We start from the raw sequence: 55,189 nt of genomic DNA, 5'->3' as shown, positions 1-55,189 counted from the left end.
AAAAGAAGCTCGATGCCGACCTGCCCGGCTATCGCATTCTCGGCGCCTGCAATCCGCAGATGGCGCATGAGGCGATCCTGCTGGAACCGCGGGTCGGGGCAATGCTGCCGTGCAATGTCATCATCCGCGAGACCGGTGACGGCGTCGAGGTCAGCGCGATTGATCCGGCCGCCTCGATGATGGCGATCGACAATGCCAAGCTGCAGGCCGTCGCCGGCCAGGTCGGCGGGATGCTCGCCGAGGCGGTGGCCGCGATCTGAGCGGATCAGCGGCGGGCGCCGGGGTGCCAGAAGGCCTTCAGCAGCCAGCCGACCACAGCGCCGAGACCGAAGCTGGCGCCGATCACCACGATCCGGCTGGTGTGAAAGCTCCAGAACAGCACGGTCACCTCGACGTCCGAGATGTTCTGCAGGGCGAACAGTGCCAGCAGCGCCACCAGGCCGCCAGCCAGCCAGAGTTTGTAATGCCGCATGCTGCGTCCTCGTCAGGTGCCGAGGCGTGACTGTGCGGCGCAACCGCCCCGGCGACAAGTCCGAACGGGGCGATGCGACCAATGGCCCCGGCCGGCGCAAGTCTTTTTCCAGTGGGGACCTTATTCCGCCGCCCGGCCCGCCCTATCTAGCCGCCTACAGGAATGGAGGCTCACATGCGATGGGCAGGTCTGGCACTCGCTGCCATCATATTGGCCAGTACGGTCTGGTTCGTTTTTGCAGCGCCGGTGCATGGGGGTGATCAGCTTGTGCTGGCGTCTTCGTCACTGCCGGGCGAGACTGCAACACGGCTTTGATCACGCCCGTACGGGCAGCGGGTTCACACGAACTCCAGCAGGGATGATGCGATGACACAGATACCGAAAACGCAGATACCGAAAACGCAGACACCGGAGATCAGCTTCACGCTCGAAAGCGACGATGACGGCGGGCGCTATCTCGCCCATGTCGCCGGCAAGCCCGAGCCGGGCGAGCTGACCTTCAAGCGCCGCGGTGAAAACCGCATCCTGGTCGATCATGTCCGCGTGCCCCACAGCCTGCGCGGCAATGGCATCGCCACGGCGCTGGCGCGTCACCTGGTCGCCGAGGCACGAGCCAAGGGCTTCACGGCCTATCCGCAATGCCCCTTCATGGTCTCCCAGGCCGAGAAAAACCCCGACTGGGCCGATGTGATCGAACCGGTCTGAACCGCGCGCTCTAGTCGAGAAATTCCCAGCTCTCTGCGCCGTCGAAATGACGGATGCGCAGGCTTGCGATGGCGGCAGGGGCGGCCATATTGACATTGACCGCCATGCGCCCGCCGGCATCCGGATCGGCGCCCTCCCAATGCGTAGTGCAGCCACAGGCCTTGCACGAGACAAAGGCCAGCATCCTGTCGCCGTGGAGATAGCGCACCACGCCCTCGGCCGGGTAATCCAGCACGATCTGCGACGCGTCGGCATGGGCCCACAACGCATTGGCGCGGCGGCAATAGGAACAATTGCACCGCGTCAGCCAGTCCGGCTCGATGTTCAGCGTCCAGCGCACCGCGCCGCAATGGCATTGCCCCTCGATCATGCGCTCCTGCCTCAGGTCTTGGCCGTCCACTTGATGGAATAGAGATCAAAGCGCCGGTCGCGCAGATTGCGCACCGTGCCCTCCTGGCGGGCCCAGTCGAGATCGGCGAGGTTGAGATCGGCGATGGCGACGGTCTCGACATTCTCCGAGCACTCCGCTGCGATACCGTCGCGGGCGAAGCGGAAATCACACGGGGTCAGGATGCAGGACTGGGCGTACTGGATGTCCATGTTTTCCACACCTGGCAGATTTCCGACATTGCCGGACATCACGACATAGCACTGGTTCTCGATCGCCCGCGCCTGGCTGCAATAGCGTACCCGCATATAGCCCTGGCGGTTATCGGTGCAGAAGGGCACGAACAGGAGTTTGGCGCCGGCATCGACCAGTTGCCGCGCCAGTTCCGGAAACTCGCTATCATAGCAGATCAAAATGCCGATCGGGCCGCAATCGGTCTGGATGGTCGAGATCGCATTGCCGCCCTGGATGCCCCACCACTGACGCTCCGACGGCGTCGGGTGGATCTTCTCCTGCTGGTGCACCGATCCATCGCGCAGGAAGACATAGGCGACATTCTGGATATCCCCCTTCTCGGTGCGCGTCGGGTGGGAGCCGCCGACGATGTTGATATTATAGCTGATCGCCAGCTTGCGCATCGCCTCGACGAATTGCGGCGTGTATTCGGTCAGCTTCTCGATCGATTGCGACGGTGTCAGCCGGGTCTCGGCAAAACCGAGCAATTGCAGGGTGAAGAGCTCGGGGAAGACGACAAAATCGCAGCGGTAATCCGCCGTGACATCGACGAAATATTCCACATTGCTCATGAATTCCTCGAAGGAGTGCACCTTGCGCTGCTGGAATTGCACCGAGGCAACGCGGACATCCTCCTTGGCACCGGGAGGCGCACTGGCGCTCTTGGTGTGGACGGCGGCATAGGGATTGCGCCAGACCATATGGCTGGCAAAACCGCCTGACGCCTCGTCATAGGGCAGATAATCGGGCAGCACGCCGATCGGCTCGAAACCGAGCCGCATCTGGAAGCGGATCACCGGGTCGGAGATTTTCTGCGCCACCACCGCCTCGAGATACTCGGCCGGATCGGGATAGAGTTTCTTGCGCCGTTTCCAGCCCGGGATGCGGCCGCCGAATACAATCCCCTTCAGCTCGAAGCGCTCGCACAATTCGCGGCGCGCATCATAGAGCCGCTGGCCGATGCGCAGGCGTCGGCGCTCCTGGTCGACACAGACCTCCATGCCATAGAGCCAGTCGCCCTTGGGATTATGCCGCGAGGCATAGCCCGAGCCGGTAATGCCGTTCCAGGTGTGCGGCGCCAGCGCCGCGGCCTCGTCGATGATGAAGCTGGCGGCATAGCCAACGATGTCGCCATCATATTCGACCACTACCTGCCCTTCGGGAAAGTTGGAGATCTGCCCCTGCAGCATGGCGGTGCTGTAGCTGTCGAGCTGGGGGTAGACCTTGTCGACCAGCGCAATGATCGCCGGAATGTCACTGATGCGGGCATTGCGGATATTCAGCGATGAGCGCGATTTCTGGCTGGCCATGTACGGGTAATCCTGTTGCTTCGGCGCACTCTATCAGGCGCGCTGGCGCGGCCATACAGGAATTGCGCGGCCGGTGGTAGCGCTTTGTTGCCGCGGACGGTGCGTGCTCTCTCCAACGCCTGGAAAGGGCGCAGGCCGGGCCGGCTCAGGCGTCGGTCCAGGCCGGATTACCGCGCAGATGCTCGAGCAGGAAATCCATGAAAACCCGCGTCTTCGGGGTCAGTACATTCGAGCGCGGATAGACCAGCCAGAGCACGGAGCGGTCATTGAGGCGCCAGCCGGGCAGGACCCGCACCAGACGGCCGGCCGCGATCTCGTGCGCGACGCTCCAGAGGGAGTTGATCGAGAGCCCTGCCCCGGCAATCGTCGCCTCGCGCTGGGCGGCGCCATCATCGACAATCATGCGGCAGCCCAGCGCCCGCGGGTCCAGTAGCGCGGTCTCGCCCTGGCGGCCGATCAGCTCGCGCGGCGCCTGGTCGGCCCAGGCGATGAAATCATGCCCCGTCAGCGCCCCGGGATGATCCGGCATCCCGTGCTCAGCCAGATAGGCCGGCGCGGCGCAGAGCACGCGGGCATCCTCGGCCAGCTTGCGGCCCTTCAGACTGCTGTCGCTGAGCGGTGCGCTGCGCAGGGCAAGATCGAAACTGCCCTCGATCAGGTCATGGCGGGCATCGGACAGCCGCAGATCCAGCGTCAGATCCGGATGGCGCGCCTGGAAGGCCGGCAGCAGCGGCATGACGTGCAATTGCGCAAAACTGCTCGGCGCGGCGAAGCGCAGCGTGCCGGTGACCCCGGCGCTGCCATGGCCGAGCGCGGCCCGGGCGGCGCGCTCCTGGGCCAGGATCTCGCGGGCATAGGGGAGAAACTCCGCGCCCTCGAGCGAGAGCGAGACCTTGCGCGTCGTCCGGTGCAGCAATTCGGCCCCGAGCGCCTGTTCCAGCCGTGCCAGCCGGGCGCTGGCGACGGCGGGGGCGAGGCCGAGCTCGCGCCCGGCGCCACTGATATTGAGCCGTTCGGCTGCCATCACGAACAGGCGCAGGCTGTCGGTGTCCAATTGATTATCTTTCAAAACGGAAAACTGAACTCGAAACTTGCCGGTTTCATCCGAATATTCAAGGGCTATCTTGCAAGCCGAACCCTGATCAGCCCCTGGAGAGGCCCGAAAATGCAAGCGATTGGATATGAAACAGCCGGCCCGGTGGACGCCCCACAGGCCCTCACCCTGATTGATGTGCCACGGCCGCTGATCGGCCCGCGCGACCTGCTGGTCGAAGTGCGCGGCATTTCGGTCAATCCGGTCGATGTCAAACTGCGCGCCGGCGTCACGCCCGAGGGTGGTCCGCGCATTCTCGGTTTCGATGCCGCCGGCATCGTGGTCGAGACCGGCGCAGAAGTCAGCGGCTACGCCGTTGGCGACGAAGTCTTCTACGCCGGTGACCTCACCCGTCCGGGCAGCAATGCCCAGTTCCAGGCGGTCGATGAGCGCATTGTCGGGCGCAAGCCTGCCAGCCTCGACTTCACGGAAGCCGCAGGCCTGCCGCTGACCTCGATCACGGCCTGGGAGATGTTGTTCGACAGTTTCCGCATCGCCGAAGGCAGCGGCACCGGCGACAGCCTGTTGGTGATTGGCGGAGCCGGCGGTGTCGGCTCGATCCTGATCCAGCTGGCCAAACGCCTGACCGGGCTGACCGTGATCGCCACCGCCTCGCGTCCACAAACCCGCGACTGGGTCACGAAAATGGGCGCCGACCATGTCATCGACCATCGCCAGTCCATGCCGCAACAGCTGGCCGAGCTGGGCCTTGAGCCGCGCTATGTCGCGGCGCTGACCGGCACGGAGGGGCATTTTGCGGCCATTCTCGAGCTGATCGCCCCGCGCGGCCACATCGCCCTGATTGACGATCCGGCGACGCTCGATATCCTCGCCGCCAAGGTGAAGGCCCTGACCGTCAGCTGGGAATTCATGTTCACCCGCTCGATGTTCGCCATGGCCGACATCTCGGCCCAGCGCGACCTGCTCGACCGCGTTTCGGCCATGATCGATGCCGGGCAATTGATATCGACGGTCACCGAACGCGCCGGCCCGCTCGATGTCGAGCATTTGCGCGCCGCCCATGCCCGCCAGGAAAGCGGACGCGTGATCGGCAAGCAGGTGCTTGACGGCTTCGCGCCCGCCCGCAGCTGAGGATTGCCCATGTCCACCAAGACCATACTGATCACCGGCGCCACGGACGGGATTGGCAAGGCCGCTGCCCTGCGTCTGGCGGCGCTCGGGCACACCCTGCTCATCCATGGCCGCAATGCCGGCAAGCTCGCGGCAACGGCGGACGAATTGCGCGCCGTGGCCGGTGCCGGCCCGGTCGAGACCTGGCAGGCGGATATCTCCGACCTCGCCGCAACCGCCCGTCTGGCCCGCGAGATCCGCGGTGCCCACAATCAGATCGACGTGCTGATCAATAATGCCGGTGTCTACAAGCTCGACCATCCCGTCCTGCCCGATGGCCAGGATGTGCGCTTTGTCGTCAACACGATGGCGCCCGCCCTGCTGACTCGTCTCCTGCTCGGGGCCATCCCGGCGGACGGGCGCATCATTCATCTCTCCTCCGCCGCCCAGGCGCCGGTCGATCTCAAGGCCCTCGCCGGCGAGCGCCCGCTCGAGCCGATGGCTGCCTATGCCCAGAGCAAGCTCGCCCTGACCATATGGAGCCAGGCGCTGGCCGCCGAGCTTGGCCCGGATGGCCCGGTCAGCCTCGCCGTCAATCCCGGCTCGCTGCTGGCCACCAATATGGTGCGCAAGGGCTTTGGCGTCGCCGGCAGTGATATCGGCATCGGCGCCGATATCCTGGTCCGTGCCGCGCTGTCCGATGAATTCGCCGGCGCGACCGGCCGCTATTTCGACAATGATTCCGGCAAGCTCGCCGCGCCGCATGGCGAGGCTGCGGATGCGCAAAAGGTGGCGCAGGTCGTGGAAGCGATCGAGGCGCGGATTGCGGGTTATCTGCAAGGGTGACGGGACGGTCATTGGCGACACGAAAATCTCCACGCGGCTCGCCGCTGGAGGTTTGAGTGTTCCCACCTGGGTGGGAGGGTGTGGGACGCCTTCGAGTGCCGAACTGGCGCCAGTATTGTTTTGTTTGGTGTGGCCGTCGAAGCCGTCCCACACGTGCAGTTTTGTCGGACTGTCTCCACCCCGGTTCCAATCCAGAAAGGTACTCAGGTCGGTCGTTTAGTGCCGTCAGACCTTCTGGACGCCCTGCCGGAGTTCGGGCCGTCACCCCTCTACCCGGACAGGCTGCACGCTTCCATGTCGCCGCGATTGACTGAGCTCACGCCTCCCGTGCGACCGGAACGAGGTGATTATGCGCCAGGCGGGAGGGGGCGGGGATAAGTTTGGCGATTTATCGTCATCCCGACGCAAGTCGGGACCTCGATAGACCGGGCTCCGACCTTGCCACGGCGAGGTCCCGGCCTTCGCCGGGATGACGTGGGATCATTGTCTGTCGTGGGGGATAAGACGCCAATCGGCACCCGCCGCGCCCGTCATCCTCACCAGCTCCGACCGCTTTGCGGCCACCTCTTCCATCAAGGAAGAGGAGGGCGTTTGATCTGAACGGCTTCGATAATCTCCCTCCTCTTCCTTGATGGAAGAGGTGCGCCGGACAAAGTCCGGGGCGGAGCTGGTGCCGGCCTCGCAACACGTGTGGGGCAAGTGGCATTTCCCGGTGTCGAAAAGGTCGCCCCGCGCCCAGACCCCACCCTGAAAACCATGCCGGGATCCAGCCAGACTGGCAAGGATTACAGGGATGACTCTGCCTGGCGTGAGGCCGAGGCGAGCTGGTCGCAAAGCTAGAGGTTTCAGCGGATTGCTGCGGAAAATATGGTGCCTGTCACCGTATATTTGTCACCGTATATTTCCGTCTTCCCGGCTCAAGCCAGCGCGATCTGCAATTCGCGACCGAGCACCCGCGCCGCACGGCTGAGCGTGGCCAGCTCGATACGGTCATTATCGGGGTCGAGCAGCCGGTCGAGCTGGCTGCGGCTGGTCTTCATGCGGCGCGCCATCTCGACCTTGGTAATAGATTGGCGCTGCATCTCCTCGGTCAGCTGCCACGCCACCACCCGTTTGATCGCCGCCGCCTGGACGTCCTCATAGACGCCCTCCTCGCGCAGGAACTCGTCGAATCCGGAGCCGAGTCCGGGGTTTGCGTCGGGGGTGCGGGTCTGGTCTGTCATCATGTCAGCTCTTTCATCCGTCCAGCGGCCTTGTCAATTTCACTCTGAGGCGTCTTGCGCGATTTCTTGATGAAACCGCTCAGCAGCACCATGCGATCACCAAGGATGCAGAAAATTACCCTCGCGATTCGATTGCCCGGCAGGGAGGAGCGGACTTCGCGCAATCCCTTTCCGAGCGGGCGGCAGGTTGGCATGCCCATCGGCCAGCCATATTCCACTGTCGCGATATCCGTACCGACGATCTTGCGATCCTCGGGGCTGAGGTCTTCCTTCAGCCAGTCTCGGACAGGCTCGCCGCCTGACGCCATACGGTAGAAGACCGCCCGGATCGTCTTGGGCGAAGGGCGCATGCGCGGTCCTTTCCATCAAGGCGATATGTACCCTTAGAGGTACATGTTGTCAAGTGAGGTGGAGCTTGTGGGCGGTCAAAGCGAGCGGAATAGGCACGGGCCGACGAGTTAAAGGACCTCAATGCACAGCACTTGTCTCGCCCCCTACCCCTTCACCTTAACCGCATTCATCCGCCGCTCCAGCCTTGTCGAGAACCAGCCGATGATCGCGCGCCAGAGCTCGTCCTTGAGTACGGCGCCTTCGACTTCGGTTTCGAGATTGGGGTTGTCATTGATCTCGATCACGAAAATGCCGCTCTCGTTTTGCTTCATGTCGATGCCGTAAAGGCCATTGCCGATCAGGTTGGCGGCTTTCTTGGCGATTTCGATCACGGCAGGTGGCGCATCCGCGATGGCCATCGTCTCGAAACCGCCCTCGGTGTATTTGCCGTCGGCCTCGTGTTTGATGATCTGCCAGTGGCCGCGCGCCATCTTGTATTTGCAGGCAAACAGGGGCTCGCCATCGAGCACGCCGATGCGCCAGTCATAATCGGTCGGCATGAATTCCTGGGCGATGATCAGGGCGGTGTCGGCGAATAATTCCTTGGCGCGTTTGGCCAGTTCGGCCTCATTGGTGACCTTGTGAACCTGGCGGCTGAAGGAGCCATCGGGCGCTTTCAGCACCACGGTGGCGCCCAGGCGCTCGAACAGGCCGGTCATCGGCGTGGAGGCGTCGAGGATTTCGGTTTTCGGGGCCGGCACACCGCCCTGCTCCATCAGTTCTTTCAGGAAGACCTTGTTGGTGCAGCGGATCATCGAGCGGCAATCATCGATCACCGGCATGCCCTCCTGCTCGGCGCGGCGGGCGAAGCGATAGGTGAAATTGTCGATCGCGGTGGTGGTGCGGATGAAGAGCGCGTCGTATTCGGCCAGGCTGGCGAGGTCATTGGGGCCGATCAGATCGACTTCGACGCCCATCTTGGCGGCGACACTGGCGAGGCGCTGGACCGAGGATTTGCTCGAGGGCGGAAATTCTTCCTTCGGATCGACCAGGATGGCCAGCGACCAGCGCGGCGCGGTGCGTTCCTTCGGCGCGACCCATTGGCGGCGGGTGTATTGGCCGAGGCAATCGAGGAAGAATTGCCGGTCCTCATTCTTGAGGGCGTGCGGCGAGATCGCCTTGATCTGCTGGATCTCCCGGCCCGAGGCCGACAGCGTCACATCGAGCACGGGGGCGCGGAACCAGTCGAACAACAGCTTGGAGAATTTCGCCAGCGCCTTGTTCTGGCACTGGCCGAAGGAGATCAGCAAATGCCGGTCTTCCGAGGCAACGCCGCCGAGATCCTTCATCAGCGCGACATTGAGATCGGGCAAAGCCTGGGCATAGAGCCCCTTGCGGCTGAGCTCGACGACCGATTGCGCCGTCGGCACGATGCGGTGGCCGCGCGCTTCGGCCAGCAGCGAGGCGTAATAGCCTTTCGACTGATAGCTGTAGCTGCGCGCCAGATTGATGATGTTCGGCCGGCGGCCGGTGAAGAGCTGCGCATTGACGATATAATCGCGGATGCGCATGACCTTGTGGGGCGTTTCGTGCTGGGCGAGATCGCCTGCATGTTCAACGAGAATGAGCCAGTCGCTCACGAGCTATCGCTCTCCTGATCCGTGCGGCGCGTCCGCTTCAAATAGCAACGCCGCTTCACCGTCCTCGTAATAGGCTTCCCGTGTCCCCCGCAAGCGAAATCCTGCGCCCTCATACAGGCCGATCGCCCTGGTGTTGGACCGGCGCACTTCCAGCTGCACCAGATGGCAGCCGCGCCGCGCCGTCAGATCGATCGCGGCGCTCAGCATCGCCTGCCCGACCCCGGCGCGGCGATGGTCCGGCGCGACGGCGAGCGAGTAGATGCGCGAGATGGCACTGCCGCGCCGGAAGGCCAGCGCCAGATAGCCGGCCGGCTCACCGGCGATATGCGCCAGCAGGAACAAGGTTTTGCGCGCGCCGAGCATTCGGCGCAGATTGCGGCGGCTGAACCGGTCGGCGGTGAAGCTGTCGATCTCGATATCATCGATCGTGTCGAGATCGCCGCGGCGCGCCAGGCGCAGCTCGATCACAGCCTGGCCGTCGCGGCTGTCATGGCGCCAGCGCAGATCATCATCGAAAGCTCGCGGCAGATCGGTCTGGGGACTCATGATTGATCCGTTCGGATACGGGCGGCGTAGAATTGTCACGCGATCACTGCCCGATCACGAAGGCGTGCGGCGGGGATGCGTTTGTCGCAAACTGCACTATCCTCAAACCCACAGAGCACCAAGAGCCGAGGAAGACGATGCTGATCAGAAAACCCCACCGCTGGCAATTGCCCGAACGCGCCGTGACGCCGAAAGCCGATTTCCTCAATCGGCGGCAGATCATGGCGGGGGCCGGCGCGCTCGGCCTGGCGGGGCTGGCAGGCTGCGGCGCGGCGGAGGAATCCTCTGCCCGGACCGCCGGCGGCGGTCGCCCGACCTCCGGACCGCTCGATTTCCGCCCGACCGGCTATCAGGTCGCCGATCCCTCAACGCCCTACGAGGCGGTGACCGGCTATAATAATTTCTACGAATTCGGCGTCGGCAAGGATGATCCGGCCCGCTATGCCAGCGCCATGACGACCGATCCCTGGTCGATCGAGGTCGAGGGCCATGCGGAGCGCACCGGCACATTCGCGCTCGAGGATGTGATCGATTTCTCCGCCCTTGAGGAGCGTATCTACCGCCTGCGCTGCGTCGAGGCCTGGTCGATGGTCATCCCCTGGGTCGGCGTGCCGCTGGCCGACGTACTGGCCCGCTTCGAGCCGACCTCGGATGCGCGCTATGTCCAGTTCATCACCTATCAGGATGCCGGCGAGATGCGCGGCACCCGCACCCGCGTGCTCGACTGGCCCTACAGGGAAGGTCTGCGCATGGATGAGGCGATGAATGAGCTCGCCTTCCTCGCGGTCGGGCTTTATGGCGAGGTGTTACCGAACCAGAACGGCGCCCCGATCCGCCTCGTCGTGCCGTGGAAATATGGCTATAAATCAATCAAATCCATCGTCAAGATCCGCTTCGTCACCGACGAGCCGCAGACCTCCTGGAAGCAATCGGCGCCGCGTGAATACGGCTTCTATTCCAACGTCAATCCGAACCGCGCCCACCCGCGCTGGAGCCAGGCCTCGGAACGGGTGATCGGCGCCGGTCCGTTTGCGCGCCGCGATACCGAGATGTTCAACGGCTATGGCGCTGAAGTCGCAGAGCTCTATGCCGGCATGGACCTGATCGAGAACCATTGAGCATGGCCAAAAGCGCATTCCTGCGGGCCTTTGGGAAGCACTGGCTCAAACCGCTGGTCTTCTGGGCTCTCGCCCTGCCCGGCCTCTGGCTGGCCTGGCAATGGGCGCTATTGTTGAGCGGCGCGCCGAATCAGCTCGGCTTCAATCCGATCGAGACAACCCACCGTTTTCTCGGCGACACCGCCCTGCGCATCCTGCTGATATCGCTGGCGGTGACGCCGTTTCGCGATCTGACGCGCTGGCTGCCGGTCATGAAGGTGCGCCGCCGTATCGGGCTGGCCGCCTTCTGGTATGCGCTCGCGCACCTGGTGGCCTATCTCGGGCTCGACCTCTATCTCGCCGCCGGCATGAGCCTGACGGGCATGTGGGCCGGGCTGTGGGAGGATGTCGTCAAGCGGATCTATATCACGCTGGGCATGACGGCCTTCATCCTGCTGATCCCGCTGGCGCTGACCTCGTTCAACTCCATGGTTCGCCGGCTCGGCGCGAAAGCCTGGCAAAACCTGCACTACAGCGTCTATCCGCTCGCGGTGATCGCTTGCCTGCATTACGGCTTCATGGTCAAGGGCAACCAGCTCGGCCCCTGGGTCCATGGCGGCATTCTGGCGCTGCTGCTCGCCTACCGGCTGGTGGCCGGGATCAGGAGGCGGACCAGGCCGCAACCGATCGCCAGCGCCTCCTGACGCTTGAGCGCCAGCAGCACGACGCAGGACAGCCACACCCCGCAGGCGGCCACGAACAGGCCGCCGCCATCCTGGTTGGGATCAATGCCGAGCGGGGTGAAGAGATGGAAGCTGATCGCCCCCGTCATCACCGCCAGGCCCAGCGCGGCACCGAGCACCTGCAAGCGGCGTAAGGCGGGTATAAATCCGATCAATAGTAAAGCAGAAGCAATGAGTTCCGCCGCTCCGATCACGTATTGGCTGAACAGGCCGGCATGGGCAAACAGGCCGCCTGCCCCCCAGCTCGCGGCCCAGCCATCGAGCAGGCCGAAAATGGTTTGTGTCTCCGGCGCGTCGGTGAATTTAAAGCGCAGCGAGTCGAGAAAGATCACCGCGATGAAAAGCGGCAGGATGATTGTGGCGACCTGTTTGATCCGGTGCAGCATGACGGGCCCTTTCCTGTTCGGGACCGGCAGGCTCGCACAGACAGGCGCGCAAAAGAAGACCGGCGCCCCGATTGAGGCGCCGGCCGTATTCACGATAGCGTCAGATCAGGCAGACCGGATCAGGCCTCGGTCTCGTCAACGACAGCGGCACCATCGGCGGCGCGGGCGATAGCCTCGCGGCCCTTCTCGGCGCCGGATTCGCTGCTATAGCCCTGGCCGGTCAGGATGATCTGGCCATTGCTCGCCTTCAGCGAGAGATAATGCTTGCCGTCCTTGCCTTCCTTGATGACGTAACGGTTCATGTCCGGCGCATTGCGCTTGACCGACTCGATGCCATTATCGGCACTGGCGCGTGCCTTGTAGGTCTCGGACTTGCCGACATTCTCGCCATTGCCGGCGATCAGGGAAAAGAAGAATTCGCCATTCTTGGCGCGCTTCATCACGAACTTACCAGCCATTGTCTGTCCTCTTTGCTCGATGCGGGCCTGCCCCGCAGCGCTTGAATTGATTTCAGGAAAATTCTGCCTCAGCAGAGGCGCTTGCATGTATTGTGTCGTCTTGGCATTCAGTTAGTCAATAGGACCAGATTTCAGGAAAGCCCGCAGTTCGGCCAGACGCCGAAAACGCAGGCAGGGAGAGGCAATTGGACGATATTTTCATTGGCGGCGCGGATGGCGCAGCCCAGTCTCTCCTGCTCAAGCGCGCGAATCGGCACGGCCTGATCGCCGGCGCCACCGGCACCGGCAAGACGGTGACGCTGCAAATCCTCGCCCAGGGCTTTGCCGATGCCGGCGTGCCGGTCTTCGTCGCCGATGTGAAGGGTGATCTGTCCGGCATGGCAGCGGCCGGCAGCGACACCACCAAGCTTCACCCGAAACTGGTCTCGCGCGCCGAGACGATCGGGCTTGAGAATTACACTTACGCGTCCGCGCCCTGCGTGTTCTGGGACGTGTTCGGCACGCGCGGTCATCCGCTACGCACCACGGTCTCGGAAATGGGGCCGCTACTGCTCTCGCGCATGCTCGACCTCAATGACACCCAGGAAGGCGTGCTCAATGTCGCCTTCCAGCTGGCCGAAGACGAGAACCTGCTCTTGCTCGACCTCAAGGATCTGCGCGCCCTGCTGGTGCATGTCTCCGAGCGCCGCGCCGAGCTGAGCCAGACCTATGGCAATGTCGCCCCGGCCTCGATCGGCGCCATCCAGCGCCGCCTGCTGGTGCTGAGCCGCGAAGGTCTGGAGAATTTCTTCGGCGAGCCGGCGCTGGAACTCAGCGACATGATGCGCACCGGCACGGATGGCCGCGGCCAGGTCAATATCATGGACGCGACCCGCATCATCCAGAACCCGACGCTCTATTCCACCTTCCTGTTGTGGCTGTTGTCGGAACTGTTCGAGGAATTGCCGGAGATCGGCGATCCCGACAAGCCGCGCCTGGTCTTCTTCTTCGACGAGGCGCATTTGCTGTTCGACCGGGCGCCGCGCGCCCTGCTCGACAAGGTCGAACAGACCGTCAAACTGATCCGCTCCAAGGGTGTCGGCGTCTATTTCGTGACCCAGAATCCGCGCGATGTGCCCGAGCCGGTGCTGGCCCAGCTGGGCAATCGCATCCAGCACGCCCTGCGCGCCTATACGCCCAATGAGCGCCGCGCCGTGAAGGCCGCCGCCGATTCCTTCCGCCCCAATCCCGATTTCGATACCGAGGACACCATCACCCTGCTCGGCGTCGGCGAGGCGCTGGTCTCGACGCTGGATGAAAAGGGCCGGCCGAGTGTGGTGCAACGCACCCTGATCCGCCCGCCGGCCTCACGCATGGGCCCGCTGACCGATGCCGAGCGCGCCGAGGTCATCAGCACCAGCGTCATTTTCGGCCGCTATGACACCGGGCTCGATCGCGAGTCGGCCTATGAGAGCCTGGAGCGCCGCACCGAGACGCGCCTGCGTGAGGAACGCGAGAGCGCCGAGCGCGAGGCGCGGGAAGACGAACGTGAAGCGGCTGAAAAAGCACGCAATTCGCGCTCGTCACGCAGCCGCCGTTCGCGCGCGCCGCGGCGTGGATCGACCGGGGCGATGGTCACCAGCGTGCTGCGCCAGTCCTCGACCGTGCTGGTGCGCGAACTGGTACGCGGTATTTTCGGCAGCCTGCGCCGCTAGCAAAACGCCCCCGGGAACGGATCCCGGGGGCGTTGATGCAGGCCTGATTGCGGCAGGGTCTACTTCTTGAAGCTGCCGGGCTTGCCCTTGAAGGCAGCGCCATCATCATCGCCGGGAATGCGCAGCAGCTGGCCCGGATAGATCTTGTCCGGATGCGAGAGCATCGGCTTGTTGGCTTCAAAGATCTTCGGATAGGCGCTGGCCTTGCCGTATTGATCCTGGGCGATCTTCGAGAGCGTGTCGCCGCTCTTGACCGTGTGGAAGCGGCCGGCGGCCTCTTTCTTGGCGGCGATCATCTTGTCCTCGACCGAGGCGACGCCCTTGATATTGCCCGCGGCCATCAGCAGCTTTTCCTTGGCCGCCTGGCTCAGGCCCTTGCCCTTGAGCACGACCTTGTCCTTGACGACTTCGAGCTCGACGCCATCGGCGCCCTCGATGTCATGGCCGGTGATTTCCTTGCGAACGAGTTCGGCCTTGTCACCGTCATCCTTGTCGCCATCGAAGCCAAGCGACTTGCCGGCATTGGCGATCACATTGATCAGATTGAACATGGGGTTTCCTTTTCAGTGGCAAACAGGGTTCAGCGGCCGCGCTGATTGATCATGTCGAGAATGTCGTCGGCGACACCATCGCCCTCGTCATCAAGGGCACCGGTCAGGGCGCCGAACATGCCGCCCAGACCGCCAGCGCCCGCGCTGGCCGAACCGCTTCCGAGGCTGCCGCCGGCGACAGCGCCGAGCAATTGACCAAACATGCCGCCACCGGGGCTGACCTGCGGGGCGGCCGCTTGCGGCGCTGCATTCTGGGCCGCGCCGCCAACCAGCATGGTCGCGACCAGTGGCAGGAGCTGACGCAGCACGCCGGCATCGACACCGGTACGGTCGGAGGCGTCAGCGGCAACGCGGCGCGAGACATCGCGCGAGCCGAACAGCTGGCCCAGCAGCGCATTGCCCTGCTCCACCGTCGCCGAATCCTCAAGCGCGCTGCTGTCTTCCAGCGCGCGCTGGGCCGTGGCCGGCTGGAGACCCTGCAGCAGGGTGTCGAGCCCACCGGCACTGCTTTCGCGGCGAACACCGGCAGAGAGCGCCGGCAGCAGCGCCTGGACGGCGGACTGGGCCTGGGTTTCGGAAAGGCCGAAGCGCGAGGCGATATTGCCGATCGCCTGGCCGCCCTGGGCCTGCGCAAGCATGCCGAGAAGATCTCGTGTGGACATGGATGGTCTCCTGAAATGATCCGGTGGGGGCAGCGGGTATCGCTGCCAGTTCCGGGATTGGGCCGGGGCATGGACCGCGCCGGCGCGGTTGTTGCTTAGAGAAACCTTACCATGACTTCATGTCAGAAACAGGGTTTGTTTCACCGAAGCCGCAGACCTAGCAGACCCCTGCCTATACCGGAGATGAACGAAAACGGCGGGTCGCAGCTCCGGCCCGGACCAGAGATTTTCACTCGACCCGATTCAGCTGGCGCTCTAATCAAAGGGCAAAGCCACACCGGAGAGACTCATGGACACGCGCGCCGCCATCGCCTTCAAGGCCGGCTCCCCCCTCGTTATCGAAACCGTCCAGCTTGAAGGGCCCCGCGCCGGCGAAGTGCTGGTCGAGATCATGGCGACGGGTGTTTGCCATACCGATGCCTTCACCCTGTCGGGCGATGATCCGGAAGGTGAATTCCCGGTTGTCCTCGGTCATGAGGGCGCGGGCATTGTGCGTGAGGTCGGTGCCGGCGTGACCTCGGTGAAACCGGGCGATCACGTCATCCCGCTCTACACGCCGGAATGCCGCGAGTGCGAATACTGCCTCAATCCGAAAACCAATCTGTGCCAGAAAATCCGCTCGACCCAGGGTGCCGGCCTGATGCCCGACGGCACCAGCCGCTTCTCCTTCCAGGGCAAGCCGCTGCTGCACTATATGGGCTGTTCGACCTTCTCCAATTTCACCGTCCTGCCCGAGATCGCCGTCGCCAAGGTCCGCGAGGACGCGCCCTTCGACAAGATTTGCTATATCGGCTGCGGCGTCACCACCGGCGTTGGCGCGGTCGCCTTCGACGCCAAGGTCGAGCCGGGCTCCAACGTTGTGGTGTTCGGCCTTGGCGGCATCGGCCTCAATGTCATCCAGGGCGCGCGCATGGTCGGCGCCAACAAGATTATCGGCATTGATATCAATGAGGACCGGCTGGCGATCGCCAAACAGTTCGGCATGACCGATTTCATCAACCCGAAAAAGGTCGACAACCTGGTCGAGGCGATCATGGACCTCACCAATGGCGGCGCGGATTATTCCTTCGAGTGCATCGGCAATGTGAACACGATGCGCCAGGCGCTGGAATGCTGCCACAAGGGCTGGGGCGAGAGCATCATCATCGGCGTCGCCGGTGCCGGCCAGGAAATCTCCACCCGTCCCTTCCAGCTCGTCACCGGCCGCGTCTGGCGCGGCTCGGCCTTTGGCGGCGCGCGCGGTCGCACCGATGTGCCGCGCATTGTCGACTGGTATATGGACGGCAAGGTCAATATCGACGATCTGATCACCCACACCATGCCGCTCGACAAGATCAATGACGCCTTTGATCTGATGCATGCCGGCAAGAGCATCCGGAGCGTGGTGGTTTACTGACCGCATGCGGGCCCGCCGGTGGCGGGCCGTGCTCCAGGCCGCCAGTGTGACGCGCGACCTTGCGCCGCGTTTTCCGCCTCGCCGGCAGCGGCGCGGTCGCGGTCACGGCCTATGCCCGTCGCTCCCTGCTCTTTCTGTAACGGGGTGCGGCGCCGCCGATTGCTTGCCCGTATCCCGGCATTTTGTTATGATAGCACCCTGCTATCATGGAGCGTGTCATGGGCCAGATCCTCATCCGCAACCTCGATGACGAGGTCATCGCCAAGCTGAAACTGAACGCCGAAGCCGCCAGTACCTCGCTCGAGCAATATCTGCGGGACATGCTGACGGCGAAGGTGATGTCAGACAAGGAAGCTTTTCTGGCGTTCGCGAAGGGCATGCGTGAGAGCTCGCGGCCATCAGACCTCGATCCAACTGACCTGATCCGTGAGGACAGGGACCGTTGAGCGTTTTCATTCTCGACGCCAGCGTCGCGACGAAGCTCTTCGTCCAGGTTCCGGGGTCCGAGCAGGCAGAGGCAGCGGCGGCGGCCCATCAATTCATCGCACCGCGCCTGATCCTCACGGAAACGGCGAACGCGCTGTGGAAATACGTCAGACGTGGTGAGACCTCTCTAGCACAGGCCCAGGACGCGGTCCGGTATCTGGACCGACAGCTCGCCATCGTTGATGATTTCAGGCTGATCATCCTCGCCCAACGCCTGGCGGCAGAACTGGACCATCCGGTGTATGACTGCGTCTATCTGGCGACGGCGCAGTCCTATCAATATCCCCTGCTCACCGCCGACAAGCGCCTCATCGCCCTCGCCTGCGACCTTTCGCTTGATGTTGTCGATCTGGCCTCGATACCGATTGAGGGTTAAGACACGGGCCAGACTCACCTCCTGCCCCGGATAGCGCGCCCATGACCCTGCACATCACCGACAAGTTCGACAGCGGCAATATCGTCGTCAAGACGTCCCGCGACCCGGAGAATATCGAGCTGGAGATCCGCAAGGACAAGGATTCCGACTTTTATCAATGGTTCCATTTCCGCGTCTCAGGCGCGCGCGACGAGGATCTGGTGATGCACATCACCAATGCCGGCGGCGCCGCCTATCTGGAGGGCTGGCCGGGCTATCAGGCCTGCGCCTCCTATGACCGCGAGACCTGGTTCCGGGTTGAAACGAGCTATGCCAAGGGCGTGCTGACGCTGCAGCATACGTCGGAACTCGACACCGTCTGGTATGCCTATTTCGCGCCCTTCTCGATGGAGCGCCACCAGGATCTGATCGCCGCCGTTCAGAGCTGCGAAGGCGTCACGCTCGAAGTGCTCGGCGAGACGCTCGACGGGCAGACGATTGATTGCCTCACCGTCGGTGAGCCTTCCAAGAAGAAGCGCACCATCTGGGTCACCGCGCGCCAGCATCCCGGCGAGACGATGGCGGAATGGTGGATGGAAGGCTTTCTCGACCGCCTGCTCGATCCCGATGATCCGGTGGCGCGCAAGCTGCGCTCGAAAGCCGTCTTCCATATCGTGCCGAACATGAATCCCGATGGCTCCAAGCGCGGCCATCTGCGCACCAATGCCAAGGGCGTCAATCTCAACCGCGAATGGGACAAGGCCAGCCTGGAAAACTCGCCCGAGGTGTTCCATGTGCTCAATCGCATGCGCGAGACCGGGATTGATCTCGCCCTCGACGTCCATGGCGATGAGGCCCTGCCCTACAACTTCATCGCCGGCGGTGAAGGGGCGCCGAATTTCGACCAGCGCGGCCAGACTAATCTCGACGCCTACAAGGCCGCCCTGTGCACGGCGAGCCCGGATTTCCAGACGCAGCACGGCTATGATGTCGATGCGCCCGGCACCGCCAATCTCTCCGTCTGCACCAATTATCTCGCCAATGAATTCAAATGCCTGGCGATGACGCTGGAAATGCCGTTCAAGGACAATGCCGACCTGCCCGACTATATCCATGGCTGGTCGCCGGAACGCTGCCGCAAGCTCGGTGCCGCCAATCTCGAGGCGATGCTGGCGCTGGTGGACCAGTTGCGGTGAAGCTCTACGTCGACGCCGATGCCTGCCCGGTGAAGGATGAAGTCCTTCGCGTCGGCGAGCGCCATGAGATCGAGATGCTGTTCGTGTGTGATGGCGGCATTCGCCGGCCCAATTCCAACTGGGCCCGGCTGGTGATTGTCGACCAGGGCACCGATGCGGCCGATAACTGGATTGCCGACGAGATCGGGCCCGGCGATGTCTGTGTCACCACCGATATTCCGCTCGCCGATCGCTGCCTCAAGGCCGGGGCGCTGGCGGTCGATCATCGCGGCAAACCCTTCACGCCCGACAATATCGGTTCGGTGCTGGCGACGCGCAACCTGATGACCGATCTGCGCGAGACCGGGATGCAGACCGGTGGCGCCCGGCCCTTCGGCCCCAAGGATCGCTCGGCCTTTCTCAACGGGCTGGAAATCGTCATCCAGGCCGCCAAGCGCGGCAAGACACCCCGCTAACCCTTGGAGACGCAGATGGAATTGCTCAGCTCGGTCAAATGTTTCGGCGGCGATCAGCGGCGCTATCGCCACCGCTCCAATGTGCTCGATTGCGAGATGACGGTGTCGGTCTACCTGCCACCGCAGGCCGCACAGGGCCCCGTGCCGGCGGTCTGGTTCCTGGCCGGGCTGACCTGCACGGACGAGAATTTCGTCATCAAGGCCGGCGCCCAGCGCTATGCCGCCGAACTCGGCCTCGCGATCATCTGTCCGGACACTTCGCCGCGCGGCGAAGGCGTCGCCGATGATGAGGCCTATGATCTCGGCCAGGGCGCCGGTTTCTACCTCAATGCCACGCGCGAGCCGTGGGCGAAGCATTTTCAGATGTGGGATTATGTGACGGCGGAATTGCCGGCCCTGGTCGCCGAGGCCTGCCCGCTGGATATGCAGCGCCAGTCAATCATGGGCCACTCGATGGGCGGGCATGGCGCGCTGACGATCGGCCTGACCCATCCCGACCGCTTTGCCGCCATCTCCGCCTTCGCCCCGATCGTGGCGCCGATGCAGGTGCCCTGGGGCATCAAGGCCTTCACCACCTATCTCGGCGACGACCAGTCAGCTTGGGCCGCCCATGATGCCTGCCAGCTGCTGGCCAATAGCGACGCTGCCCTGCCCCCGATCCTGATCGACCAGGGCCTGGCCGACAATTTCCTCGCCGAGCAATTGCGCCCGGAATTGCTCGAAGCGGAGATCGATGGCCGCGACATCACCGTGCGGCGCCAGGCCGGTTATGATCATTCCTATTTCTTCATCGCCAGCTTTGTCGGCGAGCATCTCGCCTGGCATCGCCAGCAGCTGGACCGGTAGTGCAGACGTAAGGCTCAGGCGCTTGACGCAGCGATGCAGAAAGCGAGGATGGCAGCAATCCGGCGCGGGACGCCGATGACAAGGGGAGTATCGACAATGACCAAACTTCTGACCGGTGTAGCGGTTGGCGCCCTCCTGGCGGCCGGCGGGCTCTACACCTATCACAACATGCATGAGAGCCGCGCCCATGGCGGCGAGACCATGCACGATATCCACCAGGACACCGCCCCGGCGACACAGGCCGACCCGGCTGCGCCAGGCACGGTCGAGGACGCGGCGCAATTCCTCGCGGAAACCGAGGCCGAGATTGGCGATTTCGGGGAGTTTGCCGCCCATACGGCCTGGGTCTATGCCAACTTCATCACCGAGGACACCGAGTATCTGGTCAGCCGGATGAGCGCGGAAGCGACCGAGCTTCAGGTCCGCCAGGCCGGCGAGACCGCCCGCTTCAGCGACACCGATCTGCCGCTCGACATGCGCCGCAAGATGACCATGCTGACCGCCGGCATCACCCTCCCCACCCCATCGGGCAGTGATTACGCCCAGCGCCTCGCTGAACTCACGACGCGGATGAGCTCGTCCTATTCCACCGGCACGATCGAGATTGACGACACACCCGTCACGCTCGACACGCTGGAAGTGATGATGGGCACGGAGCGTGATCCCGAATTCCTCGCCATGATGTGGAATGACTGGCGCGCCGCGATCAATCCGGCCCAGATGAGCCAGGATTATGCCGAGATGGTCGAGATCGCCAATGCCGGCGCCCGCGAACTGGGTTTCTCTGATCTCGCCGAGATGTGGCTGTCCAATTACGACATGCCGGCCGACGAGATGGAAGCCGAAGTCGAGCGCCTCTGGGGCCAGGTCGAGCCGCTCTATGAACAGCTCCACTGCTATGTCCGCGACGGGCTCAACGAGACCTATGGCGAAGACGTCCAGGCGACGACCGGCCCGATCCGCGCCGATCTGCTGGGCAATATGTGGGCCCAGGGCTGGGCACCGATCAATGATATTGTCGGCATCCAGTCCGGCGATGGTCCCGGCTATGATCTGACGCAATTGCTCGAGGATCACGACTACACGCCAGTGCAGATGGTTGAGACCGGTGAGCGCTTCTACACCTCGCTCGGCCTTGATCCGCTGCCGGAGACCTTCTGGGAACGCTCGCTGATCACGCGTCCGCGCGACCGCGATGTCGTCTGCCATGCCTCGGCGTGGAATCTCGACAATGAGGAAGATATCCGCATCAAGATGTGTACCCACGTCAATGCCGAGGACTTCCGCACCGTCCACCACGAGCTGGGCCATAATTTCTACCAGCGCGCCTATCGCGGCCAGGACATGCTGTTCCGCACCGGCGCCCATGACGGCTTCCACGAAGCGATCGGCGATTTCGTCGCGCTGTCGGTGACGCCGGATTATCTGGTGCAGATCGGCCTGCTCGAGGAAGACGAAGTGCCCGACGAGTCCGCCGATCTCGGCCTGATGATGAATCTCGCCCTCGACAAGATCGCCTTCCTGCCCTTCGCGGTGATGATGGATCAGTGGCGCTGGCGCGTCTTCCGCGGCGAGATCACGCCGGAAGACTACAACACCGCCTGGTGGGAGCTGCGCGAGCAGTATCAGGGCATCATGCCGCCGGTGGAACGCCCCGCCGATGCCTTCGATCCGGGCGCGAAATACCACATCGCCAACAATGTGCCTTACTTACGCTATTTCCTGAGCTATATCCTGCAATTCCAGTTCCAGCAGGCCGCTTGCGACATGGCCGGATGGGAAGGCCCGCTCAATCGTTGCACCGTCTATGGCAATGAGGAAGTCGGCCGCCGCTTCAACGAGATGATGGAAATGGGCGCCTCACAGCCCTGGCCCGACGCGCTGGAAGCCTTCACCGGCACCCGCGAAATGGACGGCTCGGCCATCATCGCCTATTTCCAGCCGCTGATGACGCGCCTGGAAGAAGAGAACGCCGGCAGCAGCTGCGGCTGGGAATAGTTTTCCCGGACGCTTGAATACGGAAAGGGCGGCTCTCGGGCCGCCCTTTTTGTTTGTGGTTTCCGTGCCAGCGCACATCGTGATATACTTTGTAACGAGTGTATATCCGACGCGTGGAAGGAGAGCGGCCATGCAAGTGTCCAAATGGGGCAACAGCCTCGCTGTCCGATTGCCCGCAGCAGTGGTCGAGGCGCTCGACCTGAAGGCGGGTGACGAGATTGAGATCAATATTTCAGGGCGGCGCAGCTTCGATATCGCGCGCAAGCCCACGATCGACGAGCGGCTGGAGATTGTCCGCGGCTTCCGGGAGAAGTTTCCAGCCGATTTCAAGTTTGATCGCGACGAAGCCAACGAGCGGTGAATGCGCTGAGCCACATCGACCGGGTATTCCTGGACACGAATATCTTCGTCTACCTGGCTTCAGACCATGTGGAGAAGGCCGGCATCGCGGCGGCCCTGCTACGCGACAGCAGCCTGCGCCGATCCATTTCCACCCAGGTCTTGAGCGAATTCGTCAATGCGGCACGTCGCCGGACCGGACTGGGATGGCCAGAGATCCGGTACCTGCTGGGCATCTTCCGGGAAACCTGCGCCGTTGAGCAAATCCAGGAAATCGACATCGAGGCGGCCATCGACCTGGCCCAGTCATACCGGTTTTCCTGGTATGACTGTCTGATCCTCGCTGTCGCGATCCGCAGCGGTGCCACAATTCTGCTCACCGAGGACCTTCAGCATGGACAGGTCCTGGGGCCGCTGACGATCCGGAACCCGTTTCTCTAGGCTCCGGACAGGTCCGCTACCCGCCCAGAAACACCCGTTCGACCACCCACCACAGCGCCACCACCGCGATCAGGGCCGAAGCGCCCTTCGTCAGGGCCGGATACCAGCTCGCCTCGCGAAAGCGGTGAAACGCAAACCACATCGCCAGAATAATCGTCAGCTGGCCTGCCTCGACGCCGATATTGAAGCTGAGCAGGCTCGGCAAGAGCTGACCCTGCGGCATGCCGAGCTCGACCAGCACACCGGCAAAGCCGAGCCCGTGAAACAGGCCGAAGCCGAACACGACCAGCGGCCGCCAGCGCTGCATCTCCCTGAAGACGATATTCTCGATCGCGACGAAGGCGATAGAGAGAGCGATCACCGGCTCGACGATTTCCGGCGGCAGGGTGACCAGGCCGAGCACCGCTAGGGCCAGGGTCAGCGTATGCGCGAGGGTGAAGGCGGAGACCTGCCAGACCAGCGGTTTCAGACGCGAGGAGGCGAAGAACAGCGCCAGCACGAACAGGATGTGATCGAGCCCCTTTGGCAGGATGTGGGTGTAGCCGAGCTGCAGATAGAGCCCGATCACATCCCACACTGTCTGTTCGTGAACCGCTTCCATCATCGTCGCCATCTCCTTGTCTGAGCTGACGCTAGGCAGGCGATCCGGCGCTGGCAAGCAACCGGCGCGGCGCTGTGTCCCGGACGGGCGCGGTTGCCCCCGGCCCGCCTTATCCCCTACACCTGTTCCACAAAAACGGTGCGCGAGTCGCGCTATCGAGCCCCCGCCAGCCCGGGGACCAGGGGATGAGCATGAGCGACAAGTTTTCCTCCCGCGTGGATGTCTCCGGCGAGGACATCCACTGGGACATGAAGGACAAGATGTCCTATGGCGGCTATCTCGGCCTCGACACCCTGCTGGCGTCGCAAAACCCGCTGACCGACGAGCATGACGAAATGCTCTTCATCCTGATCCACCAGGTCGGCGAATTGTGGATGAAGCTGATCCTGCACGAGACCGCCGGTGCTGTGGCGCATCTGCAGAAGGACGAGATCGGTCCGGCGCTGAAAATGTTCACCCGCGTCGCCCGCATCCAGGAGCAATTGATCGCCGCCTGGGATGTATTGTCGACGATGACTCCCGCCGACTATCTCGCCTTCCGCGACAAGCTCGGCCAGAGTTCCGGCTTCCAGTCCTTCCAGTACCGCACCATCGAGTTTCGCCTCGGCAACAAGAATGCCGAGCTGGCACGGGTCCACAAGTCCAACCCGCCGGCCTGGAAAATGGTCAATACGGCGCTGGAGGCGCCGAGCCTGTGGGACGAGACACTGATGCTGCTGGCGCGGCGCGGCTATGCCATCCCCGCCGACAAGACCAGCCGCGACTGGGCCCAGCCCTATGAGGCCAGCGCGGCGGTCGAGGATGTCTGGCGCGAGATCTATCGCGACAGCAAGACGCATTGGGAAGCCTATGAGCTCGGGGAGAAGCTGGTCGATCTCGAGCATAAATTCCAGCAATGGCGCTTTGCCCATATGAAGACCGTCGAGCGCATTATCGGCTATCGCCGCGGCACTGGCGGCACCTCCGGCGTCGGGTATCTGGTCAAGGCGCTCGATCTGCGCTTCTTCCCGGAGATCTGGACCGTGCGGACCTCGCTCTAGGATATCATGACAAAGCTCTGGGACATCTCGCAAACCTTGCGTCCGGGCCTGCCGGTCTGGCCTGGCGATACCGCCTTTGCGGTCGACGAGACCTGGTCGATCGGGCCGGGCTGTCCGGTCAAGGTTTCGCGCCTGACGCTCTCGACCCATAGCGGCGCCCATGCCGATGCGCCCTCGCATTACGACAAGGCCGGTATCGATGCCGCCAGCGTCGATCTGGCGCCCTATCTCGGTCCCTGCCGTCTCGTCACCGCCGGCGGCAGCGGCGAGCATGTGAGGATCGATGACCTCGACTGGTCTTTGATCGAGGGCGAGGCGCGCGTGCTGATCCGCACCTATCAGGCCTTCCCGCATGATGTCTGGGACCATGATTTTCGCGCCCTGCACAGGGATGTGATTGAGCGGCTGGCGAAGTGCGGCTGCCGTCTGATCGGTGTCGATGCCGCCTCGCTCGATCCGCAGACGTCGAAGACGATGGATGCGCACCATGCCGTGCAGCGCCATGACATGCGCATTCTCGAAGGCCTGGTGTTCGATGAGGTGCCCGACGGGCGCCATGAACTGATCGCCCTGCCCCTGAAAATCGCCGGCGCCGATGCCGCGCCGGTGCGAGCCATACTGAGGGAGCTGGGCTGATGGATCTCGACGCGATACTGGCCATGGATGCCGCCGATCCGTTGCGCGATTTCCGCGACCGGTTCGATCTGCCTGAAGGCGTCATCTATCTCGACGGCAATTCGCTCGGCGCCCTGCCCAAGGTCACAGGCGCGCGGATTGCCGATGTCGTCGCCCGCGAATGGGGGCAGGATCTGATCCGCTCCTGGAACTGCAATCACTGGATCGAGGCGCCGCGCCGGCTCGGCGGCAAGATCGCGCGCCTGATCGGTGCGAAGGACCACGAAGTCGTCGCTGCGGACTCGACCTCGATCAATGTTTTCAAGGCGCTGAGTGCGGCGGTGCAATTGCGCCCGGAGCGTTCGGTGATCCTGTCGGAGACCGGCAATTTCCCGACCGATGCCTATATGATGCAGGGCCTGGCAGCGCTGTCGGGCGGGCGGATCGAGCCCAAACTCCTGCCCGCGGCCGAAATCCCTGCAGCGCTCAATGACCAGGTCGCCGTCCTTTTGCTGACCCAGACGCATTACAAGTCCGGCCGTCTGCACGATATGGCCGCCCTGACCCGCGCCGCGCACGAGGCCGGGGCGCTGGTGATCTGGGATCTCAGCCACAGCGCCGGTGCCCTGCCGGTTGACCTCAATGGCTGCGAAGCCGATTTCGCGGTCGGCTGCGGCTATAAATATCTCAATGGCGGACCGGGCGCGCCGGCCTTCATCTTCTGCGCCGAGCGCCATCATGACCATGTCTTCCCGGCACTGTCCGGCTGGCTCGGCCATGCCGACCCGTTCGCCTTCAGGGATGACTACGCGCCCGGCGCCGGGATTGACCGTTTCCAGTGCGGCACGCCGGGGATCCTTGGCATGGCGGCGCTGGAATGCGGGCTGGATCTGATGCTTGAGGCGGAGATGGCCGCGATCCGCCTGAAATCACAGGCGCTGGGCGATCTCTTCATCGCGCTTTGCGAGGACCGGCTGACCGGTTTCGACCTCGCCAGTCCGCGCGATGCGGCACTGCGCGGCAGCCAGGTCTCGATCCGCCATGATGAGGGCTATGCCATCATGCAGGCGCTGATCGGGCGCGGCGTGATCGGTGATTTCCGGGCACCGGATATTTTGCGCTTCGGCTTCACCCCGCTCTATACCCGCTATGAGGATGTCTGGCTGGCGATCACGGCACTCGCCCATATCATGCAGAGCGGCGAATGGCGCGAGGCGCGCTTTGCCACGCGCGCAGCCGTCACCTGAACCCCGTCTGGAAAGGTCGCAAGCCATGAAAATTGCCTGTCTTGGCGGCGGCCCCGCCGGTCTCTATTTCGCGATCTCGATGAAGCTGCGCGATCCCGATTGCACCGTCGATGTCTATGAGCGCAACAAGGCCGGGGACACATTCGGCTGGGGCGTCGTCTTCTCCGACCAGACGATGGAGAATCTCGGCCGCAATGACCCGGTGAGTGCCCGTGCCATCGGCGCCAGCCTGGCGCATTGGGACGATATCGATGTCGTCTTCAAGGGCATCACCGAAACCTCGACCGGGCACGGCTTTTGCGGCATTGGCCGCAAGAAACTGCTCAACCTGCTGCAGGAGCGCGCCGCCGAACTCGGTGTCGGCCTGCATTTCGAATGCGAGATTGGCGACGACCTCTCCCCATTCGCCGATGCCGACATGATCGTCGCCTCCGACGGGCTCAATTCGAAGATCCGCAGCCGTTTCGCCGGCAGTTTCAAGCCCGATATCGAGTTGCGGCGCAACAAGTTCGTCTGGCTCGGCACCCATAAGGTGTTCGACGCCTTCACCTTCATTTTTGTCGAGACACCGCATGGCTGGGTCTGGGCCCATGCCTACCGCTTTGACGACGAGACCTCGACCTTCATCGTCGAATGCGCGCCGGAGACCTGGGAAGGCCTCGGCTTTGGCGAGATGGACCAGGATGAATGCTGCCGCGCTTGTGAGGCCCTGTTCGCGCCCTGGCTGGACGATCATCCACTGATGTCGAATGCGCGGCATCTGCGCGGCTCGGCCTGGCTCAATTTCCCGCGCGTGCTGTGCGAGAGCTGGGTGCACGACAATATCGTCCTCTTGGGCGATGCCGCCCACACGGCGCATTTCTCGATCGGCTCGGGCACCAAGCTGGCGCTGGAAGACGCGATCATGCTCGCCGACGTGCTGACCAGCACCGACAAGCCGGTCGCCGATGGGCTGAAGGATTACCAGGCCGTGCGCACGGTCGAAGTGCTCAAATTGCAGAGCGCGGCGCGCAATTCGACCGAATGGTTCGAGCATCTTGACCGCTATCTCGGCTTCGAACCCAAGCAATTTGCCTATTCCCTGCTGACCCGCTCCCAGCGTATCAGCCATGAAAATCTGCGCCTGCGCGATCCCGACTGGCTGGCAGGCGTCGAGCGCTGGTTTACCAGCCAGGCCACCGGTGGCGCCAAGGCTGATGCGCGGCCGCCCATGTTTGCGCCGTTCGAGCTGCGGGGCATGCGGCTGGAAAACCGCGTCGTGGTCTCGCCCATGTGCATGTATTCCGCCGAGGATGGCCTGCCCGGCCCCTTCCACACTGTGCATTACGGCGCCCGCGCCCTGGGCGGAGCCGGCCTCGTCTATACCGAGATGACCGATGTCAGCCGCGATGGCCGTATCTCGCCGGGCTGCGCCGGCCTCTATACCGATGAACATGTGAAGGCCTGGCGGGCGATCACCGATTTCGCCCATTCGCAGAGCCGCGCCAAAATGGCAGTCCAGCTGGCCCATGCCGGCCGCAAGGGTTCGACACGGCTCGCCTGGGAGGGCTCGGACAGACAGCTTGAGACCGGCAATTGGCCGCTGATCGCGCCCTCACCCTTGCCGTGGAGCGAGACAAACCAGACCCCGCGGGAGATGGACCGCGCCGATATGGATGCGGTGCTGGCCGATTTCGTCGCCGCGACGCATCGCGCGCTGGAGGCCGGTTTCGACATGGTCGAGCTGCACTGCGCCCATGGCTATCTGCTCTCGAGCTTTCTCACCCCGATCTCCAATCAGCGCAGCGACGCGTATGGCGGACCGGTCGAGAACCGTTTGCGCTTCCCGCTCGAGGTCTTCAACGCCATGCGCGCGGTCTGGCCGGACGACAGGCCGATGGCCGTGCGGCTGTCGGCGACGGACTGGCTTGGCGATGATGGCCTGTCAGAGGCCGACAGCCTGGCGATTGCCAATGCCTTCCGCGAGGCCGGCGCTGATCTGATCGATGTCTCCGCCGGGCAGACGACACCGCTGGCGCGCCCGGTCTATGGCCGCATGTTCCAGACGCCGTTTTCCGACCGCATCCGCAATGAGCTCGGCTGCGCGACCATGGCCGTCGGCAATATCTATGAGACCGACCACGTCAATTCCATCCTCGCCGCCGGCCGGGCCGATCTGGTGGCGCTGGCGCGCCCGCACCTGATCGATCCGATGTGGACACTGCGCGCGGCGGCGGAACTGGGCTATCGTGATGTGTATGTGCCACCGCAATATGCGGCCGGTTTTGAACAATTGACGCGCAATCTCGCGCGCGCCCAACAAGGAGAGCTGAAGGTATGAGCAAGCTGACAGGACATCGCGCCGTCATCACCGGCGGCGGCACCGGCATCGGTCTGGCATGCGCCAAGGCTCTCGCCGCCGACGGCGCCCGGGTGATCATCATGGGCCGCAACCTGGACCGGCTCGAGGCCGCCGCCAGCACCATAACGGGCGCCGAGGCCATCCGGATCGACGTCACCGATGCCGACAGCGTCGATGATGCCTTTGCCGCAGCCAAGGCGGGCGGCGAGATCGATATCCTCGTCAATAATGCGGGCATCGCCGCGGCGGGCGCCTTCCACCGCACCTCGATCGAGGAGTGGCAACGCATCCAGGCGGTCAATGTCGAGGGGCTGGTGCGCTGCACCCAGGCCGTGATCGGCTCGATGATGAAGGCGGATTATGCCCGGGTGGTGAATATCGCCTCGATCGCCGGCCTGCGCGGCGGGGCCTATATCGCCCCCTATGTCGCCTCGAAACACGCCGTTGTCGGCCTGACCAAATCCCTGTCGCTGGAATATGCCCACACCAATGCGACCTTCAACGCCGTCTGCCCGGGCTATGTCGAGACCGCCATCGTCGACAATTCCATCGCCAATATCATGGCCAAGACCGGCCGCTCTCGCGAGGACGCGCTCGCCGAGCTGACCAAGAACAATCCGCAGGGACGCCTGATCCAGTCGGAAGAAGTGGCCGAGGCCGTCAGCTTCCTGTGCTCGCCCCTGAGCGGATCCGTGTCAGGACAGGCGATTACGATCTCTGGCGGCGCAATTTAACCATACCGGCATTTTCTGCCAAAGCGGTTTCGCCCCGGCTTTTGGCTGCCGGGGCGTCAGTCGAGCGCGATCATATGGCCACGCGCCGGATCGCCGCCGTCATCCGCCAGGGTACGGATCACGGCCTGGGCCGCGTCGAAGCCGCGCCCGGTCTCGACCGTCATCCAGACCGGATCGGCGGTGCTGACCTGTTCAAAGAAGCGCTCCTGCGCTTCGCTGAAACGGGTGTTGAACAGGTCCGGTCCCCAATCCTTGTTGCGCTTGGCGATCTGTTCCGGGGCGAAGAAGAATTTCGGCGCCGGCCCGGGCATGTCGACCGGTTTGGCAAAGGGCGCATTGTGCGCCGCGCCGACGACACAGTCATGCATCAGGGACGGGCCGAAATGATGATGGATGCGCGCGCGCAGGGCGACATCGCCGGCGAAATCGACATAGGCGGTCGGGATCGAGGCATCGAGCTGTTCGATATCGTCGTAGAGCGCAGTGGTCTCATAACATCCGAGCGCGCGCACAAAATCGCCATTGCGCGGTGAGGTCAGCGCCGTCAGCGTCACCTGGTCCTCGCTCAACAGGCAGAAGGCGGTGCCATAGGCGGTCTTGCTCGAGGCGCTGGAGATCAGCAATTGCCGCGCCCCGAACCAGTCATTATCGGCGAGATAATCAGCGAGCATGAAGGCGGTGACAAAGAGCGGGCGGAACAGGGCCTGGAAGGCCTCGCGATCCGGGCGATAGACCTCGTCCTCGCTGCAACGGGTGTACTGGTTATAGGCCGAGACCAATTCGAGCCGGTGGTCCGAGACGTCATAAAAGCCGCGCGGCGAGATGCGGCCGGGGCGCATGCGGACATGGCTGGCGATCGGGAAATAGCCGTAGAAGCGTTCCCCGACCTCGATCCCGGGCGTGCTCGAGGCGACAACATCGGCAAAACCCCAGACCGGCATATGGCCAAAGCCCTCTTCGCCGGTCGGGAAGAAATTCCAGTACTGCATCGCATCGCCGAAGGCGGCATAGGTGATATTATTGGCCGTCAGCGAGAAGCTTTTGATCTTGAGCAGTATCTCCCCGGTCTGCAGCTCAGCGGCTGGCTGGCTGCGCAATTCGGTGCGGCCGATATCGGTTTTGTCGGTGAACAGGCGGGAGATGGTGACCGGAGCGCTCATGATGACCTTTCGGGGTAAGACGATGTTTCGGTCTAGTCTCTATCAGATCGCCGCGCCTGGCGAACAGGAATCTGCGCCGCGCCGGCGCGCGGGTCGCGAACAGTGGACGCTGCGGGCAGCGCGTCGTAGGTCTTGAGGCACAAGCGCCGGAATCAATGGCGCGTACAGGGATGGCCGCGCCTGGCGCCGGCCTGGCAAACAGGGATCAATTGATGGACCCGACGACCTACCAGCCGGAGCATTACCTCTGGAGCTTTGCGGACGGGATTGGCACCGTCACCTTCAACCGGCCCGAGCGCAAGAATCCGCTGACCTTCGAAAGCTATGCCGAGTTGCGCGACATGTTCCGCGCCCTCGTCTACGTCAAATCGGTCAAGGCGATCATCATCACCGGCGCCGGCGGCAATTTCTGCTCCGGCGGCGATGTGCATGAGATCATCGGACCGCTGGTCGGCATGGATATGCCCGAATTGCTCGATTTCACCCGCATGACCGGCGATCTGGTCAAGGCGATGCGCGATTGCCCGCAGCCCGTCATCGCCGCCATTGACGGCGTCTGTGTCGGAGCCGGTGCGATCATGGCGATGGCCTCCGATCTGCGCATCGCGACGCCGGAGGCCAAATGCGCCTTCCTGTTCAATCGCGTCGGTCTGGCCGGCTGCGATATGGGCGCCTGCGCCATGCTGCCGCGCATTATCGGCCAGGGCCGCGCCTCGGAACTCCTCTATCTCGGCCGTTCCATGTCGGCCGGGGAAGGCGAACGTTGGGGGTTCTATAATCGCATTACCGACGCCGATGAATTGATGGACGCCGCGCGGGACTGGGCGGCGCGGGTCGCAGCGGGACCGAATTTCGGCAATGCGATGACCAAGAACCAGCTCAATACGGAGTGGGATATGAGTCTGCACACCGCCATCGAGGCCGAGGCCCAGGCACAGGCGATCTGCATGCAGACGAAGGATTTCGAGCGCGCCTACACCGCCTTCGTCGCCAAACAGAAACCCGTTTTCGAGGGCAATTGAATGGCCGACCGCAGCTATCTCGACTGGCCTTTCCTCTCGGATGCCCACCGCGAGCTGGCAAGCTTTGCCGAAAGCTGGGCCGAGGGCCGGTTCGGCACCCATGGGTTTGACGCGCATGCCGATGTCGATGGGGATTGCCGTGCCATCCTCAAGGCGCTCGGCGAGGCCGGCCTGACGCGCTATTGCGTCCCCGCCGGCTATGGCGGCGTGACCGACGCGCTTGATGTGCGCTCGCTCTGCCTGATGCGCGAGCATCTGGGCTATCGCAGCGGGCTGGCCGATTTCGTGTTCGCGATGCAGGGGCTGGGCTCCGGCGCGATCTCGCTGTTTGGCACCGAGGCCCAGAAACAGGCCTGGCTGCCCGGCGTTGCCCGCGGCGAGCTCTGCGCCGCCTTCGCCCTGACCGAGCCGGAGGCCGGTTCCGACGTCGCCGCCATCGCCACCACCGCGACACCGGATGGTGATGGCTGGCGCCTCAAGGGCGAAAAGACCTTCATCTCCAATGGCGGTATTGCCGATTTCTACGTCGTCTTCGCCCGCACCGGTGAGGCCGACGGCGCACGCGGCCTGTCCGCTTTCATCCTCGACGCCAACACAGCTGGCCTGAACGTCGCCGAGCGCATCGAGACCATCGCACCGCATCCCCTCGCCCGCCTGGTGTTCGAGGATTGCCACCTGCCCGCCGCCAGCCTGATTGGCGCATCGGGATCCGGTTTCAAGATCGCGATGGCGACCCTGGATGTGTTCCGCTCAACCGTTGGTGCCGCATCGCTGGGCTTTGCCCGCCGGGCGCTGGACGAGGCCACAGCGCGCGCCACGACACGCAAGCTGTTCGGCGCGACGCTGGCGGACCAGCAGGGCGTGCAGACGCAACTAGCCGAGATGGCGCTCGATATCGACGCCAGCGCGCTGTTGATCTATCGCGCCGCCTGGACCAAGGACACGGGCGCCGCCCGCATCACCCGCGAAGCGGCGATGGCCAAGCTCCATGCCACCGAGGCGGCGCAGCGCGTGATCGATACGGCGGTGCAATTGTTTGGCGGGCTCGGTGTCACCAAGGGCTCGGTGCCCGAGGCGCTGTATCGCGATATCCGGGCCTTGCGGATTTATGAGGGGGCGTCGGAGGTGCAGAAACTTGTCATCGCGCGCCAGCATTTGTCGGAGTGGAAATAATGGTGTTCCGGGTTGATCGCCGCATACGCTTTGCCGATGTCGATCCGGCGGGGATTGTCTTCTATCCGCGCTATTTCGAGATGATCAATGCCTGTATCGAGGACTGGTTCGAGACCGGTCTGGGCTATGGTTTCGACGCCATGATCGTCAAGGGCCACTATGCCGTGCCGCTCGCGCATATCGAGGTCGATTTCAAGGCGCCCAGCCGGCTCGATGACGAGCTGGCCTTCAAGCTCGTGGTCAATGAGGTCGGGCGCAGCTCCTTCAAGCTGACCATCACCGCCACCCACGAGACGGAAGTCAGGATGATTGCTCGGCCTGTACTGGTCTATATCGACGCCGAGAAACACGCTCCGGAACGAATTCCCGAAATCCTGCGCGCCAAGATGCTGACCTTTCTGGAGGTGAAGTGATGCAGACCTTGCTGCCCCCCAGCTGGCCGCGCCCGAAAGGCTATTCCAACGGCATCGCGACAAGCGGCCGCCAGGTCTATGTTGCCGGCCAGATCGGCTGGGACGAACACGGCGTCATCGTCTCTGACGATTTCGCGGCCCAGTTCCGCAAGGTGCTCGAGAACACTCTCGCCGTGCTCGCCGAGGCTGGTGCCGGGCCCGAGCATATCGTGCGCATGACCGGCTATATCACCAGCCGCGACGAGTATCTCGCCGCAGAAGCGGAGCTCGGCGGTATCTGGAAGGCATTGATCGGGCGCAATTATCCGACCATGGCCTTTGTCATCGTTGCCGGCCTGATCGAGCCGGACGCCAAGATCGAGATTGAAACGACGGCGGTGATCGAAAGCTAGATCACGGCGCAAAAACGCAGTCGGACACGTCGGGGAGGACGTCATGACGATGCACACCAGCGGGCATGTTGATGCCTTCACGCGCGAGCGCCTGCCCGCGTCGGCCGACTGGCCCGAATTCTGTTTTGACCGGCCCGAACTGACCTATCCGGACCGCTTGAACTGCGCTGCCGAACTGCTTGATCGCAATATTGGAAATGGCCTTGGCGACAAGACCGCGATCTATTCGCCCGCGCGCGAGATCAGCTGGTCCGGCCTGCGCGCCGAAGCCGGCCGCATCGCCCATGTCCTGGTCACCGATATGGGGCTGTTGGCGGGCAATCGCGTCCTGCTGCACGGCTACAACTCCATCGAACTGATCGCCGCCTGGTATGGCGTCATTCTGGCCGGCGGCGTTGCGGTGATGACGATGCCGATGCTGCGCGCCGGCGAGCTTGCCAAGGTGATCGCCAAGGGGCAGGTCAGCCACGCCCTGTGCGACGCCGCCCTGGCCGATCCGGTGCGCGAGGCGGCAGCGCTGGAGCCGGTTCTCGGCCGGATCATGGACTGGGGGCCGGATGGGGAACTCACGGCGCGCATGGCCGGCAAGCCGCAGCATTTCGACGCTGTCGATACCGCGCGCGATGATATCGCCCTGCTCGCCTTCACCTCCGGCACGACCGGCGAGCCCAAGGCCTGCGCCCATTTCCACTCCAGCGTGCTGGCGATGGCCGATACCTTCGCCCGCTCGGTGCTGGCGCCGGATCCCGACGAGATCTATCTCGGCACGCCGCCCTTCGCCTTCACCTTCGGGCTGGGCGCCAGTGTCGTCTTCCCGGCCCGCGCCGGCCTGGCCACGGCCCTGCCCGGCCGCCCCGGCTTCGAGGCGCTGTGCGAGACGATCGAGCGCTTTGGCGTCACCACCCTGTTCACCGCCCCGACCGGCTATCGCGCCCTGATGGGCCTGTGGGATGATTATGATCTCTCCAGCCTGCGCAAGGGCATCTCGGCCGGCGAGCATTTGCCGGCGGCGACCTCGGACGCCTTTCACGCTCTCAGCGGCATCCGCCTGATTGACGGAATCGGGGCCACCGAGATGATCCATATCTTCATTTCAGCCGCCGGCAGCGACATCCGCCCTGGGGCGACCGGCAAGGCTGTGCCCGGCTATCAGGCCCGGGTGGTGAATGCAGCGGGCGATCCGGTGGCCGATGGCGAAATCGGGCGACTGGCCGTCAAGGGGCCGACGGGCTGTCTCTATCTCGACGACAAACGCCAGAAAACCTATGTGCAGAAGGGCTGGAACATCACTGGCGATCTCTATCGCCGCGATGGTGACGGCTATTTCTGGTATGTCTCGCGCGCCGATGATCTGATCGTCTCCTCCGGCTATAATATCGCCGGCCCCGAGGTCGAGCAGGCCCTGCTGCTGCACGAAACGGTGCTGGAATGCGCCGTCGTCGGCGCGGCCGATGTGGAGCGCGGCACCATCGTCAAGGCCTTCATCGTGTTGGCGGAAGGCCATAACGGCCACGCCGAACTCGTCAAGGCGCTGCAGGACCACGTCAAGTCGGCCATCGCGCCCTACAAGTATCCGCGCGCGATCGAATTCGTCGCCGCCCTGCCCAAGACCCAGACCGGGAAGATTCAACGTTTCAAACTTCGCTAGTGCCGTATTAGGGTCAAGGCGAATCCAATGCCTGAGTGAGGACCTCCGCGATGCGTCAATTCTACGTCTTTATCAAATGCGAGCTGGGCCACACCTATGATGTCGCCGCGGCATTGGTGGACAAGCTCGACGAAGCGCCGATGGTGCACTCCATCTCCGGCGCCTTCGACCTGCTGGCGCATTTCGCGATTGACGATGATGCCGATATCGGCCGCTTCGTGAACGAGAAGGTCCAGACCATCCCCGGCATCAAGGACACGCAGACCATTATCTGCTTCAACGCATTCACGCGTGATCGCGGCCTCGGTTAAACCCGGCCTGCGGCGCGCCTGTCAGGCCCTGTCATCATGCATTTTGGCGTTTTCGACCTGTTCAAGATCGGCGTCGGGCCTTCCAGCTCGCACACGGTCGGCCCGATGCTGGCGGCGCGGCAATTCGTCGAGCGCGTCATCGCGCAGCATGGCGAGGCGGCGATCAACCGGCTGGAAGCCGAGCTCTATGGCTCGCTGGCGCTGACCGGGTTGGGCCATGGCACCGACAAGGCGGTCTTGCTCGGCCTTGAAGGCTGCGATCCATCGCGCGTCGATCCGGCCGAGATCCCGCCAAGGCTGGACCGTATCCGCAGCGAACACCGCCTAACCTTGCCCGGCGGGCGCAGTATCGAGTTTAGCGAGCGGCGCGATCTGCAATTTCGCGGCGATATCCGCCTGCCCTTCCACTCCAACGCCATGAAGTTTCGCGCCCTGGCCGGCGATGAAAGCGTGATGCTGGAGGAGATCTGGTATTCGATCGGCGGCGGCTTCGTCATCGACGAGCACGAGGCCGGACGCAATTCCGCCGCCGACGTCAAGGAAGGCGAGCCCTACCCGTTCAACTCCGCCGCCGAACTGCTTGAGATCGGCGAGCGCGAGAACCTGTCCATCTTCCGGATCATGCTGGCCAATGAATGCGCCTTCCGCAGCGAAGCGGAAGTGCGCGGCGGGATCGAGACGATCTGGAAAACCATGGAGGGCTGCATCGATCGCGGCCTGCGCGAGGACGGCATCCTGCCCGGCGGGCTGAAGGTGAAGCGGCGCGCACCCAAGCTCTATAGCGACCTGCTCAAGGAGCAGACCGATCCGGCCGATGATCCACTCGTCGCGATGGACTGGATCAATCTGTGGGCGATGGCGGTCAATGAGGAAAACGCCGCCGGTGGACGTGTGGTCACCGCGCCGACCAATGGCGCGGCCGGCATTATTCCCGCCGTCGCGCGCTATTTCGACCGCTATCACCGCAATCCGTCCGACGACGAGGCCCTGCTGCGCTTCTTCCTCACCGCCGCCGCCATCGGCGCGCTCTACAAGAAGAACGCCTCGATTTCCGGCGCTGAAGCGGGCTGCCAGGGCGAGGTTGGCGTCGCCTGTTCGATGGCGGCCGGGGCCTTGGCCGCGGCGATGGGCGCCAATAACAACCAGATCGAGGATGCCGCCGAGATCGGCATGGAGCACAATCTCGGCCTGACCTGTGACCCGGTCGGCGGACTGGTGCAGATCCCCTGTATCGAGCGCAATGCCATCGGCGCGATCAAGGCGATCGATGCCGCGCGCCTGGCCCTGCGCGCGACCTCCGCCGACATGAAGGTCTCACTCGACCAGGTGATCGAGACCATGCGTCAGACCGGCGTCGACATGCAGGAAAAATACAAGGAGACCAGCCAGGGCGGTCTCGCCGTCAATGTTGTGGAATGCTGATCCGGCTGGTCACGCCCTCGCGCACAATCTCGAGCCCGGCCGGTTGCGCGGCATCAAAATCGGCAAACAGCCAGTCGGCGATGCTGCATTTTGGATTGTCCCCACTCACCACAAGTGACCGCCCGGACACCGCAACCACTTGGTCACCCAGCCGCAGGCCGGCTCCGGCCGCGACCGAGCCGTCGAACAATTGCACCACGCGGACCTCATCGCCGACAAAGGCGAGCGAATAGCCGGATTCGGCATGGCCGGGCTCCGGCGCCTCGCGGGCCGCGAGCAGAAATTGTGCGCCCGGGTAATCCAGCGTCACGACATGCGAGGCGAGGATGCCGGCTCCGACCAGGGTTGGCGGAACAGAACGTGTCGTGGCGCGGACGGGCCCGAGGCTGTCAGGGCCCAGCAGAAAATCGGTCAGGCTGAAACGCGTCAGGGTGACGGTTTGCCCGCGTCCGCCGGCCGATTCGCCTTCATGGCCCCGACCGGTGACGACGCTGCCGGCGCGCACGGCCTGCTGCACCGAGGCCGCGGCAGCCACGCGGGCGAAGAGCGCGATCTCGGCTTCGCTGCCGGTATCGAACAGCGCCTTGTCCGAAACATCGCCGACCGCATAATCGACAATCGGCGCGTGCGGATAGCCGAAATCACGCAGCGGCGCTGTCACGACCGCTTCGCGCTCCGGCAAATCATCCAGGCTGGCCGCGATCGATAACCGGCCGGCACCTGTATCGATCCGCCAGGCACTGCCGGGAAACAGTTCCGAGCCGAGAATGCCCGGCCCGACGATACAGGCGCCCATGTCGAGGCTGCTGAAATCATGGATCAGGACCGGGACGTCGTGAAACACCACCGTGCCGATCTGCAGCGTGTCGAGAACGGCGAAATCCATCGTGACCTCGGCGCCATTGGCGTCGAGGCCGGTATTCTGCGCCACGACTTCAAGACCCAGGGCTTCGGTGAAGTCACGGGAAAGAATGGTCGGCGATCCGCTGTCGAGGATGAATTCCCCGGCCTCGCCATCGGCGACGGCATCAATGAACAATTTGCCGCCGCGCACCGTCAGCGCGGCCTCGCTCACCGCTTCGGCGCGTTCGATTTCAAGTGGTGCGGACAACAGGGTTGCAAGCTCCGTGTCCTGCGCCGTGGCCGGGGCGGCGGCCAGTGCCGCGACGAGCAGGCCGAGCATGCTGAGCTGTCTCATGGCAGATCCGGTGCGGTTGGGGCGAGCAGCCACACGGGCCCGTCGCGGCGTTGATGGTGCCCAAACCCTAGCATGCCGATATCGGAGGGCCACTACAGATCAGGCGTCTTCGGCAAATTCCTGGACAGTGCGCCCCTCGCTCAGGGTTTCGGCGCCTGAGACCACCACCCTCTGGCCCACCTCGATCTCGCCGCTGACGGCGATATGACCATTATCGCGCACGCCGGCGGTCACCGCGACCTGATGCGCAACGTTGTCGCTATCGACCGTGAAGATGAAAGCCCCGCTGGAGCGCAGGATCACCGCGTCATAGGGCACGGCCGATTGGGTGCGAGACGTCTCCGCCGGAAACGCAGCCCGTGCCGCCGAACCGACAATCCAGTCCGATCCGGCCAGATCGATCCGGACCTCGAATGTGCGCGACACGGCGTCGCCAACGGGAATAATGGCACGGATCGGCGCCGTTGCGCTGACGCCCTCGCCCATGGTCAGCGTGACCGCCTGGCCGACGCTGAGATAGGGCGCGATCGCGACCGGGGCCTGGGCAATCGCTTCCTTGTGGTCGATATCGACAATGCGGGCGATGTCGCGGCCCGGCGCAGACAATTCGCCGACCTGGATCAAGCGTTCGGCAACGCGGCCGGCGAAGGGGGCAAGAATGCGGGTTCGCTCCAGTTCCAGCTCGGCGCTGGCAACTGAGGAGCGCGCCTCGCGCACATCCTGCAGCGCCAGATCGCGTGCCAGCTCGACTTCACGAAGCCGGGTCGGCGGCACGGTGCCATTACGCGCCAGACTCTCCAGCCGCGTCGCCTCGGCGCTCTGGTAGTCACTGTTCGCCGTCGCCCGTGCGAGACGCGCCCTCGCCTCATCGAGCACAATCCGCGCCTGGCGGTCATCCATCTGCGCCACCAGCCCGCCGGCTTCAACACTGTCGCCGGCCTCGGCAATGAAAATGATCCGGCCGGATGCTTCCGCAGCGATACGCGCATCATTGCGCGCGACCACGCTGGCCGGAGTGGTGATGGTGCGGGCCATATCGCGCTCGATGATCGTGGCGCTGCGAATGATCGCCGGCGGCGGCCCGTCCTGGGCGGCAGCGGTTGCAGGGATAAGGGTCAGCGCGCCAAGAGCGGCAATGACACCGAGCAGTGGATTGGAGATCTTCATGGGTTCTTGTCCTTGCGGCTTCGGTCTATTCGGCCGGAGCCAGGGCGGGTGATGTGAGCGTGGCGGTCTGACGGTTTTCTCCGAGCCGCAACAGGCAGGGGATCAGGATCAGGGTGAAGATCAGGCTGACGCTCATGCCGCCGACGATCGCCGCGGCGAGACCGCGATAGATCGCACTGCCGACACCGGGCACCAGCAGCAGGGGCAACATGCCCAGCAGGCTGGTCATCGTGCTCATGAAGATCGGCCGCAGGCGCATGCGCAGGGCCTGCTCGACCGCATCGCGGCGGGGCAGGCCTTCGCGTTCGCCCTGACGGGTCTGGTCGACCAGCAGGATGGCATTATTGATCACCAGACCAAGCAGGATCACGAAGCCCATCATGGTCAGCAGATCGAGCGGCTGGGTGACCCAGATATTGAGGATCTGCAGCATCACCACGCCGCCAACACCGGCCAAAGGCAGGGACACCAGGACCAGCGCCGCATCGCGCAAGGACCGGAACATCCCGGCCAGGATCAGGAACAGGATCACCAGCGCCATGCCCATATTCGTGGCCATGGTCATCTTGGCGCGCTGGAGACTGTCGGCACTGCCGCCATAGGTCACCGAGCCATCCTCGGGCAAGGCGGCACGAATGGCCGGCTCGACCTCGTTTTGAACGACGGTGAGAATTTCCTCGAGCGAGCGGCCCTCGGGCTGATTGATATTGATCGTCACGGTACGACGGCGGTTGAGGCGTTGAATGCCGCCCGGTCCGACATCCTCGCGGATCTCGATCAAATCGCCCAGCGGCACCACGGCTCCGGACGGCGTCGCGATCGGCAGTCCGGCCAGCTGGTCCGGCGTCTCCCAGCCATTGGCCCGCAGGATCGTATTCATGCGGCTGTCGCCGTCGAAATACTCACCGATATACTGGCCGTCGCCGAGCATGGCGATCATGCCGGCGACATTGCGCCGGGCCCAGCCCGCCTCCTGGATCCGCCGGTCATCGGGGATCATGGTCAGGCGCGGCTGGTTGTCCTGTGGCGGCGGATTGGCATTGATGTTTACGCCGGGAAAGCGTTCGCGCAGGATTGCCAGACCGGCATTGACCGCACGCCCGCGGGCGTCGGAATCGGCAGACTGGACATTGACCTGGATATTGCCGCCCTGGGAAAAGCCGCCGAACAGATCGCCCTGCTGCGCAAATCCGATCACATCGGGAATACCGGTGATGATTTCCTCACGCACGATACGTTCAAGCTCGCCGACGCGGCTCTGGTCGGCGACACGAATCCCCGCTGTCGCTCCGCCACCACCGGGGAAGGTGCCGAAATAATAGTTGCGCAGAGCCGGTTCGCGCTCGCCGGACATATAGGGCGCGAGACGCTCGACCACCCGCGCGGCAACCTCGGTCTCGATCCAGTCCATGTTGGAGCCGGGCGGGAAGATAAAGAAGGCATCGACCGCATCGCGCTTGACCGGCGGCAGATAGTCCATCTGCGGCCGGATAATCCAGGTGGTGGCGACCGGTATGGCGATCAGCCCGGCGATCACCGCCAAGCGGATGCGCGGATTGTCACTCAGGGCCAGGATGGCGTCCGAGATCCGGTTGAGGATGGGCTGCTGCGTCGTGGTCTGGCGATCGCGGATCCAGTATTTGGCCGCCACCGGCAGGATGGTCACGGCCACCAGCATGGAAATGGCGACCCCGACGGCAATGGTGATGGCCAGGTCGGCAAACAATTGCCCCTCGACATCGCGGATGAAGATAATCGGCAGGAAGATCGCCACCGTCGTGACCGTCGAGGCGAGCAAGGCGCCCCAGACCTGGGTTGCCCCCTTTTCCGACGCGGTATCCGCATCCTCGCCCATTTCGCGGCGCCGGATGATATTCTCCAGAACGATGATCGCCGCATCCATCACCATGCCGGTGGCGAAGGCCAGGCCGGCGAGCGAAATCACATTGAGTGAGCGATCGAACAGGAAGAGCACGATCAGGGTCGAGAGCAGCGAGACCGGGATCGCCAGCGAGATGATCAGGGTGGCGCGTGCCCTCCGCAGGAAGAGCCAGAGACCGAAAATTGCCAGCCCGACACCGAGCAGGAGATTGGTCCGCAACAGGTCGATCGCACGCAGGATAAAGACCGAGGCATCGAAGGACGGAGCCATGACGAGTTGCTGCTCGGCCAGCACGGTGGCGTTGATCTCGGCAACTTCTGCCTTCACCGCGTCGAGGGCCGCGAGCACATTGGCGCCGGGCTGGCGGCGCACCTCGATGCCCATCGCCGGATTGCCGTTCTGATAGGTGAAATTGGTCCGCTCGCCATAATTGACCTCAACACTCGCCAGATCACCCAGACGCACCGGATTGCCGTCGCGCCAGACGATCACCAGCTCATCGAGCTCGGACGGCTCGAACTCGCCCTCGAAGCGCATCTGATAGGAGCGGCGCCCGATTTCGGCATTGCCGCCGGAAACATCCTGATTATTGACGATGGCGGCGGAAATCTCGGGCAGCGTCACGCCCAGGGCGGCAGCGCGGTAGGGATCGACGGTGATCTGGAGTTCTTCCGGCTGCTGGCCCCACCCGATCTGGACGCTGGCGACGCCGGGAATCGATTCCAGCCGCGGCACGACCTGATCCTCGATCAGGCTGGAATAGTCATTGATCTCGCGCGGATTGCCCGGCAGCGCCTGGACGAAAAACCAGATCAGGCTCTGCTGTGCATCACCGCCGAACCCGCCGATATTGGGACCGACGGCATCGCGCGGCAGGGGCGGCAATTGCGACAGGCGATTCGAGATTTCGATCGCCGTCTGGGTCATGTCGGTTTCGAGCGCAAAGGTGAGATTGACGAAGGCCGAGCCCTCACCGACGAAGACGCGCATTTCCTCCATGCCCGCGAGGCCGGCCAGCGCCTGCTCCTGCGGCTCGATGATTTCGGATTCCATTTCCTGCGGCGAGGCCGAGCGCCAGAAGGTCGCAATATTGACCTGCGGCTGCTGGGTGTCCGGAAACAGCTGCATCGGCAGGCGCGTGAAGGCGACCAGGCCGAGGACGTTAATCAGGGCTATACCGACAAATACGGCAGCCGGATTGTTCAGTGACAAGCGTGTAAGTGGCATGTGCGTCTCCCTCGCACCTACCTCATAGCCACTGCATCCGTGCTAAAACGATGTAACAATGATTAAATATTGCTAAGGCGGCTCACAGAAAAGTGAGCCGCCCTGCAAGTCTGCAATATCAGGCCGCTTCGTGCTTGAGCACGTGGTCCGACACCGAATATTTGGCCTCGGTCTGTCCGGCGACCTGCTCCAGCGTTACACCCGGTGCCAGTTCAATCAGCTCCAGCCCGTCCGCTGTCACGTCGAACACGCCGAGGGTGGTGATGATTCGGTCGACACAGGCCTGACCGGTCAGCGGCAGCGAGCAGGCTTTCAGGAGCTTGCTCTCCCCGGCCTTGTTGGCGTGATCCATGATCACCACGACGCGCTTGACGCCGGCCACCAGGTCCATCGCACCGCCCATGCCCTTCACGAGCTTGCCCGGGATCATCCAGTTGGCGATATCACCGTTTTCCGACACTTCCATGGCGCCGAGGATCGACAGATCGATATGGCCGCCGCGGATCATCGCGAAACTGTCAGCGGAGGAGAAATAACTCGTGCGCCGCAGCTCGGTAATGGTCTGCTTGCCGGCATTGATCAGATCGGCATCGACCTCGTCATCATAGGGGAAAGGCCCCATGCCCAGCATGCCATTCTCGGACTGCAGGGTGACGTCGATATTCTCGGGGATGTAATTGGCAACCAGGGTCGGAATACCGATGCCCAGATTGACGTAAAAGCCATCTTCCAGCTCTTGGGCGGCGCGGCGAGCCATTTCATCACGTGTCCAGGCCATTATGCGGTCTCCCTCTGACGAACAGTGCGCTGCTCGATACGCTTCTCGAATTCACCGACGAAGACGCGCTGGACGAAAATGCCCGGCGTGTGGATATGATCGGGATCGAAGGAGCCCAGCTCGACGATTTCCTCGACCTCGGCGATCGTCACCTTGCCGGCCGTGGCCATCATCGGATTGAAATTGCGCGCCGTCTTGCGGAAGATCAGATTGCCCTGCGGGTCGGCTTTCCAGGCTTTCACGATCGAGACATCCGCCGTCAGACCGGTTTCCAGGATATAGCTCTCACCGGCGAATTTGCGCGCTTCCTTGCCCTCGGCGATCAGCGTGCCGACACCGGTCTTGGTGTAGAAGCCGGGAATGCCGGCACCGCCGGCGCGAATGCGCTCGGCCAGCGTGCCTTGCGGATTGAATTCGAGCTCGAGTTCGCCGGACAGGTATTGCCGTTCGAATTCCTTGTTCTCACCCACATAGGAAGAGATCATTTTCTTGATGCGCTTGGCATCGAGCAGCACGCCGAGGCCGAAACCGTCAACGCCGCAATTGTTCGAGATAACCGTCAGATCCTTGACGCCGCTCTCGAGCAGCGCCGCGATGGAGTTTTCCGGAATGCCGCACAGGCCAAACCCGCCGGACATCACTGTCATCCCATCAAAAGCCAGGCCCTCAAGGGCGGTCTTGGCGTCGGGAAATACCTTTTTCATGCGGACCCCAGTCGTAAGTTGATGATCGGTTCATGTTTATATCGCACGTGCAACAAAATACTAGCGGCTTGGCGCCGGCGGAGCATCGGCCGGCCGCCGGGCATCGATTTCGATCGCCAGAGCGCCACCGAAAAACACGGCATAGGCTGACCAGTAAATCCACAACAGGAAAACGACAAGGGCGCCCATCGACCCGTAGATCCCGAAATCGAGCACGCGGCTGACATAGATGGAAAACCCCTTCGACAGGCCCAGCCACAGACCGCACGACACCGCAGCCGCGATCGCGGACGGGCCCCAGGCGATGGCGTATTCACGCCGCCGCATCGTCATGTGGTAGAGCAGCGTCAGGGCCGCGAACATGGTGAAACCGGTCGCCGACCATTCATTGATCACCGAGCGGATATCCAGCGGCTCCAGGCCGAGCGCCTCGAATAATTGCCGCATGAAGACCGGGATCACCAGCACGGCGAGGTTGGCCGCCGTAATCAGCGCCCCGCCGATCAGCAGCGAGGTGATGGCGAGAAAATTGAAGTGGATGACATTGCGGATGTCACGGTCCTCGGCGAGGTGATTGAGGCCGGCGATCAACGCCTTGGCACCGCGCGCGGCCGCAAACAGGGCGATGACCAGGGCGATACCGCCATTGACCGACAGGGCCGTGATCGGGGTTTCGGTGATGCGCCCGATCTGACCCATCACGAAGGCCTGGGCGCCTTCGGGGATGATTTCCGCAAAGCGCGCGATCTGGGCTTCCGCATCGGCCGTCGAAAAGGCGAGACCGTAGATCGAGATGCCCAGCGCGATCGTCGGGAACAGCGCCAGCATGCCGAAGAAGGACACGCCGCCGGCAAACAGCATCACATCGCGCGCCATGGAGCGGCTGATCGCCGCGATAATGATCTCCAGCCAGGGCGGGAGATCAAACTCGATCTTCAACAAGCGCTTGATTGATTTCAGCATGGTGGCAGGAATGGGTCCGGACGAAAGGTTGCGACGCCTAATACGCCAAGATAGCGTTTTGCGCACCCTTGGTGTGAGGAGAGCCCATGTCATTCGCCAAAGCCGTTGATCTCTTGCGCCTGGCACGCATGGCCAGCGGCCATGTCGGCATCACGCTGAGCGATATCGAAAGCGAGTTCGGTGTCGTGCGCCGCACGGCCCAGCGCATGACCGATGCCCTGACCCAGTCCTTTCCCGATACCGAGGACTATATCGATGCCGACGGTCGCAAGCGCTGGCGCGTACCGCGGCGGCGTGTGGCCGAGTTCTTCGCCCCGCGCCCCGATGAGGTCGCGACCCTGGAGCTGGCCTGCAACATGCTCGAACACCAAGGTCTGCCAGGCGAGGCCGGCCGGCTGCGCTCCCTGCGCGAGACCATCAAGATCCTGACGCCGGACAACAAGCATGCCCGGCTGGAAGCCGACGAGGAAGCGCTGCTGGAAGCGATGGGGCATGCCGCCCGCCCCGGCCCGCGCCCGGCCAGCGACCCGGCGGTCGACACCGCGATCGCCGAAGCGCTCAAGGGCCCTTTCGCCCTCGATATCCTCTATCGCGGCCGCCAGGACGCCACAGCCTCGCTGCGCCGGGTCGAGCCCTATGGATTGCTGCTGGGGGCGCGGCGCTATCTTGTCGCCCGCGATCCGTCCAAGCCCGATGGCCATCTGCGCCATTATCGCGTCGAGGATATCGAACAGGCCTCGGTCACCGATGACTGGTTCGCCCGCGACGAGGCCTTCGATCTGGAGGCCTATGCCAGGCGGGCCTTTGGCGTGTTCCAGACCGAAGCGGAGTTCGGCGAGGTTATCTGGAAATTCACGCCGCGTGCCGCCCCGCACGCCGCGCGCTTTCGCTTCCACCCCGACCAGACCAGCGAAGTTGAAGCCGATGGTTCACTGATCGTGCGGTTTTCCGCCTGCGGTTATCTGGAAATGTGCTGGCATCTCTATGCCTGGGGTGACCAGGTCGAGGTGCTGGCCCCGCCTGCCCTCGCCGCCATGGTCGCCGGCCACCGGCGCGACGACTTCCCCGGCTTTCCCTGATCGCTCAGCGCACCGCAATCCGCACGGAATCGGCTGGCAGCCAGGAGGGCATCGAATGCCCGTCCGAGGCACTCATCGCCAAGCGGTAGCCCTTGTGCAGATAGCGGCAGACCGAGCGCAGGTCTTCCACGTGCAGACAGCTGATATCATCGCCGGGCTGTTGCATGCGGAAATAGCCGTCGCGAAAACGGTGCGGGGCCATTGAGCGCAGGGCGCCGCCGGCACCTTCGACATAGGCATTGATTGCGATTGCCATGATTGATCTCCATCCGATTGGCTCGTTGGACATCATCATCGGCGCGCGGGGCGACAAAAACGGTCACCGGCAAATCCGGCGACTGTTTTTGCGCAATCGGCCGCAGCAAAAAGTGAAACGCCGGTCGTTGGGGGCGACCGGCGTTTCGGGGTATTCGTATCACTACGAAGAGAAGCGGACGAGCGAGGGACAAGGGTGTCCGCTGATCTCGAGGATGAAGATGACATTCGGGCGCTGAACCGCGCATGAACGCTTTCAGTCATCTTTGTGGTGGATGAAAACTCATACGTATTTAGGGTGTTACCGACCAGTCGGCGAGAATGGCCTCGCGATCTGCGCCTGGCTTTGGTGCCGGTCCCTGCACCGCGCCGGGCGTGCGCGAGAAGCGTGGTGCCGGCGCCGCTTGGTGCACGCCCTCGATCTCGATGAACACCTCGCGCTGCGCCATGTGGGGATGGCTGCGCGCTTCCTCGTAATTCAGCACCGGCGCAAAACAGACATCACTGCCTTCCAGCATCGCGCACCATTCATCCCGGGTTTTGCGGAGGAAAACCTCGGCCAGCCTCGCCCTCGCCGCGGGCCAGTCCCCGGGCGTCCAGCTGGCCGGCATGGTGCCGGGATCAATCTCCAGCTTTTCCAGCAACAGCGCATAGAATTGCGGCTCCAACGGCCCGATCGAGACATGCCCGCCATCGGCGCAGCGATAGACGCCGTAGAAATGCGCGCCGCCATCGAGCACATTCTCGCCGCGCTGTGTGTTCCACAGGCCCATTGCGGCGAGCTGGTGCTGCGAAGCCATCAGCGAGCTGGCGCCGTCGACGATCGCGGCATCGACAACCTGGCCCTCGCCGGTGGCGCGAGCATGCAGCAGTCCCGCCAGGACACCGAAGGCGAGATACATCGCCCCGCCGCCGAAATCGCCCACCAGATTGAGCGGTGGCACCGGCGTTTCCGGCGTGCCGATGGCGCCGAGGGCGCCGGTCAGGGAGATGTAGTTGATATCATGGCCGGCGGCCTGGGCCAGCGGGCCGGTCTGGCCCCAACCGGTCATGCGGCCATAGACCAGGGCCGGATTGAGCGCGAGCGCCGCCTCGGGGCCAAGCCCGAGCCGCTCCATCACACCGGGCCGGAAACCCTCGAGCAGGATCTCCGCCTTGCCGATCAGATCGCGGCAGATGGCGAGATCACCGGCATCCTTCATATTGAGCGATATCGAGCGGCGCCCGCGCGCCAGAACCTCGGCGGCACCGCCGCCATGGGCGCCCGGCCGGTCGATGCGGACGACATCAGCCCCCATATCGGCCAGCATCATGGCACAGAATGGCGCCGGGCCGAGCCCGACAAATTCCAGTACTTTAACCCCTTTTAGAGGTCCTTGCGCTTTCATGGCGACTTCCTTGCGAATCGTTGGTTTTGAAATCGTGACACTTGTGACAAACTCGAGAAACACCAAATCATCGGTGTCTGCGGCAGGGGGACGCATGGGACGCGAACTGAACGTCCTGTTATTCGGGGCACCCGATCGTGTGGACGGTCTGGGCCGTCAGCTCGAATCCTTCGCCCTGAGCGCCCGTCCCATCCGCGCGGACTCGCCTCCGGCCCGCAATCCGCGCCAATGGGCCTGCAGCATCATCCTCGCCGAATGCGACCGGGACGTCGAAGCCGGCCTTGAGGCCATCGCGCGCTTCGCGCCGGGCCGGGGTCCGGTGATCGTGGTGCATCCCGAGGCCCTGTCGGCCCATGATGGCGTCGATTCCTGGATCCGCGAACCCACCCTGCCCGTCCAGATCGCGGCCCGCGTGCGCGCGCTCTCGCGGCTGCATGCGATGGAAGAGGTCGCCAAGCGCCGCACCGCCGTCACCGCCCTTTATGGCGATCGCGGCCGCCATCTCGATACCGTCGATCCTGCGCCCTGCGTGCTCTATGTCGGCGACGCCTCGCCGCGTTTCATGGCGCTGCAGCACAGTCTCAAGAGCGCCGATGCCGAAGTGATCGGCGCCTTTTCCTCCTATTCCGCTTTCGACTATCTGCACGAGCGCCCGTTTGACGCCGTCGTGCTCAATGCGGCCGGCAAGCGTGATATCGCTTTCACGATTTCCTCGGCCATGCGCCGCAATGCCCGGCTCTACCACACGCCGGTGCTGTTGATGGGCGGCGATGATGACGCCGCCAGCGCTGAAGAAGCCTATGCGCGCGGGGTGTCCGACATTATTTCCCCACGCACCAGCGATGAGGAAATGCGCGACCGCATTCTTGCCCTCGCGGCCGAACGCCGGCGCCGCCGCCGCGCCAAGGCGGCGCTGGAGGCCTGCCGCGAACCGCGCACGCTCGACATCGAGACCGGCCTGTTCCACGCCGCTTTCATCACCTCGCACTTGCAGGACCTGATCCAGGCCGCGGCGCGTGACGAGATCTCGCTTTCGGTTCTGGCGCTCAAGGTCGTCTCGCCATTGGCCGATGATGCTGCGGACTCGCCCGCGACGGAAAAGGCGAAGCGGCAATTCGCTGCCATGCTGCGCCACTTGTTGCGCACCGAGGATGCCGCCGCCCGGATCGGGCCCGACACCTTCCTCGCCATCCTGCCCTTCACCGACACCGTCGGTATTGATTGCGTCGCGGCACGGGTCGCAGCGATCGCTGACTGCACGGCGTTTGAAAGCGAAGATCCGCTGCAACCCTTCCGTCTGGGTGTATTGTCGGCCGCCGTCGAGGTCCGGCCCGATGAAACCGCCGAGGCGCTGATCGAACGCGCGGTGGAGAAACTGCGCCGCAACGACCCCGTGGCCGCGATCGGCTAGGCCGGTGACGCGGCCCGGTTTGCGGCCCTGACAGCGATATCCGCCAGTGGCGCCAGCGCCCGCTCGATGGCGCGCAGCCGGTCATCCGGTGCGTCCCATTCGGCACGCAGCACCAGCTTGTGATCGGGGCGCACCTTGAACAGGCCCTGGTTCTTGGAGATGTGCTCGACCAGGCTGACCGGATCGGCAAAGCTGTCGCCGCGGAAATGGATCACCGCCCCCTTCGGCCCGGCATCGACTTTTTCGACCCCGGCGCGCTTGCACAACGTCTTGACCGCGACCACCCGCAGCAGGGTCTCGACCTCTGACGGCAAGGGCCCGAAACGGTCGATCAATTCGGCGGCAAAACTCTCGCGGTCGGTCTTGTTGTCGAGCGAGGACAGGCGGCGATAGAGCTGCAGCCGGACATCTAGGTCAGAGACGTAATAGTCCGGGATCAGCACGGCGCCGCCGGCATTGATCTGCGGCGTCCATTCGCCGTCATCCTGCTCCTCGCCGCCTTCACGCAAGGAGGCAACCGCCTCCTCGAGCATGGACTGGTAAAGCTCGACGCCAACATCCTTGATATGGCCGGACTGTTCCTCGCCGAGCATATTGCCGCCGCCACGCAGGTCGAGATCATGCGAGGCCAGGGTGAAGCCGGCACCGAGCGCGTCGAGCGAGTGCAGGACTTTGAGCCGTTTCTCGGCCCCTTCAGACAGCTTCTGCCGCGCCGGCGTCGTCATATAGGCATAGGCGCGGGTCTTGGAGCGTCCGACGCGGCCGCGCAGCTGGTAGAGCTGGGACAGGCCGAAGCGGTCGGCGCGGTGAATGATCAGCGTATTGGCGGTCGGGATATCGATGCCCGACTCGATGATCGTCGTCGACAGCAGGACGTCATACTGGCCCTCATAGAAGGCGGTCATGATGTCTTCCAGCTGCGTCGCCGCCATCTGTCCGTGCGCCGCGACGAAGGAGACCTCGGGCACGGATTCGCGCAGGAAGGTGACAATTTCCTCCAGATCGCTGATCCGCGGCACCACGAAAAAGGCCTGCCCGCCGCGATATTTCTCGCGCAGCAGCGCCTCGCGGATCGTCACCGTGTCAAACGGTGCGATATAGGTACGCACGGCGAGCCGGTCGACCGGCGGTGTGGCGATGATGGAGAGGTCGCGGATACCGGTCAGCGCCAGCTGCAGCGTGCGCGGGATCGGCGTGGCCGTGAGGGTCAGGACGTGCACATCGGCGCGCAATTCCTTGAGCCTTTCCTTGTGCTTGACCCCGAAATGCTGCTCCTCGTCGACAATCAGCAGACCGAGATCGGCAAATTTGACGGTCTTGGCCAGCAGCGCATGCGTGCCGACGACGATCTCGACCTGGCCGTCGCGCAGCTCGTCCTTGGTCGCATTGGCCTGTTTGGCGCCGACCAGACGCGATAATTGCCGCACCTTGACCGGCCAGCCCCGGAAACGGTCGACGAAGGTTTTGAAATGCTGTCGCACCAGCAGCGTCGTCGGCGCCACCACCGCGACTTGGCGTCCGCTCATCGCAACGACGAAGGCCGCGCGCAGCGCCACCTCGGTCTTGCCGAAACCGACATCACCACAGATCAACCGGTCCATCGGACGCCCGCGGGCCAGATCGCCGAGCACATCCTCGACCGCATTGAGCTGGTCATCGGTCTCGGCGAACGGGAAGGCCGTACAGAATTCGTCCCAGGGGCCGTGTTCCGGCACGATCGGGTCGGCGGTGCGCGCCAGGCGTTTGGCGGCGATCTTGATCAGCGCATCGGCCATGTCGCGCAGGCGTTTCTTGGCCTTGGCCTTGCGCGCCTGCCAGGCAACCCCGCCGAGCTTGTCGAGCTGGGCCGTATCGCTGTCGGCGCCATAGCGCGACAGCAATTCGATATTCTCGACCGGCAGATACAGCTTGGCGGCGCCGGAATATTCCAGTTCGAGGCAATCATGCGGCGCGTCCTGCACCGGCAGGGTCTTCAGGCCGATGAAACGGCCCAGCCCGTGATCGGCATGGATCACCAGATCGCCCGGCGACAAGGCCCCGGCCTCGACAATGATGTCGGAGGATTTGCGCCGGCGCCTTGGCCGCGCCAGCCGGTCGCCGAGAATGTCCTGTTCGGAGAGAATGGCGATGGTCTCGGTCTCGAAACCGCGCTCAACCGGCAGGATCGCCCGCAACACCGCCTTGGTCGGTGCCTTGGCGACCTCGTCCCAATGCTCCACGGCGATGATCTTGCCGACACCGTGATCGCCCAGCACCGAGGCCAGACGCTCCGAGGCGCCAGCGCTCCAGGAAGCCAGCACGACGCGCTTGCCGGCGCTGACCAGTGCCTGCACATGGCGGGCTGCGGCATCGAACACATTGGTGTTTTCCGCGGCGCGCTCAGCGGCGAAGATCCGGCCCTGCTTGCCCCCAACATCAATGGTTTGCGGCCCGGCCTCGCTGAAGGCCGTGAAGCGGCGCACGGTGAGCCCCGCCAGGGTCTTCGCCCATTCAGCCTTGGCGAAATAGAGCTGGGTCGGCGGCAGGGCGCGATAGGTCGGTGCCGACAGGCTCGATTGATGCGCCGACTGGCTCGCTTCCTGGCGCGCCTCGTAATAATCGGTGATCTGCTTGTTACGCTCGGCAAAGGCATCATCGGCGAGGTGATCGATCGCGATCAGGGCCGTGGCGGGCAGATAGTCGAACGGCGTCGCCAGCGTGTCGTGAAACAGCGGCAGCCAGTGCTCGACCCCGGCCGGCCGGGCGCCTGCACTGACAGCTTCATAGATCGGATCGCCGCCCTTGGCCGCCCCGAACCGGCTGACGAAGGCGGTGCGGAAATGCGAGATGCTGGCGTCGTCGAGCAGGACCTCACTGACCGGATTGAATTCGATCGCCGTCAATTGGCGCAGGGAACGCTGGGTTTCCGGGTCGAAGGAGCGGATTGATTCCAGCGTATCGCCAAAGAAATCCAGCCTTACCGGTTCCGGGGCACCGGGCGGATAGACATCGATCACCCCGCCGCGCACGGCATAATCGCCCGGCTCCATCACTGTGGCCGCACGGGCATAGCCGTTGATGGTGAAGTGCTGCTTGAGCACCTCGACATCAACACGATTGCCCGGCCGCGCGATGATCCCGGCCAGCGCCAGCACATCCTTGGGCGGACAGCGCTGGGCCATGGCATTGACCGTCGTGACGATCAGGCAGGTGTCCGGCAGATCGCCCGAAGCGAGCCGCGCCAGGGTGGCCGCCCGCCGCGCCGCGACGCGCGGTGATGGCGAGATGCGGTCATAGGGCTGACAGTCCCAGGCCGGCAGGCGCAGGATTTCCAGGCCCGGAGCGAAAAAGCCCAGTTCCGAAACAAAGGCCGCGGCGCGGCTGTCATCGCGCGCAATGAAGACATTGACGCCGCCGCGCAGGCGCGCCGTGTCGGCAAAGACCAGCGCGTCGAGGCCTTCGGGGGCGCCACAAACGGTGGCGCTACCCTGGACGCGGGCAATCATCTCGGTTTCGGACATCTCGCCAGTCTCTGGTTCAGGAGGGCTTCGGTTGGGCAGGCTTGCGGTTCAGAGGGCGCGTATCAGGTCTTGGGGCCGTCGCCAAAGGCGGCGTCGCGATCGACACGGAAGGTCTTGAGGTTATCCATGACGGGGGTGTCGAACTCGGACGGAGTCGGCGCGGTGCCGATCACCCAGCTGTAGATGTCGGCATCAAGCTGATCGAGCAGACGATCAAAATCAGCGATATCGGTCTCCGACATCGCTTCCAGCATCTGGTCGGCATAACGCCCGAGGATGAGGTCGGCTTCCTTGAAGCCGCGCCGCCAGGCCCGGATGCGCAGTTTCTTGCGGCGATTCTCGAGTGTTTCGGTCATGGTGGCGGATATAGTCGGTGAATGAGGCCGCGTCGACCAGTGGCAGATGCAGAACTTGGCGCTAGAGTGCAGAACCATGCGACCCGAAATCCTCTTCCCCCTCTTCCAGGACGTCATCGTCCTGCCCGGAATCGGCCCGAGACTGGCGGCGCTGCTGGCAAAAGCGGCGGGGCCGCGCGTCAAGGACGTCCTGTTCCAGCTCCCGACCGGGCTGGTCGACCGCAGCCAGACCACCACGATCGCCGAGGCGCCGGATGGCGAGATCATCACGCTGACCGCCAAGGTCGAGGAACACATCCCCAGCTCGCGCCAGGGCAAGCCCTACAAGGTGCGCCTGTATGACGGCACGGCCTTCATGCATCTGGTCTATTTCCATTCCCGCCGGGAATATCTCGAGAAAATCCTCCCCGTCGGCGAGACACGCATCGTCTCCGGGCGCGCCGAACGCTTCGGGGCCGAGATCCAGATGGTGCATCCCGATCTGGTGATGAGCGAGGACGAGGCCGCCGAAACCGCCCTGCTCGAGCCGGTCTATCCCTTGACCGCCGGGCTGACGGCCAAGGTGATGCGCAAATCCGCCACCGGCGCGCTGAGCCTGCTGCCGGTGCTGCCGGAATGGCAGGATGAAACCCTTTGCGATGAGCACGCCTGGCCCGATTTCAAGACCGCGATGATGGCGGCACATCACCCGCAAACCGCCGCCGATCTGGAGCCCCTGCATCCAGCGCGCCAACGCCTCGCCTTTGACGAGTTGCTGGCGCATCAGATGGCGCTGCAGCTGGCCCGTGCCCGGCGCAAGGCGCTGCCGGGACGCAGCCTGGGTGGCGACGGGAGCAAGGTCGAGGCGGTGCTTGGCCATGCCCCGTTCAAACCGACCGGCGCCCAGAACCGGGCCTTTGCCGAAATCCGCGCCGATATGCTCGAACCGGTGCGCATGACACGCATGCTGCATGGCGATGTCGGCGCCGGCAAAACCTTCGTCGCCGCCCTCGCCGCAGCCCAGGCTGCCGAGTCGGGCTGTCAGACCGCGATCATGGCGCCAACGGAAATCCTCGCCCGCCAGCACGCCAAGACCCTGGCTGACCTGCTCGAGCCCGCCGGCCTGCGCGTCGCCATTCTCACCGGGCGCGACAAGGGCAAGGCGCGCGCGGAAATCCTCGAGCAGATGCGCACCGGCGCGGTCGATGTCGTCTGCGGCACCCATGCCCTGTTCCAGGACGGGGTCGAGTTTGCCGACCTCGCCCTGGTCGTGATCGATGAGCAGCACCGCTTCGGTGTCTCCGACCGCATGCGCCTGACCGCCAAGGGCCACCGCCCCGACACGCTGGTGATGACCGCCACTCCGATCCCGCGCACGCTGGCGCTGGCGGTGCATGGTGATCTCGATGTCTCGCGGCTCGATGAAAAACCGGCCGGCCGCATCCCGCCCGACACGCGCCTGGTGCCGATGGAGCGGCTTGATGACGTCGTCGAAGGCGTGCGCCGCGCCATCGCCAGGGGCGACCGGGTCTATTGGGTCTGCCCGCTGGTGGAGGAATCGGAGGTTTCCGAACTCTCCGCCGCCGAGGATCGCTGGCGGCATTTGCGCGCCGCGCTGGGCGATGAGCGCGTCGGCCTGATCCACGGGCGCATGAAGGCGGCCGAGAAGGAAGGCGTCGCCCTCGCCTTCCGCGAAGGCCAGATGGACGTGCTCGTCGCCACCACCGTGATCGAGGTCGGCGTCGATGCGCCGGACGCCACGGTGATGATCATCGAACACGCCGAACGTTTCGGCCTGGCGCAATTGCACCAGTTGCGCGGCCGCGTCGGTCGCGGTGAGAAGCCGTCCTCCTGCCTGCTTCTCTACAAGGGCCCGATCGGCGAGACCGCCAAGGCGCGACTGGAAATGATGCGCGAGACCGATGACGGCTTTGTCATCGCCGAGGAGGACTGGCGTCTGCGTGGCGCCGGTGATCCGCTCGGCCTGCGCCAGAGCGGCCTGCCCGATTTCGCCCTCGTGAGCATGGAGGCCCATGGCGACCTCATCGCCCTGGCCAATGACACCGCCAGACTGGCCGTCCACCGCGATGCCGAACTGACGACACCGCGCGGCGAGGCCTTGCGGATACTGCTCTATCTGTTCGAACAGGATCGCGGCATCCGGCTTTTGAAGTCTGGCTAACCTGCGACGCCGCCACTATTGCCGACATCCGGCGGCAGCT

57 protein-coding genes (2 of these 57 running past the window's edge) are annotated in these 55,189 nt (G+C 64.0%); 32 read left to right on the top strand and 25 right to left on the bottom strand.

Going from position 1 to position 55,189, the window contains the following annotated elements; genetic code table 11:
- Positions 1-260: the 3' portion of a DUF302 domain-containing protein gene (locus ACN0YL_RS08440; protein WP_417497678.1), read on the top strand. 127 nt of this gene lie to the left of the window's left edge; 260 of the gene's 387 nt are visible here — the last part of the coding sequence; its start codon lies off the left edge, out of view; the stop codon is at positions 258-260.
- A 5-nt stretch (positions 261-265) separates the two neighbouring features.
- Here ACN0YL_RS08440 and ACN0YL_RS08435 read toward each other — a convergent pair whose 3' ends face one another.
- On the bottom strand, positions 266-472 hold the full coding sequence (locus ACN0YL_RS08435) for a LapA family protein (RefSeq protein WP_417497677.1): 207 nt from the start codon (positions 470-472) through the stop codon (positions 266-268).
- A 366-nt stretch (positions 473-838) separates the two neighbouring features.
- Here ACN0YL_RS08435 and ACN0YL_RS08430 point away from each other — a divergent pair, with 366 nt between their 5' ends.
- Positions 839-1,177 (top strand): GNAT family N-acetyltransferase, encoded by a 339-nt coding sequence (locus tag ACN0YL_RS08430; protein ID WP_417497676.1) that lies wholly within the window; start codon positions 839-841, stop codon positions 1,175-1,177.
- Between the two features lie 10 nt (positions 1,178-1,187).
- Here ACN0YL_RS08430 and ACN0YL_RS08425 read toward each other — a convergent pair whose 3' ends face one another.
- From ACN0YL_RS08425 to ACN0YL_RS08415, 3 genes are all read right to left on the bottom strand, one after another.
- Positions 1,188-1,547, bottom strand: a complete 360-nt coding sequence (locus ACN0YL_RS08425; RefSeq protein WP_417491608.1) for a GFA family protein — start codon at positions 1,545-1,547, stop codon at positions 1,188-1,190.
- Positions 1,548-1,558: 11 nt separating this feature from the next.
- Positions 1,559-3,109 (bottom strand): GNAT family N-acetyltransferase, encoded by a 1,551-nt coding sequence (locus ACN0YL_RS08420; protein ID WP_417491609.1) that lies wholly within the window; start codon positions 3,107-3,109, stop codon positions 1,559-1,561.
- 145 nt (positions 3,110-3,254) lie between these two features.
- Positions 3,255-4,163, bottom strand: coding sequence for a LysR family transcriptional regulator (locus ACN0YL_RS08415; RefSeq protein WP_417497781.1), 909 nt, complete (start codon positions 4,161-4,163; stop codon positions 3,255-3,257).
- Between the two features lie 111 nt (positions 4,164-4,274).
- Here ACN0YL_RS08415 and ACN0YL_RS08410 point away from each other — a divergent pair, with 111 nt between their 5' ends.
- Together ACN0YL_RS08410 and ACN0YL_RS08405 are read left to right on the top strand one after the other, a co-directional pair.
- On the top strand, positions 4,275-5,294 hold the full coding sequence (locus ACN0YL_RS08410) for a zinc-binding alcohol dehydrogenase family protein (protein ID WP_417497675.1): 1,020 nt from the start codon (positions 4,275-4,277) through the stop codon (positions 5,292-5,294).
- A gap of 9 nt (positions 5,295-5,303) precedes the next feature.
- The gene (locus ACN0YL_RS08405) at positions 5,304-6,119 is read left to right on the top strand and encodes an SDR family NAD(P)-dependent oxidoreductase (RefSeq protein ID WP_417497674.1); all 816 of its coding nucleotides are present in this window, start codon (positions 5,304-5,306) and stop codon (positions 6,117-6,119) included.
- A gap of 917 nt (positions 6,120-7,036) precedes the next feature.
- Here ACN0YL_RS08405 and ACN0YL_RS08400 read toward each other — a convergent pair.
- The 4 genes from ACN0YL_RS08400 to ACN0YL_RS08385 all read right to left on the bottom strand — a co-directional run bounded on the left by ACN0YL_RS08400 (position 7,037) and on the right by ACN0YL_RS08385 (position 9,858).
- Positions 7,037-7,342, bottom strand: coding sequence for a helix-turn-helix domain-containing protein (locus ACN0YL_RS08400; RefSeq protein WP_417497673.1), 306 nt, complete (start codon positions 7,340-7,342; stop codon positions 7,037-7,039).
- On the bottom strand, positions 7,342-7,692 hold the full coding sequence (locus ACN0YL_RS08395; RefSeq protein WP_417497672.1) for a type II toxin-antitoxin system RelE/ParE family toxin: 351 nt from the start codon (positions 7,690-7,692) through the stop codon (positions 7,342-7,344). Before ACN0YL_RS08395 ends, ACN0YL_RS08400 begins: the two co-directional genes overlap by 1 nt.
- A 144-nt stretch (positions 7,693-7,836) precedes the next feature.
- Positions 7,837-9,312: a RimK family protein gene (locus tag ACN0YL_RS08390; RefSeq protein WP_417497671.1), complete on the bottom strand. Its 1,476-nt coding sequence runs from the start codon at positions 9,310-9,312 to the stop codon at positions 7,837-7,839.
- 3 nt (positions 9,313-9,315) lie between these two features.
- Positions 9,316-9,858 (bottom strand): GNAT family N-acetyltransferase, encoded by a 543-nt coding sequence (locus ACN0YL_RS08385; protein ID WP_417491617.1) that lies wholly within the window; start codon positions 9,856-9,858, stop codon positions 9,316-9,318.
- Between the two features lie 137 nt (positions 9,859-9,995).
- Here ACN0YL_RS08385 and msrP point away from each other — a divergent pair, with 137 nt between their 5' ends.
- Together msrP and ACN0YL_RS08375 are read left to right on the top strand one after the other, a co-directional pair.
- Positions 9,996-10,976 (top strand): protein-methionine-sulfoxide reductase catalytic subunit MsrP, encoded by a 981-nt coding sequence (msrP, locus tag ACN0YL_RS08380; RefSeq protein WP_417497670.1) that lies wholly within the window; start codon positions 9,996-9,998, stop codon positions 10,974-10,976.
- Positions 10,977-10,978: 2 nt separating this feature from the next.
- Positions 10,979-11,659: a sulfite oxidase heme-binding subunit YedZ gene (locus ACN0YL_RS08375; protein ID WP_417497669.1), complete on the top strand. Its 681-nt coding sequence runs from the start codon at positions 10,979-10,981 to the stop codon at positions 11,657-11,659.
- Here ACN0YL_RS08375 and ACN0YL_RS08370 read toward each other — a convergent pair.
- Both ACN0YL_RS08370 and ACN0YL_RS08365 read right to left on the bottom strand, forming a co-directional pair.
- Positions 11,596-12,084 (bottom strand): hypothetical protein, encoded by a 489-nt coding sequence (locus tag ACN0YL_RS08370; protein WP_417497668.1) that lies wholly within the window; start codon positions 12,082-12,084, stop codon positions 11,596-11,598. The genes ACN0YL_RS08375 and ACN0YL_RS08370 overlap by 64 nt on opposite strands.
- 119 nt (positions 12,085-12,203) lie before the next feature.
- Entirely contained in the window at positions 12,204-12,542 is a 339-nt protein-coding gene (locus ACN0YL_RS08365) for a YegP family protein (RefSeq protein ID WP_417470839.1), read from the bottom strand.
- 185 nt (positions 12,543-12,727) lie between these two features.
- On the opposite strand from ACN0YL_RS08365, the gene ACN0YL_RS08360 reads away from it, so the two are divergent.
- Positions 12,728-14,236 (top strand): helicase HerA-like domain-containing protein, encoded by a 1,509-nt coding sequence (locus ACN0YL_RS08360; RefSeq protein WP_417497667.1) that lies wholly within the window; start codon positions 12,728-12,730, stop codon positions 14,234-14,236.
- 59 nt (positions 14,237-14,295) lie between these two features.
- Here the strand turns inward: ACN0YL_RS08360 and lysM are convergent, their stop codons facing one another.
- Both lysM and ACN0YL_RS08350 read right to left on the bottom strand, forming a co-directional pair.
- The gene (gene lysM / locus ACN0YL_RS08355) at positions 14,296-14,787 is read right to left on the bottom strand and encodes a peptidoglycan-binding protein LysM (protein ID WP_417497666.1); all 492 of its coding nucleotides are present in this window, start codon (positions 14,785-14,787) and stop codon (positions 14,296-14,298) included.
- Positions 14,788-14,816: 29 nt separating this feature from the next.
- The gene (locus tag ACN0YL_RS08350; RefSeq protein WP_417497665.1) at positions 14,817-15,449 is read right to left on the bottom strand and encodes a DUF937 domain-containing protein; all 633 of its coding nucleotides are present in this window, start codon (positions 15,447-15,449) and stop codon (positions 14,817-14,819) included.
- Between the two features lie 289 nt (positions 15,450-15,738).
- Here ACN0YL_RS08350 and ACN0YL_RS08345 point away from each other — a divergent pair, with 289 nt between their 5' ends.
- The 9 genes from ACN0YL_RS08345 (at position 15,739) to ACN0YL_RS08305 (ending at position 22,961) form a co-directional block, all read left to right on the top strand.
- Complete coding sequence (locus ACN0YL_RS08345) at positions 15,739-16,845, top strand: S-(hydroxymethyl)glutathione dehydrogenase/class III alcohol dehydrogenase (protein WP_417491623.1); 1,107 nt, start codon at positions 15,739-15,741, stop codon at positions 16,843-16,845.
- 218 nt (positions 16,846-17,063) lie between these two features.
- Positions 17,064-17,291 carry a FitA-like ribbon-helix-helix domain-containing protein gene (locus tag ACN0YL_RS08340; RefSeq protein WP_417470831.1) on the top strand — a complete coding sequence of 76 codons (228 nt, stop codon included), beginning with the start codon at positions 17,064-17,066 and terminating at the stop codon, positions 17,289-17,291.
- On the top strand, positions 17,288-17,707 hold the full coding sequence (locus ACN0YL_RS08335; protein ID WP_417497664.1) for a type II toxin-antitoxin system VapC family toxin: 420 nt from the start codon (positions 17,288-17,290) through the stop codon (positions 17,705-17,707). The genes ACN0YL_RS08340 and ACN0YL_RS08335 overlap by 4 nt, the downstream gene beginning before the upstream one ends.
- A gap of 47 nt (positions 17,708-17,754) precedes the next feature.
- Entirely contained in the window at positions 17,755-18,882 is a 1,128-nt protein-coding gene (locus tag ACN0YL_RS08330) for a M14-type cytosolic carboxypeptidase (protein WP_417497780.1), read from the top strand.
- The gene (locus tag ACN0YL_RS08325) at positions 18,879-19,337 is read left to right on the top strand and encodes a YaiI/YqxD family protein (RefSeq protein ID WP_417491625.1); all 459 of its coding nucleotides are present in this window, start codon (positions 18,879-18,881) and stop codon (positions 19,335-19,337) included. Before ACN0YL_RS08330 ends, ACN0YL_RS08325 begins: the two co-directional genes overlap by 4 nt.
- Before the next feature lie 3 nt (positions 19,338-19,340).
- The gene (fghA, locus tag ACN0YL_RS08320; RefSeq protein ID WP_417491626.1) at positions 19,341-20,183 is read left to right on the top strand and encodes an S-formylglutathione hydrolase; all 843 of its coding nucleotides are present in this window, start codon (positions 19,341-19,343) and stop codon (positions 20,181-20,183) included.
- 96 nt (positions 20,184-20,279) lie between these two features.
- Positions 20,280-22,181: a M2 family metallopeptidase gene (locus ACN0YL_RS08315; RefSeq protein WP_417497663.1), complete on the top strand. Its 1,902-nt coding sequence runs from the start codon at positions 20,280-20,282 to the stop codon at positions 22,179-22,181.
- A gap of 130 nt (positions 22,182-22,311) precedes the next feature.
- Positions 22,312-22,542, top strand: a complete 231-nt coding sequence (locus tag ACN0YL_RS08310; RefSeq protein ID WP_417497662.1) for an AbrB/MazE/SpoVT family DNA-binding domain-containing protein — start codon at positions 22,312-22,314, stop codon at positions 22,540-22,542.
- A complete protein-coding gene (locus ACN0YL_RS08305; RefSeq protein WP_417497661.1) occupies positions 22,539-22,961 on the top strand; it encodes a PIN domain-containing protein in 423 nt (140 codons plus the stop codon). The genes ACN0YL_RS08310 and ACN0YL_RS08305 overlap by 4 nt, the downstream gene beginning before the upstream one ends.
- A 16-nt stretch (positions 22,962-22,977) precedes the next feature.
- On the opposite strand, the gene ACN0YL_RS08300 is transcribed toward ACN0YL_RS08305, so the two are convergent.
- Positions 22,978-23,565, bottom strand: coding sequence for a HupE/UreJ family protein (locus ACN0YL_RS08300; protein ID WP_417497660.1), 588 nt, complete (start codon positions 23,563-23,565; stop codon positions 22,978-22,980).
- Positions 23,566-23,753: 188 nt separating this feature from the next.
- Here ACN0YL_RS08300 and kynA point away from each other — a divergent pair, with 188 nt between their 5' ends.
- Genes kynA through ACN0YL_RS08275 form a run of 5 tightly spaced genes read left to right on the top strand, consistent with a single transcriptional unit; the run spans position 23,754 to position 29,539 of the window.
- Positions 23,754-24,602: a tryptophan 2,3-dioxygenase gene (kynA, locus tag ACN0YL_RS08295; RefSeq protein WP_417497659.1), complete on the top strand. Its 849-nt coding sequence runs from the start codon at positions 23,754-23,756 to the stop codon at positions 24,600-24,602.
- 6 nt (positions 24,603-24,608) lie between these two features.
- A complete protein-coding gene (kynB, locus tag ACN0YL_RS08290) occupies positions 24,609-25,238 on the top strand; it encodes an arylformamidase (protein WP_417497658.1) in 630 nt (209 codons plus the stop codon).
- On the top strand, positions 25,238-26,464 hold the full coding sequence (gene kynU / locus ACN0YL_RS08285) for a kynureninase (protein ID WP_417497657.1): 1,227 nt from the start codon (positions 25,238-25,240) through the stop codon (positions 26,462-26,464). The genes kynB and kynU overlap by 1 nt, the downstream gene beginning before the upstream one ends.
- A gap of 25 nt (positions 26,465-26,489) precedes the next feature.
- Positions 26,490-28,784 (top strand): bifunctional salicylyl-CoA 5-hydroxylase/oxidoreductase, encoded by a 2,295-nt coding sequence (locus ACN0YL_RS08280; protein WP_417497656.1) that lies wholly within the window; start codon positions 26,490-26,492, stop codon positions 28,782-28,784.
- Positions 28,781-29,539, top strand: a complete 759-nt coding sequence (locus tag ACN0YL_RS08275) for an SDR family NAD(P)-dependent oxidoreductase (RefSeq protein WP_417497655.1) — start codon at positions 28,781-28,783, stop codon at positions 29,537-29,539. Before ACN0YL_RS08280 ends, ACN0YL_RS08275 begins: the two co-directional genes overlap by 4 nt.
- 56 nt (positions 29,540-29,595) lie before the next feature.
- On the opposite strand, the gene ACN0YL_RS08270 is transcribed toward ACN0YL_RS08275, so the two are convergent.
- Positions 29,596-30,699 carry a DUF2855 family protein gene (locus ACN0YL_RS08270; RefSeq protein WP_417497654.1) on the bottom strand — a complete coding sequence of 368 codons (1,104 nt, stop codon included), beginning with the start codon at positions 30,697-30,699 and terminating at the stop codon, positions 29,596-29,598.
- Between the two features lie 212 nt (positions 30,700-30,911).
- Between ACN0YL_RS08270 and ACN0YL_RS08265 the strand changes: the two genes are divergently transcribed.
- Genes ACN0YL_RS08265 through ACN0YL_RS08235 form a run of 7 tightly spaced genes read left to right on the top strand, consistent with a single transcriptional unit; the run spans position 30,912 to position 37,080 of the window.
- Positions 30,912-31,721: an enoyl-CoA hydratase family protein gene (locus ACN0YL_RS08265; protein WP_417497653.1), complete on the top strand. Its 810-nt coding sequence runs from the start codon at positions 30,912-30,914 to the stop codon at positions 31,719-31,721.
- On the top strand, positions 31,722-32,894 hold the full coding sequence (locus ACN0YL_RS08260; RefSeq protein WP_417497652.1) for an acyl-CoA dehydrogenase family protein: 1,173 nt from the start codon (positions 31,722-31,724) through the stop codon (positions 32,892-32,894).
- Positions 32,894-33,307 carry an acyl-CoA thioesterase gene (locus tag ACN0YL_RS08255; protein ID WP_417470804.1) on the top strand — a complete coding sequence of 138 codons (414 nt, stop codon included), beginning with the start codon at positions 32,894-32,896 and terminating at the stop codon, positions 33,305-33,307. Before ACN0YL_RS08260 ends, ACN0YL_RS08255 begins: the two co-directional genes overlap by 1 nt.
- A complete protein-coding gene (locus ACN0YL_RS08250; RefSeq protein WP_417497651.1) occupies positions 33,307-33,699 on the top strand; it encodes a RidA family protein in 393 nt (130 codons plus the stop codon). Before ACN0YL_RS08255 ends, ACN0YL_RS08250 begins: the two co-directional genes overlap by 1 nt.
- A 49-nt stretch (positions 33,700-33,748) precedes the next feature.
- Positions 33,749-35,347, top strand: a complete 1,599-nt coding sequence (locus tag ACN0YL_RS08245; RefSeq protein ID WP_417497779.1) for an AMP-binding protein — start codon at positions 33,749-33,751, stop codon at positions 35,345-35,347.
- Positions 35,348-35,397: 50 nt separating this feature from the next.
- On the top strand, positions 35,398-35,658 hold the full coding sequence (locus ACN0YL_RS08240; RefSeq protein WP_417470798.1) for an Lrp/AsnC ligand binding domain-containing protein: 261 nt from the start codon (positions 35,398-35,400) through the stop codon (positions 35,656-35,658).
- Positions 35,659-35,694: 36 nt separating this feature from the next.
- Entirely contained in the window at positions 35,695-37,080 is a 1,386-nt protein-coding gene (locus tag ACN0YL_RS08235) for an L-serine ammonia-lyase (protein ID WP_417497650.1), read from the top strand.
- On the opposite strand, the gene ACN0YL_RS08230 is transcribed toward ACN0YL_RS08235, so the two are convergent.
- From ACN0YL_RS08230 to ACN0YL_RS08205, 6 genes are all read right to left on the bottom strand, one after another.
- The gene (locus ACN0YL_RS08230) at positions 37,061-38,278 is read right to left on the bottom strand and encodes an aspartyl protease family protein (RefSeq protein ID WP_417497649.1); all 1,218 of its coding nucleotides are present in this window, start codon (positions 38,276-38,278) and stop codon (positions 37,061-37,063) included. The genes ACN0YL_RS08235 and ACN0YL_RS08230 overlap by 20 nt on opposite strands.
- Positions 38,279-38,377: 99 nt before the next feature.
- Positions 38,378-39,445 carry an efflux RND transporter periplasmic adaptor subunit gene (locus tag ACN0YL_RS08225; protein ID WP_417497648.1) on the bottom strand — a complete coding sequence of 356 codons (1,068 nt, stop codon included), beginning with the start codon at positions 39,443-39,445 and terminating at the stop codon, positions 38,378-38,380.
- Positions 39,446-39,470: 25 nt separating this feature from the next.
- A complete protein-coding gene (locus ACN0YL_RS08220; protein ID WP_417497647.1) occupies positions 39,471-42,554 on the bottom strand; it encodes an efflux RND transporter permease subunit in 3,084 nt (1,027 codons plus the stop codon).
- Positions 42,555-42,672: 118 nt separating this feature from the next.
- A complete protein-coding gene (locus ACN0YL_RS08215) occupies positions 42,673-43,332 on the bottom strand; it encodes a CoA transferase subunit B (protein WP_417470790.1) in 660 nt (219 codons plus the stop codon).
- The gene (locus tag ACN0YL_RS08210; RefSeq protein ID WP_417497646.1) at positions 43,332-44,036 is read right to left on the bottom strand and encodes a CoA transferase subunit A; all 705 of its coding nucleotides are present in this window, start codon (positions 44,034-44,036) and stop codon (positions 43,332-43,334) included. Before ACN0YL_RS08210 ends, ACN0YL_RS08215 begins: the two co-directional genes overlap by 1 nt.
- 60 nt (positions 44,037-44,096) lie before the next feature.
- Entirely contained in the window at positions 44,097-44,999 is a 903-nt protein-coding gene (locus tag ACN0YL_RS08205) for a YihY/virulence factor BrkB family protein (protein ID WP_417497645.1), read from the bottom strand.
- A gap of 86 nt (positions 45,000-45,085) precedes the next feature.
- Between ACN0YL_RS08205 and ACN0YL_RS08200 the strand changes: the two genes are divergently transcribed.
- Positions 45,086-46,078 carry a helix-turn-helix transcriptional regulator gene (locus ACN0YL_RS08200; RefSeq protein ID WP_417497644.1) on the top strand — a complete coding sequence of 331 codons (993 nt, stop codon included), beginning with the start codon at positions 45,086-45,088 and terminating at the stop codon, positions 46,076-46,078.
- Positions 46,079-46,082: 4 nt separating this feature from the next.
- On the opposite strand, the gene ACN0YL_RS08195 is transcribed toward ACN0YL_RS08200, so the two are convergent.
- The gene (locus ACN0YL_RS08195) at positions 46,083-46,334 is read right to left on the bottom strand and encodes a hypothetical protein (RefSeq protein ID WP_417470783.1); all 252 of its coding nucleotides are present in this window, start codon (positions 46,332-46,334) and stop codon (positions 46,083-46,085) included.
- On the opposite strand from ACN0YL_RS08195, the gene ACN0YL_RS08190 reads away from it, so the two are divergent.
- Positions 46,333-46,572, top strand: coding sequence for a hypothetical protein (locus ACN0YL_RS08190; protein ID WP_417497643.1), 240 nt, complete (start codon positions 46,333-46,335; stop codon positions 46,570-46,572). The genes ACN0YL_RS08195 and ACN0YL_RS08190 overlap by 2 nt on opposite strands.
- A 54-nt stretch (positions 46,573-46,626) precedes the next feature.
- Here the strand turns inward: ACN0YL_RS08190 and ACN0YL_RS08185 are convergent, their stop codons facing one another.
- Entirely contained in the window at positions 46,627-47,721 is a 1,095-nt protein-coding gene (locus ACN0YL_RS08185; RefSeq protein ID WP_417497642.1) for a CaiB/BaiF CoA transferase family protein, read from the bottom strand.
- Positions 47,722-47,815: 94 nt separating this feature from the next.
- Here ACN0YL_RS08185 and ACN0YL_RS08180 point away from each other — a divergent pair, with 94 nt between their 5' ends.
- Entirely contained in the window at positions 47,816-49,132 is a 1,317-nt protein-coding gene (locus ACN0YL_RS08180; protein WP_417497641.1) for a diguanylate cyclase domain-containing protein, read from the top strand.
- On the opposite strand, the gene mfd is transcribed toward ACN0YL_RS08180, so the two are convergent.
- Both mfd and ACN0YL_RS08170 read right to left on the bottom strand, forming a co-directional pair.
- Positions 49,129-52,632 carry a transcription-repair coupling factor gene (gene mfd, locus ACN0YL_RS08175; protein WP_417497640.1) on the bottom strand — a complete coding sequence of 1,168 codons (3,504 nt, stop codon included), beginning with the start codon at positions 52,630-52,632 and terminating at the stop codon, positions 49,129-49,131. The genes ACN0YL_RS08180 and mfd overlap by 4 nt on opposite strands.
- Before the next feature lie 62 nt (positions 52,633-52,694).
- Entirely contained in the window at positions 52,695-52,988 is a 294-nt protein-coding gene (locus tag ACN0YL_RS08170) for a succinate dehydrogenase assembly factor 2 (RefSeq protein ID WP_417497639.1), read from the bottom strand.
- Positions 52,989-53,064: 76 nt separating this feature from the next.
- On the opposite strand from ACN0YL_RS08170, the gene recG reads away from it, so the two are divergent.
- Positions 53,065-55,149: an ATP-dependent DNA helicase RecG gene (gene recG / locus ACN0YL_RS08165; protein ID WP_417497638.1), complete on the top strand. Its 2,085-nt coding sequence runs from the start codon at positions 53,065-53,067 to the stop codon at positions 55,147-55,149.
- On the opposite strand, the gene ACN0YL_RS08160 is transcribed toward recG, so the two are convergent.
- Positions 55,146-55,189 carry the 3' end of a DUF502 domain-containing protein gene (locus ACN0YL_RS08160; protein WP_417497637.1) on the bottom strand. The gene runs 631 nt beyond the window's last position, so only the last 44 of its 675 coding nucleotides appear in the window; its start codon lies off the right edge, out of view — the gene reads right to left on this strand; it ends in the stop codon at positions 55,146-55,148. The genes recG and ACN0YL_RS08160 overlap by 4 nt on opposite strands.

The sequence above is a fragment of the Maricaulis sp. genome, from assembly GCF_048269565.1.
Classification (GTDB): domain Bacteria; phylum Pseudomonadota; class Alphaproteobacteria; order Caulobacterales; family Maricaulaceae; genus Maricaulis.
The sequence above is the reverse complement of the archived record's forward strand: the minus strand, read 5'-3'. Positions and strand labels throughout refer to the sequence as shown.

Excerpts from the sequence above, each read along its gene's own strand:
- ACN0YL_RS08435 (WP_417497677.1), bottom strand. The coding sequence starts at position 472 with ATGCGGCATTACAAACTCTGGCTGGCTGGCGGCCTGGTGGCGCTGCTG.
- ACN0YL_RS08430 (WP_417497676.1), top strand. The coding sequence starts at position 839 with ATGACACAGATACCGAAAACGCAGATACCGAAAACGCAGACACCGGAG.
- ACN0YL_RS08425 (WP_417491608.1), bottom strand. The coding sequence starts at position 1,547 with ATGATCGAGGGGCAATGCCATTGCGGCGCGGTGCGCTGGACGCTGAAC.
- ACN0YL_RS08420 (WP_417491609.1), bottom strand. The coding sequence starts at position 3,109 with ATGGCCAGCCAGAAATCGCGCTCATCGCTGAATATCCGCAATGCCCGC.
- ACN0YL_RS08410 (WP_417497675.1), top strand. The coding sequence starts at position 4,275 with ATGCAAGCGATTGGATATGAAACAGCCGGCCCGGTGGACGCCCCACAG.
- ACN0YL_RS08405 (WP_417497674.1), top strand. The coding sequence starts at position 5,304 with ATGTCCACCAAGACCATACTGATCACCGGCGCCACGGACGGGATTGGC.
- ACN0YL_RS08400 (WP_417497673.1), bottom strand. The coding sequence starts at position 7,342 with ATGACAGACCAGACCCGCACCCCCGACGCAAACCCCGGACTCGGCTCC.
- ACN0YL_RS08395 (WP_417497672.1), bottom strand. The coding sequence starts at position 7,692 with ATGCGCCCTTCGCCCAAGACGATCCGGGCGGTCTTCTACCGTATGGCG.
- ACN0YL_RS08385 (WP_417491617.1), bottom strand. The coding sequence starts at position 9,858 with ATGAGTCCCCAGACCGATCTGCCGCGAGCTTTCGATGATGATCTGCGC.
- msrP (WP_417497670.1), top strand. The coding sequence starts at position 9,996 with ATGCTGATCAGAAAACCCCACCGCTGGCAATTGCCCGAACGCGCCGTG.
- ACN0YL_RS08375 (WP_417497669.1), top strand. The coding sequence starts at position 10,979 with ATGGCCAAAAGCGCATTCCTGCGGGCCTTTGGGAAGCACTGGCTCAAA.
- ACN0YL_RS08370 (WP_417497668.1), bottom strand. The coding sequence starts at position 12,084 with ATGCTGCACCGGATCAAACAGGTCGCCACAATCATCCTGCCGCTTTTC.
- ACN0YL_RS08365 (WP_417470839.1), bottom strand. The coding sequence starts at position 12,542 with ATGGCTGGTAAGTTCGTGATGAAGCGCGCCAAGAATGGCGAATTCTTC.
- lysM (WP_417497666.1), bottom strand. The coding sequence starts at position 14,787 with ATGTTCAATCTGATCAATGTGATCGCCAATGCCGGCAAGTCGCTTGGC.
- ACN0YL_RS08350 (WP_417497665.1), bottom strand. The coding sequence starts at position 15,449 with ATGTCCACACGAGATCTTCTCGGCATGCTTGCGCAGGCCCAGGGCGGC.
- ACN0YL_RS08345 (WP_417491623.1), top strand. The coding sequence starts at position 15,739 with ATGGACACGCGCGCCGCCATCGCCTTCAAGGCCGGCTCCCCCCTCGTT.
- ACN0YL_RS08340 (WP_417470831.1), top strand. The coding sequence starts at position 17,064 with ATGGGCCAGATCCTCATCCGCAACCTCGATGACGAGGTCATCGCCAAG.
- ACN0YL_RS08315 (WP_417497663.1), top strand. The coding sequence starts at position 20,280 with ATGACCAAACTTCTGACCGGTGTAGCGGTTGGCGCCCTCCTGGCGGCC.
- ACN0YL_RS08310 (WP_417497662.1), top strand. The coding sequence starts at position 22,312 with ATGCAAGTGTCCAAATGGGGCAACAGCCTCGCTGTCCGATTGCCCGCA.
- ACN0YL_RS08300 (WP_417497660.1), bottom strand. The coding sequence starts at position 23,565 with ATGATGGAAGCGGTTCACGAACAGACAGTGTGGGATGTGATCGGGCTC.
- kynA (WP_417497659.1), top strand. The coding sequence starts at position 23,754 with ATGAGCGACAAGTTTTCCTCCCGCGTGGATGTCTCCGGCGAGGACATC.
- kynB (WP_417497658.1), top strand. The coding sequence starts at position 24,609 with ATGACAAAGCTCTGGGACATCTCGCAAACCTTGCGTCCGGGCCTGCCG.
- kynU (WP_417497657.1), top strand. The coding sequence starts at position 25,238 with ATGGATCTCGACGCGATACTGGCCATGGATGCCGCCGATCCGTTGCGC.
- ACN0YL_RS08280 (WP_417497656.1), top strand. The coding sequence starts at position 26,490 with ATGAAAATTGCCTGTCTTGGCGGCGGCCCCGCCGGTCTCTATTTCGCG.
- ACN0YL_RS08275 (WP_417497655.1), top strand. The coding sequence starts at position 28,781 with ATGAGCAAGCTGACAGGACATCGCGCCGTCATCACCGGCGGCGGCACC.
- ACN0YL_RS08270 (WP_417497654.1), bottom strand. The coding sequence starts at position 30,699 with ATGAGCGCTCCGGTCACCATCTCCCGCCTGTTCACCGACAAAACCGAT.
- ACN0YL_RS08265 (WP_417497653.1), top strand. The coding sequence starts at position 30,912 with ATGGACCCGACGACCTACCAGCCGGAGCATTACCTCTGGAGCTTTGCG.
- ACN0YL_RS08260 (WP_417497652.1), top strand. The coding sequence starts at position 31,722 with ATGGCCGACCGCAGCTATCTCGACTGGCCTTTCCTCTCGGATGCCCAC.
- ACN0YL_RS08255 (WP_417470804.1), top strand. The coding sequence starts at position 32,894 with ATGGTGTTCCGGGTTGATCGCCGCATACGCTTTGCCGATGTCGATCCG.
- ACN0YL_RS08250 (WP_417497651.1), top strand. The coding sequence starts at position 33,307 with ATGCAGACCTTGCTGCCCCCCAGCTGGCCGCGCCCGAAAGGCTATTCC.
- ACN0YL_RS08245 (WP_417497779.1), top strand. The coding sequence starts at position 33,749 with ATGCACACCAGCGGGCATGTTGATGCCTTCACGCGCGAGCGCCTGCCC.
- ACN0YL_RS08240 (WP_417470798.1), top strand. The coding sequence starts at position 35,398 with ATGCGTCAATTCTACGTCTTTATCAAATGCGAGCTGGGCCACACCTAT.
- ACN0YL_RS08235 (WP_417497650.1), top strand. The coding sequence starts at position 35,695 with ATGCATTTTGGCGTTTTCGACCTGTTCAAGATCGGCGTCGGGCCTTCC.
- ACN0YL_RS08230 (WP_417497649.1), bottom strand. The coding sequence starts at position 38,278 with ATGAGACAGCTCAGCATGCTCGGCCTGCTCGTCGCGGCACTGGCCGCC.
- ACN0YL_RS08225 (WP_417497648.1), bottom strand. The coding sequence starts at position 39,445 with ATGAAGATCTCCAATCCACTGCTCGGTGTCATTGCCGCTCTTGGCGCG.
- ACN0YL_RS08220 (WP_417497647.1), bottom strand. The coding sequence starts at position 42,554 with ATGCCACTTACACGCTTGTCACTGAACAATCCGGCTGCCGTATTTGTC.
- ACN0YL_RS08215 (WP_417470790.1), bottom strand. The coding sequence starts at position 43,332 with ATGGCCTGGACACGTGATGAAATGGCTCGCCGCGCCGCCCAAGAGCTG.
- ACN0YL_RS08210 (WP_417497646.1), bottom strand. The coding sequence starts at position 44,036 with ATGAAAAAGGTATTTCCCGACGCCAAGACCGCCCTTGAGGGCCTGGCT.
- ACN0YL_RS08205 (WP_417497645.1), bottom strand. The coding sequence starts at position 44,999 with ATGCTGAAATCAATCAAGCGCTTGTTGAAGATCGAGTTTGATCTCCCG.
- ACN0YL_RS08200 (WP_417497644.1), top strand. The coding sequence starts at position 45,086 with ATGTCATTCGCCAAAGCCGTTGATCTCTTGCGCCTGGCACGCATGGCC.
- ACN0YL_RS08190 (WP_417497643.1), top strand. The coding sequence starts at position 46,333 with ATGATTGATCTCCATCCGATTGGCTCGTTGGACATCATCATCGGCGCG.
- ACN0YL_RS08195 (WP_417470783.1), bottom strand. The coding sequence starts at position 46,334 with ATGGCAATCGCAATCAATGCCTATGTCGAAGGTGCCGGCGGCGCCCTG.
- ACN0YL_RS08185 (WP_417497642.1), bottom strand. The coding sequence starts at position 47,721 with ATGAAAGCGCAAGGACCTCTAAAAGGGGTTAAAGTACTGGAATTTGTC.
- ACN0YL_RS08180 (WP_417497641.1), top strand. The coding sequence starts at position 47,816 with ATGGGACGCGAACTGAACGTCCTGTTATTCGGGGCACCCGATCGTGTG.
- mfd (WP_417497640.1), bottom strand. The coding sequence starts at position 52,632 with ATGTCCGAAACCGAGATGATTGCCCGCGTCCAGGGTAGCGCCACCGTT.
- ACN0YL_RS08170 (WP_417497639.1), bottom strand. The coding sequence starts at position 52,988 with ATGACCGAAACACTCGAGAATCGCCGCAAGAAACTGCGCATCCGGGCC.
- recG (WP_417497638.1), top strand. The coding sequence starts at position 53,065 with ATGCGACCCGAAATCCTCTTCCCCCTCTTCCAGGACGTCATCGTCCTG.